The sequence below is a fragment of the Streptomyces sp. NPDC007808 genome, from assembly GCF_042868655.1.
Taxonomy (GTDB): Bacteria; Actinomycetota; Actinomycetes; order Streptomycetales; family Streptomycetaceae; genus Streptomyces.
Window position 1 is genome coordinate 285,229 of record NZ_JBIAEQ010000005.1, and the last position, 55,074, is coordinate 340,302.

Annotated in this window: 52 protein-coding genes and 1 pseudogene (2 of these 53 cut by a window edge); 25 read left to right on the top strand and 28 right to left on the bottom strand. The window is 72.0% G+C overall.

Features of this window, described 5'->3' with window-relative positions:
* On the top strand, positions 1–432 hold the 3' portion of the coding sequence (locus ACFYNL_RS20420; RefSeq protein ID WP_388805284.1) for an NADP-dependent oxidoreductase. Its footprint begins 519 nt before the window's first position; 432 of the gene's 951 nt are visible here — the last part of the coding sequence; its start codon lies beyond the left edge, outside the window; it ends in the stop codon at positions 430–432.
* Between the two features lie 6 nt (positions 433–438).
* Here the strand turns inward: ACFYNL_RS20420 and ACFYNL_RS20425 are convergent, their stop codons facing one another.
* Together ACFYNL_RS20425 and ACFYNL_RS20430 are read right to left on the bottom strand one after the other, a co-directional pair.
* Entirely contained in the window at positions 439–1,545 is a 1,107-nt protein-coding gene (locus tag ACFYNL_RS20425) for an NAD(P)-dependent alcohol dehydrogenase (protein WP_388805287.1), read from the bottom strand.
* A gap of 25 nt (positions 1,546–1,570) precedes the next feature.
* Positions 1,571–3,022, bottom strand: a complete 1,452-nt coding sequence (locus ACFYNL_RS20430) for an aldehyde dehydrogenase family protein (protein WP_388805290.1) — start codon at positions 3,020–3,022, stop codon at positions 1,571–1,573.
* Between the two features lie 103 nt (positions 3,023–3,125).
* On the opposite strand from ACFYNL_RS20430, the gene ACFYNL_RS20435 reads away from it, so the two are divergent.
* Positions 3,126–3,563 (top strand): MarR family winged helix-turn-helix transcriptional regulator, encoded by a 438-nt coding sequence (locus ACFYNL_RS20435; RefSeq protein WP_388805293.1) that lies wholly within the window; start codon positions 3,126–3,128, stop codon positions 3,561–3,563.
* Positions 3,564–3,714: 151 nt separating this feature from the next.
* The gene (locus ACFYNL_RS20440) at positions 3,715–4,095 is read left to right on the top strand and encodes an anti-sigma factor antagonist (RefSeq protein ID WP_388805296.1); all 381 of its coding nucleotides are present in this window, start codon (positions 3,715–3,717) and stop codon (positions 4,093–4,095) included.
* On the opposite strand, the gene ACFYNL_RS20445 is transcribed toward ACFYNL_RS20440, so the two are convergent.
* On the bottom strand, positions 4,090–5,067 hold the full coding sequence (locus ACFYNL_RS20445) for a ribose-phosphate diphosphokinase (protein WP_388805299.1): 978 nt from the start codon (positions 5,065–5,067) through the stop codon (positions 4,090–4,092). The two genes, ACFYNL_RS20440 and ACFYNL_RS20445, sit on opposite strands and share 6 nt — an antisense overlap.
* Before the next feature lie 180 nt (positions 5,068–5,247).
* Here ACFYNL_RS20445 and ACFYNL_RS20450 point away from each other — a divergent pair, with 180 nt between their 5' ends.
* Both ACFYNL_RS20450 and ACFYNL_RS20455 read left to right on the top strand, forming a co-directional pair.
* The gene (locus ACFYNL_RS20450; protein ID WP_388805302.1) at positions 5,248–5,910 is read left to right on the top strand and encodes a DUF4230 domain-containing protein; all 663 of its coding nucleotides are present in this window, start codon (positions 5,248–5,250) and stop codon (positions 5,908–5,910) included.
* 159 nt (positions 5,911–6,069) lie between these two features.
* Positions 6,070–6,720 carry a VanZ family protein gene (locus tag ACFYNL_RS20455; RefSeq protein WP_388805305.1) on the top strand — a complete coding sequence of 217 codons (651 nt, stop codon included), beginning with the start codon at positions 6,070–6,072 and terminating at the stop codon, positions 6,718–6,720.
* 190 nt (positions 6,721–6,910) lie between these two features.
* Here ACFYNL_RS20455 and ACFYNL_RS20460 read toward each other — a convergent pair whose 3' ends face one another.
* Positions 6,911–7,687, bottom strand: a complete 777-nt coding sequence (locus ACFYNL_RS20460; RefSeq protein ID WP_388805308.1) for a sulfite exporter TauE/SafE family protein — start codon at positions 7,685–7,687, stop codon at positions 6,911–6,913.
* A gap of 183 nt (positions 7,688–7,870) precedes the next feature.
* Here ACFYNL_RS20460 and ACFYNL_RS20465 point away from each other — a divergent pair, with 183 nt between their 5' ends.
* Both ACFYNL_RS20465 and ACFYNL_RS20470 read left to right on the top strand, forming a co-directional pair.
* Positions 7,871–8,053 carry a hypothetical protein gene (locus ACFYNL_RS20465; RefSeq protein WP_388805311.1) on the top strand — a complete coding sequence of 61 codons (183 nt, stop codon included), beginning with the start codon at positions 7,871–7,873 and terminating at the stop codon, positions 8,051–8,053.
* A gap of 13 nt (positions 8,054–8,066) precedes the next feature.
* Positions 8,067–8,894 carry an MOSC domain-containing protein gene (locus ACFYNL_RS20470; protein ID WP_388805313.1) on the top strand — a complete coding sequence of 276 codons (828 nt, stop codon included), beginning with the start codon at positions 8,067–8,069 and terminating at the stop codon, positions 8,892–8,894.
* 220 nt (positions 8,895–9,114) lie between these two features.
* Here ACFYNL_RS20470 and ACFYNL_RS20475 read toward each other — a convergent pair whose 3' ends face one another.
* Entirely contained in the window at positions 9,115–9,351 is a 237-nt protein-coding gene (locus ACFYNL_RS20475) for a hypothetical protein (protein WP_388805315.1), read from the bottom strand.
* Between the two features lie 74 nt (positions 9,352–9,425).
* Positions 9,426–10,235 carry an SDR family oxidoreductase gene (locus tag ACFYNL_RS20480; RefSeq protein ID WP_388805317.1) on the bottom strand — a complete coding sequence of 270 codons (810 nt, stop codon included), beginning with the start codon at positions 10,233–10,235 and terminating at the stop codon, positions 9,426–9,428.
* A gap of 482 nt (positions 10,236–10,717) precedes the next feature.
* Between ACFYNL_RS20480 and ACFYNL_RS20485 the strand changes: the two genes are divergently transcribed.
* The 4 genes from ACFYNL_RS20485 (at position 10,718) to ACFYNL_RS20500 (ending at position 14,915) form a co-directional block, all read left to right on the top strand.
* On the top strand, positions 10,718–11,755 hold the full coding sequence (locus ACFYNL_RS20485; protein ID WP_388805320.1) for a PHP domain-containing protein: 1,038 nt from the start codon (positions 10,718–10,720) through the stop codon (positions 11,753–11,755).
* A gap of 119 nt (positions 11,756–11,874) precedes the next feature.
* Positions 11,875–12,549, top strand: coding sequence for an HAD family hydrolase (locus ACFYNL_RS20490; RefSeq protein ID WP_388805323.1), 675 nt, complete (start codon positions 11,875–11,877; stop codon positions 12,547–12,549).
* Positions 12,550–12,844: 295 nt separating this feature from the next.
* Positions 12,845–13,810, top strand: a complete 966-nt coding sequence (locus ACFYNL_RS20495; protein WP_388805326.1) for an SDR family NAD(P)-dependent oxidoreductase — start codon at positions 12,845–12,847, stop codon at positions 13,808–13,810.
* 76 nt (positions 13,811–13,886) lie between these two features.
* Positions 13,887–14,915 carry an SDR family oxidoreductase gene (locus tag ACFYNL_RS20500; RefSeq protein WP_388805329.1) on the top strand — a complete coding sequence of 343 codons (1,029 nt, stop codon included), beginning with the start codon at positions 13,887–13,889 and terminating at the stop codon, positions 14,913–14,915.
* Between the two features lie 50 nt (positions 14,916–14,965).
* On the opposite strand, the gene ACFYNL_RS20505 is transcribed toward ACFYNL_RS20500, so the two are convergent.
* From ACFYNL_RS20505 to ACFYNL_RS20515, 3 genes and pseudogenes are all read right to left on the bottom strand, one after another.
* Positions 14,966–15,214 carry a hypothetical protein gene (locus ACFYNL_RS20505; protein WP_388805331.1) on the bottom strand — a complete coding sequence of 83 codons (249 nt, stop codon included), beginning with the start codon at positions 15,212–15,214 and terminating at the stop codon, positions 14,966–14,968.
* Positions 15,215–15,341: 127 nt separating this feature from the next.
* Complete coding sequence (locus tag ACFYNL_RS20510) at positions 15,342–16,304, bottom strand: phosphotransferase family protein (RefSeq protein WP_388806235.1); 963 nt, start codon at positions 16,302–16,304, stop codon at positions 15,342–15,344.
* A gap of 30 nt (positions 16,305–16,334) precedes the next feature.
* Positions 16,335–16,655: pseudogene (locus tag ACFYNL_RS20515) on the bottom strand (reductase); the annotation flags it as partial.
* Between the two features lie 349 nt (positions 16,656–17,004).
* Between ACFYNL_RS20515 and ACFYNL_RS20520 the strand changes: the two are divergent.
* On the top strand, positions 17,005–17,499 hold the full coding sequence (locus tag ACFYNL_RS20520) for an FBP domain-containing protein (RefSeq protein ID WP_388805333.1): 495 nt from the start codon (positions 17,005–17,007) through the stop codon (positions 17,497–17,499).
* Between the two features lie 4 nt (positions 17,500–17,503).
* On the opposite strand, the gene ACFYNL_RS20525 is transcribed toward ACFYNL_RS20520, so the two are convergent.
* Positions 17,504–18,838 (bottom strand): erythromycin esterase family protein, encoded by a 1,335-nt coding sequence (locus ACFYNL_RS20525; RefSeq protein WP_388805336.1) that lies wholly within the window; start codon positions 18,836–18,838, stop codon positions 17,504–17,506.
* Positions 18,839–19,104: 266 nt separating this feature from the next.
* Here ACFYNL_RS20525 and ACFYNL_RS20530 point away from each other — a divergent pair, with 266 nt between their 5' ends.
* The 3 genes from ACFYNL_RS20530 to ACFYNL_RS20540 all read left to right on the top strand — a co-directional run bounded on the left by ACFYNL_RS20530 (position 19,105) and on the right by ACFYNL_RS20540 (position 22,808).
* Positions 19,105–20,361: an aromatic acid exporter family protein gene (locus ACFYNL_RS20530; RefSeq protein ID WP_388805339.1), complete on the top strand. Its 1,257-nt coding sequence runs from the start codon at positions 19,105–19,107 to the stop codon at positions 20,359–20,361.
* Between the two features lie 42 nt (positions 20,362–20,403).
* Positions 20,404–21,465 carry a hypothetical protein gene (locus ACFYNL_RS20535; RefSeq protein ID WP_388805342.1) on the top strand — a complete coding sequence of 354 codons (1,062 nt, stop codon included), beginning with the start codon at positions 20,404–20,406 and terminating at the stop codon, positions 21,463–21,465.
* Positions 21,466–21,590: 125 nt separating this feature from the next.
* Complete coding sequence (locus ACFYNL_RS20540) at positions 21,591–22,808, top strand: lactonase family protein (RefSeq protein ID WP_388805345.1); 1,218 nt, start codon at positions 21,591–21,593, stop codon at positions 22,806–22,808.
* Here ACFYNL_RS20540 and ACFYNL_RS20545 read toward each other — a convergent pair.
* Both ACFYNL_RS20545 and ACFYNL_RS20550 read right to left on the bottom strand, forming a co-directional pair.
* On the bottom strand, positions 22,776–23,501 hold the full coding sequence (locus tag ACFYNL_RS20545) for a DUF2470 domain-containing protein (protein WP_388805348.1): 726 nt from the start codon (positions 23,499–23,501) through the stop codon (positions 22,776–22,778). The two genes, ACFYNL_RS20540 and ACFYNL_RS20545, sit on opposite strands and share 33 nt — an antisense overlap.
* Positions 23,502–23,608: 107 nt before the next feature.
* Complete coding sequence (locus ACFYNL_RS20550; RefSeq protein WP_388805351.1) at positions 23,609–24,217, bottom strand: TetR/AcrR family transcriptional regulator; 609 nt, start codon at positions 24,215–24,217, stop codon at positions 23,609–23,611.
* A gap of 108 nt (positions 24,218–24,325) precedes the next feature.
* On the opposite strand from ACFYNL_RS20550, the gene ACFYNL_RS20555 reads away from it, so the two are divergent.
* Positions 24,326–25,873 (top strand): cytochrome P450, encoded by a 1,548-nt coding sequence (locus tag ACFYNL_RS20555; RefSeq protein WP_388805354.1) that lies wholly within the window; start codon positions 24,326–24,328, stop codon positions 25,871–25,873.
* On the opposite strand, the gene ACFYNL_RS20560 is transcribed toward ACFYNL_RS20555, so the two are convergent.
* The 11 genes from ACFYNL_RS20560 to ACFYNL_RS20610 form a co-directional block, all read right to left on the bottom strand.
* Positions 25,835–26,665: a pentapeptide repeat-containing protein gene (locus ACFYNL_RS20560; RefSeq protein WP_388805357.1), complete on the bottom strand. Its 831-nt coding sequence runs from the start codon at positions 26,663–26,665 to the stop codon at positions 25,835–25,837. The two genes, ACFYNL_RS20555 and ACFYNL_RS20560, sit on opposite strands and share 39 nt — an antisense overlap.
* Positions 26,666–26,699: 34 nt before the next feature.
* Entirely contained in the window at positions 26,700–27,617 is a 918-nt protein-coding gene (locus ACFYNL_RS20565) for a sigma-70 family RNA polymerase sigma factor (RefSeq protein ID WP_388805360.1), read from the bottom strand.
* A 61-nt stretch (positions 27,618–27,678) separates the two neighbouring features.
* Positions 27,679–28,422: a PIG-L deacetylase family protein gene (locus ACFYNL_RS20570; RefSeq protein ID WP_388805363.1), complete on the bottom strand. Its 744-nt coding sequence runs from the start codon at positions 28,420–28,422 to the stop codon at positions 27,679–27,681.
* Between the two features lie 28 nt (positions 28,423–28,450).
* Positions 28,451–29,752 carry an alpha/beta fold hydrolase gene (locus ACFYNL_RS20575; protein WP_388805366.1) on the bottom strand — a complete coding sequence of 434 codons (1,302 nt, stop codon included), beginning with the start codon at positions 29,750–29,752 and terminating at the stop codon, positions 28,451–28,453.
* Between the two features lie 132 nt (positions 29,753–29,884).
* Positions 29,885–30,910 carry a LacI family DNA-binding transcriptional regulator gene (locus ACFYNL_RS20580; RefSeq protein WP_388805369.1) on the bottom strand — a complete coding sequence of 342 codons (1,026 nt, stop codon included), beginning with the start codon at positions 30,908–30,910 and terminating at the stop codon, positions 29,885–29,887.
* 88 nt (positions 30,911–30,998) lie between these two features.
* On the bottom strand, positions 30,999–32,429 hold the full coding sequence (locus ACFYNL_RS20585) for a BNR repeat-containing protein (protein WP_388805372.1): 1,431 nt from the start codon (positions 32,427–32,429) through the stop codon (positions 30,999–31,001).
* A 95-nt stretch (positions 32,430–32,524) separates the two neighbouring features.
* Positions 32,525–32,845 carry an L-rhamnose mutarotase gene (locus ACFYNL_RS20590; RefSeq protein ID WP_388805375.1) on the bottom strand — a complete coding sequence of 107 codons (321 nt, stop codon included), beginning with the start codon at positions 32,843–32,845 and terminating at the stop codon, positions 32,525–32,527.
* A 40-nt stretch (positions 32,846–32,885) separates the two neighbouring features.
* On the bottom strand, positions 32,886–33,965 hold the full coding sequence (rhaS, locus tag ACFYNL_RS20595; protein WP_388805378.1) for a rhamnose ABC transporter substrate-binding protein: 1,080 nt from the start codon (positions 33,963–33,965) through the stop codon (positions 32,886–32,888).
* A gap of 106 nt (positions 33,966–34,071) precedes the next feature.
* A complete protein-coding gene (locus tag ACFYNL_RS20600) occupies positions 34,072–35,049 on the bottom strand; it encodes an ABC transporter permease (protein ID WP_388805381.1) in 978 nt (325 codons plus the stop codon).
* Positions 35,042–36,082, bottom strand: a complete 1,041-nt coding sequence (locus ACFYNL_RS20605) for an ABC transporter permease (RefSeq protein WP_388805384.1) — start codon at positions 36,080–36,082, stop codon at positions 35,042–35,044. The genes ACFYNL_RS20600 and ACFYNL_RS20605 overlap by 8 nt, the downstream gene beginning before the upstream one ends.
* Positions 36,079–37,596: a sugar ABC transporter ATP-binding protein gene (locus ACFYNL_RS20610; protein ID WP_388805387.1), complete on the bottom strand. Its 1,518-nt coding sequence runs from the start codon at positions 37,594–37,596 to the stop codon at positions 36,079–36,081. The genes ACFYNL_RS20605 and ACFYNL_RS20610 overlap by 4 nt, the downstream gene beginning before the upstream one ends.
* A gap of 283 nt (positions 37,597–37,879) precedes the next feature.
* Here ACFYNL_RS20610 and rhaI point away from each other — a divergent pair, with 283 nt between their 5' ends.
* From rhaI to ACFYNL_RS20640, 6 genes are all read left to right on the top strand, one after another.
* The gene (rhaI, locus tag ACFYNL_RS20615) at positions 37,880–39,040 is read left to right on the top strand and encodes an L-rhamnose isomerase (RefSeq protein WP_388805390.1); all 1,161 of its coding nucleotides are present in this window, start codon (positions 37,880–37,882) and stop codon (positions 39,038–39,040) included.
* 301 nt (positions 39,041–39,341) lie between these two features.
* Positions 39,342–41,381 (top strand): bifunctional aldolase/short-chain dehydrogenase, encoded by a 2,040-nt coding sequence (locus tag ACFYNL_RS20620; protein ID WP_388805393.1) that lies wholly within the window; start codon positions 39,342–39,344, stop codon positions 41,379–41,381.
* A complete protein-coding gene (locus tag ACFYNL_RS20625) occupies positions 41,378–42,826 on the top strand; it encodes a rhamnulokinase family protein (protein ID WP_388805396.1) in 1,449 nt (482 codons plus the stop codon). The genes ACFYNL_RS20620 and ACFYNL_RS20625 overlap by 4 nt, the downstream gene beginning before the upstream one ends.
* A 72-nt stretch (positions 42,827–42,898) precedes the next feature.
* Positions 42,899–43,654: a (Fe-S)-binding protein gene (locus ACFYNL_RS20630; protein WP_388805399.1), complete on the top strand. Its 756-nt coding sequence runs from the start codon at positions 42,899–42,901 to the stop codon at positions 43,652–43,654.
* Positions 43,651–45,129 carry a LutB/LldF family L-lactate oxidation iron-sulfur protein gene (locus ACFYNL_RS20635; RefSeq protein ID WP_388805402.1) on the top strand — a complete coding sequence of 493 codons (1,479 nt, stop codon included), beginning with the start codon at positions 43,651–43,653 and terminating at the stop codon, positions 45,127–45,129. Before ACFYNL_RS20630 ends, ACFYNL_RS20635 begins: the two co-directional genes overlap by 4 nt.
* Positions 45,126–45,812 (top strand): lactate utilization protein C, encoded by a 687-nt coding sequence (locus tag ACFYNL_RS20640; RefSeq protein WP_388805405.1) that lies wholly within the window; start codon positions 45,126–45,128, stop codon positions 45,810–45,812. The genes ACFYNL_RS20635 and ACFYNL_RS20640 overlap by 4 nt, the downstream gene beginning before the upstream one ends.
* Positions 45,813–45,822: 10 nt before the next feature.
* On the opposite strand, the gene ACFYNL_RS20645 is transcribed toward ACFYNL_RS20640, so the two are convergent.
* Positions 45,823–47,361, bottom strand: coding sequence for an FAD-dependent oxidoreductase (locus tag ACFYNL_RS20645; protein ID WP_388805408.1), 1,539 nt, complete (start codon positions 47,359–47,361; stop codon positions 45,823–45,825).
* Positions 47,362–47,665: 304 nt separating this feature from the next.
* On the opposite strand from ACFYNL_RS20645, the gene ACFYNL_RS20650 reads away from it, so the two are divergent.
* The 3 genes from ACFYNL_RS20650 (at position 47,666) to ACFYNL_RS20660 (ending at position 50,995) form a co-directional block, all read left to right on the top strand.
* Entirely contained in the window at positions 47,666–48,523 is an 858-nt protein-coding gene (locus ACFYNL_RS20650) for an AAA family ATPase (RefSeq protein ID WP_388805411.1), read from the top strand.
* Positions 48,520–49,878: a VWA domain-containing protein gene (locus ACFYNL_RS20655; protein WP_388805414.1), complete on the top strand. Its 1,359-nt coding sequence runs from the start codon at positions 48,520–48,522 to the stop codon at positions 49,876–49,878. The genes ACFYNL_RS20650 and ACFYNL_RS20655 overlap by 4 nt, the downstream gene beginning before the upstream one ends.
* Positions 49,879–50,020: 142 nt before the next feature.
* Positions 50,021–50,995, top strand: a complete 975-nt coding sequence (locus ACFYNL_RS20660; RefSeq protein WP_388805417.1) for an NAD(P)-dependent alcohol dehydrogenase — start codon at positions 50,021–50,023, stop codon at positions 50,993–50,995.
* A gap of 52 nt (positions 50,996–51,047) precedes the next feature.
* Here the strand turns inward: ACFYNL_RS20660 and ACFYNL_RS20665 are convergent, their stop codons facing one another.
* The 4 genes from ACFYNL_RS20665 to ACFYNL_RS20680 form a co-directional block, all read right to left on the bottom strand.
* Positions 51,048–51,404, bottom strand: a complete 357-nt coding sequence (locus tag ACFYNL_RS20665) for a cupin domain-containing protein (protein WP_388805420.1) — start codon at positions 51,402–51,404, stop codon at positions 51,048–51,050.
* 167 nt (positions 51,405–51,571) lie between these two features.
* Entirely contained in the window at positions 51,572–52,549 is a 978-nt protein-coding gene (locus ACFYNL_RS20670; protein ID WP_388805423.1) for a threo-3-hydroxy-L-aspartate ammonia-lyase, read from the bottom strand.
* On the bottom strand, positions 52,546–53,256 hold the full coding sequence (locus tag ACFYNL_RS20675) for a transcriptional regulator (RefSeq protein ID WP_388805426.1): 711 nt from the start codon (positions 53,254–53,256) through the stop codon (positions 52,546–52,548). Before ACFYNL_RS20675 ends, ACFYNL_RS20670 begins: the two co-directional genes overlap by 4 nt.
* A gap of 216 nt (positions 53,257–53,472) precedes the next feature.
* A protein-coding gene (locus ACFYNL_RS20680; RefSeq protein ID WP_388805429.1) for a heavy metal translocating P-type ATPase crosses the window boundary here: on the bottom strand, positions 53,473–55,074 show its 3' portion. It continues 387 nt past the right edge of the window; only the last 1,602 of its 1,989 coding nucleotides appear in the window; its start codon lies beyond the right edge, outside the window; the stop codon is at positions 53,473–53,475.

Here is a 55,074-nt window from a genome sequence, read left to right on the forward strand (position 1 = left end):
GCCTATGTGATCGGTACGGCCAGCGCGGGCAAGCACGAGTTCCTGCGCGGGCTCGGTGCGGACGAGGCGATCGACTACCGGGAGACAGACTTCACCGAGGCCGTGAAGGACGTCGACGTCGTCCTGGACACGATCGGCGGCGACTACGCGACGCGCTCGCTGCGCGTGCTGCGGCCGGGCGGGCTCGTGGTGTCGATCCTGCCGGTCGGCTCGGACGACTTCCACGAGGAAGCCGAGCGGCTCGGCGTCCGGTCGCTGCGGATGCTTGTCGACGCCTCGCACAGCGGCATGACCGCGATCGCGGAACTGGTCGAGGCGGGCAGGCTGCGCGCCACGATCGCCGGGGCGTTCCCGCTGGCCGACGCCGCCGAGGCGCATGCGCTCGGCGACACCGGCCGCACGACGGGGAAGCTGGTCCTCGTGATGGACTGACTTCGGTCAGAACGTCAGCACGGGCTTGATCGCCTTGCCCGCGCCCATGTCCCGCACCGCCTGGTCGATGTCCGCGAACGGATAGGTGCTGATCAGGCGGTGCAGCGGGAGCCGCCCCTCCTTCACCAGGGCGACCAGGGCCGGGACGAAGGTCTGTGTCTCGGCGTCACCGAGGGTGAGGCCGACGACCCGCTTGCCGCCGAGCAACCCGTTGACGTCGAGGGCGACCTCGGTGCCGAAGGGCGGGGCGCCGACGACGACCAGGGTGCCGCGAGCCGCGAGCGCGTCGACGCCCTGGCGCAGGACGCCGACGTTGCCGGTGGTCTCCACGACGCCGTCGGCTCCGTGTCCGCCGGTGATCGCGGCGAGCGCCTCGCCGAGGTCGCACGCCCCGGCGTCGACGGTGTGGGTGGCGCCCAACTCCTCGGCCAGTGCGAGGCGTTCAGCGACCCGGTCGACGGCGACGACGGTCGTGGCGGGTGTCATCGCGGCCGCCATGACGGCGGACAGGCCGACGGCTCCGGCGCCGAGGACGACGATCGTGGCTCCGGTGTCCGGCTGCAGTACGTTCCAGACGGCGCCCACTCCGGTCTGCACCCCGCAGCCCAGCGGGGCGATGGAGGCCAGCGGCACCTCCGGGTCGACCCTGACCAGGCTGCGCTCGTCGACCAGGGCGCGCTCCGCGAAGGAGGACTGCCCGAAGAAGTGGCCGCCCAGGGCCTCGCCGTCCCGGCTGATGGTGGCGGTGCCGTCGGCCCGGCGGCCGCCGATGAGGTTCAGCGGTAGCCAGGTCGCGCAGTAGGCGGGGTGACCGGCCCGGCAGTTGCGGCAGTCGCCGCAGGAGGTGAAGGACAGCACGACGTGGTCGCCCGGCGCGACCCCGGTCACGGCCGTGCCCACGGCCTCGACGACACCCGCGCCCTCATGGCCGAGGACGCCGGGCAGCGGGAAGGGCAGTCCGCCGCTCGCCACGCCGAGGTCGGTGTGGCACAGGCCGGCCGCGACCATGCGGACGACGGCCTCGTGGGGTCCGGGTTCGTCGAGTTCGACGCCGGACAGGGTGAAGCTCGCTCCGCCGGACTCGACGACGGCGGCACGGGTGGGGATGGACATCGGGCGGATCTCCTTGGCGGTGCGCTCAGTCGAGCGAGACGACGACGGACTTGGTGGTGGTGTAGGCGTCGAGCGCCTCGGGCCCGTACTCGCGCCCGAAGCCGGAGTCCTTCACACCGCCGAAGGGGACGGCGGGGTCGAGCATCGCCCAGTCGTTGACCCAGACGATGCCGGCGTCGAGCCGGTCGGCGATGCGGTGGGCTCGGGCCAGGTTGCCGGTCTGTACGCCCGAAGCAAGTCCGTACGGCGTGGAGTTGGCGAGCTCGACGGCCTCGTCCTCGGAGTCGAAGGGCTGCACGGTGAGGACCGGGCCGAAGATCTCCTCCTGGACGACGCGGGAGTCGTTGGGCAGATCGGCGATCACGGTGGGCTTGTAGTAGTACCCGCCGTCCAGGTCGAGCCGCTCACCGCCGCAGACGATGCGGCCGCCTTCCTTGCGGGCGATGTCGACGTACTCCTCGACCTTGCGCAGATGCCGCTCCCCCGCCATCGGGCCGATGACGGTCTCGGGCTTGCGGGGGTCGCCGAGCGGCACGCCGGGCACGGCGTCGGCGAGGATGCCGAGCACCGTGGCGTAGACCTGCCGCGCCACCAGCAGCCGCGGTCCGCCCATGCAGAACTGTCCGGTGTTGAAGACGAACCCCTTGATGATCGCGCCGACGGCCTTCTCCAGGTCGGCGTCCTCGAAGACGAGGTGGGCGGCGTTGCCGCCGAGTTCCATGGTGACGGGCTTGAGCGACTCACCGGCGACGGCCGCGACCTTGCGGCCGACCGCGGTCGAGCCGGTGAAGGCGACCTTGTCGACACCGGAGTGCCGAAGCAACGCCTCACCGGCCGCGGGTCCGCCGGTGACGACGTTGACGACGCCGTCGGGGACGCCGGCCCGCTTGAAGAGCTCGGCCATGTACAGAGCGCTGAGCGGGGTCTCCTCGGCGGGCTTGTGCACCACCGTGTTGCCGGCGGCGAGCGCCGGGGCGATCTTCGAACCGGCCAGGATCAGCGGGAAGTTGTACGGGGTGATGGCCGCGACCACGCCGAGCGGCCGGCGCCGGACGTAGGCGAGGGCGTTCATCGGTGTGTCCCGGACGGAGCCGTCCAGGGCGTGGGCGAGGGCGGCGAAGTGCTCGTAGTCGTTGGCGGCGTTGGTGACGTCGACCGCGTGGGCGAGTGTGATCGGCTTGCCGACGTCACGGCTCTCCAGTTCCGCGACGGTGTCGGCGTTCTCCCGGATCAGCGCCGCGACCCGGTGCAGCACCCTGCCCCGCTCCCGGCCGCTGAGCCCGCACCAGGCGCCGTCGTCGAAGGCGTCCCGGGCCGCGCGTACGGCCGCGTCCACGTCGGCGGCGCCCGCGTCGGCGACGGTGGTGAGGACAGCTCCCCGGGACGGGTCGACCACCTCGGTGCGCGCCCCGTCGGCGGCCTCGCGCCACCGGCCCCCGACGAACAACCGGCCGGGTTCGATCTCGAAGGTGGTCATCGCCACTCCTCAGCTCCGTCGCCAAGATTTCAACAAACAGGATTCCTGTTGTTCGGCAGTCTCATTACGGACAGGTTTCCTGTCAATGCTCTACGCTGAACCCATGCTGGACGCACAGGTGACCAAGGCAGCTCCGTCGCTCCTCTACATGGTGAAGCAGGTGGAGCTCGTCGTACGCTCCCACCTGGACGAGCTGGTCAAGCCGTCCGGGATCACGGCGTTGCAGTACACCGCGCTCACCGTCCTGCAGCGGCACGACGGACTGTCGGCCGCGCAACTGGCCCGCGACTCGTTCGTCACGGCCCAGTCGATCGCCGATCTGGTGCGCAGCCTGGACAACCGCGGCCTCGTCCGCCGGGAGCGCAATCCGCGCAACCGCCGGGAGCTGCTGATCCTGCTGACCGACGCCGGCCGCGACGTACTCGCCCGACACGAGGGGCCGGTACGGGAGCTGGAGGAGCGGATGGTGCGGGACCTCACGGCCCATCAGACCGAGCAGTTCCGCCAGGCGCTCTCCAGAGCGTGGCAGGCACTGTCGTAGCCACGTTCCGGACATCCGACAAAGCCTCTGTCGCAATTCGAAGACATATGTCAATCGAACATGCTCAGATTCGCTCAATCGAGGGTAACTTGCAGTGCGGGGACTGGATTTGAGCAGCTGCCCAAGTGAGCAGGTTGGAGGCGATGTCGTCGTGCAGCAAGGTCCTGCGCCGTTCAGTCGGCATCTGCGCGTCCACCGGCACCGGGGCCATACGGTGCTGGAGTTGCACGGCGAGATCGACATCGCGTCGGCGGTGGAGATCACCCCCTACCTGGACCGGGTGACGACCGACCCCGACGCCCGGATCGTGATCGACCTCAGGAACGTCGAGTTCTTCGACTGCTCCGGGCTGCGCCTGCTGTTCCGGGCCCGCAGCCGGGTCCTGGACCACGGCGGGCGGCTGCTCCTGGTCTGCACCCACCCGCTCACCCTGCGCGTCCTCAGGATCACCGGCCTCGCCCGCCTGCTGCCCCCGCATCCCACGCCGGACGCGGCCTTGGACCAGTCGGAGGCGACGTCCGGCACGTCATGAGGCGCCCGAGCCGGTCGTCCACGCCCCTTCCTGCGCGTCGAACAGGGCGCTGACGGACTCCCCGTTGTGGATGCGGCGCACGGCCTCGGCGAGTGCCGGGGCGATGGAAAGGATCCGCAGCTTGTCGGTGCGCTCCTGCACGGGGACCGGCACGGTGTTGGTGCACACGATCTCCAGTACGTCCGGCTGCTCGCCGATCCGCTTCAGGGCGCCGGACGCGAACAGGCCGTGCGTACAGGCGACCCGGATCGACCGCGGTCCCAACTCCCGGAGCCGGTCCAGGAGTTCCAGGACGGTGCTGCCCTTGGCGATCTCGTCGTCCAGCACGATGACGTCCCGGCCGGCCACCTCGCCGATGACGGAACTGATGCTGACCCGGTCGTCCGCGAACCGCTGCTTGGCACCGGCGGCCACCTGGGCGCCGATCATCCGCGCGAACGCCGCCGCCTCCTTGGCGTTGCCGAGGTCCGGGGAGACGACGGTCGTACGCGAGAGGTCGTACTGCCGGAAGTGCGCTGCGAGTTCGCGCAGCGCGTGCAGGTGGTCGACCGGCACCGTGAAGAAGCCGTGCACCTGCGGCGAGTGCAGCGTCATCGCGAGGACGCGGCTCGCGCCGGCCGCCACCATCAGGTCGGCCACGAGCCGGCCGCCGAGGGAGATGCGGGGCGCGTCCTTCTTGTCGGAGCGGGCGTAGGAGTAGTGGGGCATGACGACGGTGATCCGGCGCGCTGACGCCCCGCGCGCGGCGTCGCACATCATCAGCAGTTCGACGAGGTGCTCCTGGACGGGCCGGACGAGCGGCTGGATCAGGAAGACGTCCCGTTCCCGGCAGTTCGCCTGAAGCTGCACCTCAAGGCAGTCGTTGGCGAACCGGCTGACCCGGCTGGGGCTGAGGGGCACCCCCAGGTGCGTGCAGACCTCCGCCGCCAGTTCGGGGTGGGCACTACCGCTGAACACGGCGATCTCTCGCACGATCCGCTCCTCGCATGATCATTGGGGTGGCGCACTCATGCTACTGACCTCGGCAGAAACGTTGCGGCTGACCTCGGGGCAGAGGTGCCCCGGACCCGGTACCGGACTCCGATCGGCCAACGGACCGATCCCGCAAGGAGTTTGGGGGTATCCGAAGAACAGGGAAGGAGGAACGTCGACATGACGACTCCCATCAAGCGCATCAACCAGCGCATGCCCGGCTGGGCGAAGGCGGTGACCGCCCTCGTGGTGGTGCTCGTCGTCCTCTTCGCCGGGATCCGGTTCAGCGTGCTCCCCGGCCTCAAGGACCTGTTCGGCACCGAGACCAAGGACCGCTCCGGTCCCGCACTGCTCCAGTCCATCCAGGACATGAGCCGCTACGACGCCGCCTCCGGCAACTTCCAGATCGTCGTGGATCTGGAGAAGGACGCCAAGTTCCTGCCCGACGCGATCCGCGGCACCCGCACCCTGTACGTCGGCGCGGGCACCGTGGACGCCTACGTCGACCTGGGCAAGGTCGGCGAGGACGACGTCACGGTCGACGAGGACCGTACGTCCGCCACGCTCCGCCTGCCGCACGCCGCCCTCGGCAAGCCGTCCCTCGACCCCGATCGCTCCTACGCCGTGTCCAAGGAACGCGGACTTCTCGACCGCCTCGGCGATCTCTTCTCGGACAACCCGAACAGCGAACAGGCCGTGCAGAAGCTGGCGGTCCGGCACATCGGCGAGGCCGCCGAGCAGAGCGAGCTGACCGCGCGCGCCGAGACCAACACCACCGCCATGCTCAAGGGTCTGCTGCACTCCCTCGGCTTCAAGGAGGTGAAGGTGAGGTACGGGGACTGACCCCTTCGGGGTACTGGATGCGCTCGGGCACCGCCCCGGAGTACCCCGACAGCGTCGGGAACCGGCCGAGTCGGCGACCGGCCGCGGGCCCTGCGCATCGCCATGCGATGCCGGGGTAATCGCCATACCACCAAGGGAAGTTGAAGACTGGAGGACCGCATGGCCCGGGGAACCTCACGTTCGCGTGCCGCATTGCACCCCAGCACTCCCAGGCCCAGGGGCGCCGCCGAGGCCGGCGGCGGCGCGAAGCCGACGGCCGGTCGGACGGCCTCGAAGGGCTCCACCCGGTTCGGGCGGCGCGCCCGGTCCGAACGCTCCCCCGAACCGAAGGACGGCCCTCGCCCGACGCGCAGTCCCCTGCGTATCCTCGCCCGCCTCGTGGCGATGGTCTGTGCCTTCGCCTTCATGGTCGCCTTCGCCGTCGTCCTGGCGAAGCTCACCCTGCAACCCTCGCCCGCCTCCGAGGCACTGACCCACACCAACCTGCGGCCCGGCCGTTCCCTGCGGGCCTATCTGGACCAGCCCGAACTGCGTGACGCGGTCCGGCAGATCGGCGGCAACCTGCTGCTGGGCGTTCCGTTCGGCATCCTGGTGCCGGTCGTCGCCCCCCGGACCCGCGGGGTCCTGCGGGTCCTGCTGCTGACGGCGACCGTGATGCTTCTCGTCGAGTTCGCCCAGGGCGCCATGGTGACGGGGCGTGCCTTCGACATCGACGACGTCATCCTCAACACCACCGGTGCCCTGATCGGCTACCTGGTGCTGGGCCGGCGGCTGAGCAGGGCCGTGCACGCCCGCGAGCGTCGCGCTTAGCTTTCCCCATGAGTTCCCCATGAGCGTCCGATCGGGTCGCGTGGTCTGGTGCCGTGCATCGCAAGGCGCCTGAGCGCCCTCGTGGCGGAGCCACGTGGGCGTTTCGGCAACGCGGCGAGGTGCGGTGCCAGGCCGCGCGCCCCGGACGGGCATGGTGAAAGGACCCCTTAGGCCCTGTCGCCGGGCGGTCTCAGCGCAGCGTGAGCTGGACGATGGCCACCGTGCCGACGACCACGATGAAGACGCGCAGGGCCGCGGGGTGCAGACGGCGGCCCATGCCGGCCCCGAGGTGGCCGCCGACCGCTGATCCGACGGCGAGGAGGGCCACGGCCGTCCAGTCGAAGTCCGCGGCGACGAGGAAGAACAGCGCGGCTACGGAGTTGACCACGGCGACGAGCACGTTCTTGACGGCGGTGAGGCTCTGCAGGTCGTCGTCGAGGAGCATGCCCATCAGAGCGACGTAAATGATGCCCTGGGCGGCGGAGAAGTAGCCGCCGTAGACGCTGGCCAGGCTCAGGCCGACGAGCAGCAGGGGGCCGCCGTCGGGACGTGCGGGTCTTCCCTCGCGCGCCCGGCGGGCACGGAGCCTCCTGCTGATCAGCGGCTGGAGGACGACCAGTACGAGGGCGAGCCCCACCAGCACCGGCACGATCCGCTCGAACGCCGAGGCGGGCAGCACCAGCAGCAGCGCGGCACCGGTGACGCCGCCGAGCACGGCGCCGGCGCTCCACTTCACAAGGCGCCGACGCCGGCCCCGTAGTTCGTGCCGGTATCCGACGGCTCCGCTGATGGAGCCGGGGATCAGGCCGAGGGCGTTGGAGACGGTGGCGGTGACGGGTGGCAGGCCGGTCGCCAGCAGGACGGGGAACGTGATCAGCGTCCCCGAGCCGACGACGACGTTGACGGCGCCCGCGGCGATGCCGGCGCCGAGGACGGCGAGCATGTCACCGAGGTGTGCGGCGTTCATGAGGGGAAGCGTAGGAACTGAACGCTTCCGTGGTGACCGAAGGTTCGGGCACCGGGAGCCGGGTGCGGCCCGCGGTACGGTCGAAGGGGAGGTGCTCGGCCCGTCGCGCGCCCGCAGTAGGTTCTTCTCGTAGCCCGGCAATCATCGCAACACAACTCACCGTTCTTCCGAGGAGAACTGACTGTGCATCAGCGGAGCTGGATCGCCGTCGCCGACTGCTTCGCCGGTCTGCTCGTCGAGGAGGACCACGGGGTCCGGCGCGCGGCCCCCGCGGGCATTGAGGGGGCCGGTCCGCCACGGTTGCTGCAGACACCGCCTGCGCAGGCGGGTCGCTACGGCCGCACCCCGGCCGTCGCCACCGGCTGACGGGGCCCGACTCATGCCACGTATCACGGAGTTGACGTACTACCCGGTCAAGGGGTGCACCGGGACGGCGGCCACCGAGGCGCTGCTGACCCCCGCCGGCCTCGCCCATGACCGCACCTTCATGGTCACCGACCCCGACGGCAGGTTCCGCACCCAGCGCCGCGATCCGCGGCTGGCGCTGATCCGCCCCGCCATCAGCGCGGACGGGGCCCGGCTCACCCTCCACGCGCCACGGTCCGGGTCACTGCGCCTGGAGGTGGACACCACCGGTCCCCGGCGGCCGGTGGACCTGTTCGGCGCCGCCCATACGGGGATCGACCAGGGTGACGCGGTGGCCGCGTGGCTGTGTGAGGTGCTGGGCACGCCGAGCCGTCTGGTGCGGGTGCCACCGGAGCACCACCGGGTGACCGACGGCAGGACTCCGGGCACCTCCGGCTACGCCGACAGTTGCGCCCTGCACGTCCTTTCCCGCTCCACCCTCGACCTGCTCGACCGCAGGCTCGCCGAACGCGGGGTGCGGCCCCTGCCCGTGGACCGGTTCCGCCCGAACATCGTGATCGAGGGCTGGGACGAGCCGCACACGGAGGATCGCGTCCACCGCGTCGAGGTCGGCGAGGCGGAACTGGGCTATGCGAAGCTCGCCATCCGCTGCGCGGTCACCCTGGTCGACCAGGACTGCGGGAGCAGAGCGGGCCCGGAGCCCTTGCGCACCCTTGCCGACTACCGGCGGGCGGCCGAGGGGGGTGTGGCGTTCGGCGCCAAGTTCGCCGTCCTGCGCGGCGGCCGTGTCGCCGTGGGCGACGACGTGACCGTCACCGCTTGGGGGGCGTCCGAACTGTAGCCCGGCCGGAGGGGGCCCCGGCGAGGACGAGTGCACCGCCGGTTCCGACCGGAGAGGGGCGTCTCGGGCCGCCGCGACGGCGTCGACCCGCGGGCCGACACGTGCCCTCCTCGTGACCGGCGACATCCCGGCCCGACGGCACCCGGCTGCGGATCCGGACCCGCACCGGCGGTGGCGGTGGCGGCGAGAGAAGGGGACCGTCGGCCGGCCCGGGCCACCCTCAGTGGTGGTGCCAGGTGAACTTGTCTCCGCCGACCCAGCGGACCACGTCCGGATCGTCCAGGTCGTGCACCGTGATGCCGAAGGCGGCGGCGGTCTGCAGGACGTCGGTGATGGTCTTCGCCATCCCGACGACCACACCGTCGATCTCCATGATGCGGAACGGAGGCGTACCCGGCTGAACCCCGAGCACCATGATCCGCGGTTGTGACATGTGCGGGCTCGCGATTTCGGTCATGCATAGAGCGTAGAGCGCAACCCGCGTCAACGGTTCCTCCAGGACGTGGCCACCCGCCCCGGTCCCGCCCTGCCTCAGGGGCGGCGCCACGCGTCGTCCCCGAGGTGGGAGCCGGCCTGGGGCCCCATGCGCAGCATCCCTCCGTCCACGCTCCAGGAGGCACCGGTGACGTAGGAGGCGTCGGGACCGGCGAGGAAGGCGATCACGGCGGCGACCTCGCGGGCGTCACCGGGGCGGCCGAGCGGGACGCCGGGGCGGACCTCGGTGTGCACGTCGGTGTCCTCCTGCCCGGTCATGGGCGTGGCGATCTCGCCCGGCGCGACCGCGTTGACGGTGATGCCGTGTTCGGCGAGCTCCAGGGCCATGACCTGGGTGAGCAGCCCCAGGCCGCCCTTGGCCGCGCAGTAGGGCCCGGCGCCGACACGCGGCTGGTGTTCGTGGACGGACGTGACGTTGACGATCCGGCCGCCGTCGCCCTGCCGGACCATGTGCCGGGCCGCCCGCTGCCCGCACAGGAAGGGGCCGGTCAGGTCGACGTCGATGACCTCGCGGAAGGTGTCCAGCTCCAGGTCCATGAAGGGGGTCATGGTGCCCGTACCCGCGTTGTTGACCAGGACGTCGAGTCGGCCGAGCAGGTCGCACAGCTCGTCGACGGTGTCGGCGGCGGCGGGCAGCCGGGTGAGGTCCATTTGGGCCACGGCCGCCCGCTGCCCGCAGGCGCGGACTTCGTCGGCGGTCTCCTCGGCGCCCTTGAGGTCACTGTGCCAGGTGATGCCGACGTCCATGCCCGCCCGGGCCAGCCGGACGGCGGTGGCCTTGCCGATCCCGGAGTCGGCGCCGGTGATCACGGCCACCTTGCTGCGCGGTGCGGTGGGTGCGGACATGGCGGGGCCTCCTCGGTTCGGGGACGGTCCGCTGGCGATGAGCCATCGCAGTACCCGAGCCCGCACCGGGCAAACGGTCCGCCCGTACCGGGCAGAACGGTCCGCCCGTACCGGACGAACGGCCCGTCCGCCGCCGAGCCGACCGCCGAGCCGGGGGGTGCCGCCGTCGCGTCGGCCCGGCCCGCAGGCCCCGGTGACACGGCGGCCGGCGGTCGGCGGCCGGCGGCCACGTCCGGGTTGTCGCCTCCATGGCGCGCGAAGGGACGTGACCTACGGGCCGGGCTCGGGGCCGCTCGTGCTCCCGGGTCCGGTTCACCCTCCGCAGCCTGGTTCACCCCGCGTCGACGGCGTCGAGCACGTCCCCCGCGCGGCACCCGGCGGCGCGCCGGGGAGCAACTGGGCCTCGGTCCGTTCAGCCCCCGGGTGCGTCGCCCGTCGTGCGGGCCCCGTGTGCCTGGGGAACTCTGGAGGAGGAGGTGACGATGGACCCCGTGGAGGCTCTGGAGCGGATCGCCTTCCTGCTGGAGCGGTCCCTGGCGCCGACCTACCGGGTCCGCGCCTTCCGCACGGCGGCCCGGGTGCTGGCCGAGCTGCCCGAGGACGAGGTGCGCGAGCGGGCGGAGGCCGGATCGCTGGAGTCGCTCAAGGGGGTCGGCCCGAAGACCGCCCAGGTGGCCCGGGAGGCACTGGCCGGGGGGACGCCCGGGTACCTGGAGAAGCTGGAGGGGGAGGCCGGGGCGCCCGAGCATCGGGACGGCGCCGAGTTGCGGGCGCTGCTGCGCGGTGACTGCCATCTGCACTCCGACTGGTCGGACGGCGGCAGCCCAATCGAGGAGATGGGCAGGACCGCCGCGGAACTGGGCCACGAGTGGGCGGCGCTCACCGACCACTCGCCCCGGCTGACCGTGGCCCGCGGCCTGTCCCCCGAGCGGCTTCGGCAGCAGTTGGACGTGGTGGCCGCGCTGAACGCGACCTGGGCGCCGTTTCGGCTGCTCACCGGCATCGAGTGCGACATCCTTGAGGACGGCTCGCTGGACCAGGAACCGGAGCTGCTGGAGCGGCTGGACGTGGTGGTGGTGTCCGTGCACTCCAAGCTGCGCATGGACGCCCGCTCCATGACCCGGCGCATGGTGCGGGCCGTACGGAATCCGCACGCGGACGTCCTGGGGCACTGCACGGGCAGGCTGGTGACCGGGCGGGGGCGGCCGGAGTCGGAGTTCGACGCGGACGAGGTGTTCGCCGCGTGCGCCGAGTCGGGCACGGCGGTGGAGATCAACAGCCGCCCGGAACGTCTCGACCCGCCGCGCCGGCTGCTGCGCCGGGCCGTAGAGGCGGGCGTGCTGTTCTCGGTCGACACCGACGCGCACGCGCCCGGCCAGTTGGACTGGCAGATCCTCGGCTGCGCCCGCGCGCAGGAGTGCGGTGTGCCGGCCGAGCGGGTGGTGACCACCTGGGCCCTGGAGGAGGTGCTGGCCTGGACGCGCGAGGGCCGGACGCCGTCCCGAGTGGCGGGCGTCTGACGTGGTACTCGTCCCGCCCGTGCAGCAGCACGGGATGCGACGCAGAAGGGCTGCTCGGGCGCGGATGCTCGGCTGGAGACGCTCGGGCGGGGACGCTCGGGCGGGGAAAGGACAGGTACATGGAACGGGCGGCCGTGTTCGACGTCGACGGCACCCTCGTCGACACCAACCACCTGCATGTGACGACCTGGTGGGAGGCGTTCCGGCAGGCGGGCCACCAGGTGCCCATGCACGCCGTCCACCGTGCCGTCGGTCTCGGCTCCACCGATCTGATCGCCCACCTCCTCGGCGACGACCGCGACAAGGACCAGGACGCCGAGCTGAGCGCTGCCCACAAGGCGCTGTACGGCCAGTACTTCGACCGGCTGCCCCCGCTGCGGGACGCCGGACGCCTGCTGCGGCGCCTCGACCACGAAGGCTGGCGGGTCGTCCTGGCGACCTCGGCCGGAGGGGCGGAGCTGACCGCACTGCGCCGGGCGATCTCCGCGGACGACGCGATCGTCGCCACCGCGAGCGCCGACGACGTGCAGGAGGGCAAGCCCGCCCCGGAACCCGTCGAGCACGCCCTGGAGCTGGCGGGGGTGCCGGCCGAGCGCGCGGTCTTCGTCGGCGACACCGTGTGGGACATGCGAGCCGGGACGCTGGCCGGGGTGCGCTGCGTGGGTCTGCTGTGCGGCGGCATCCCGCGGGCCGACCTCGTGGACGCGGGCGCGCAGGCGGTCTACGACGATCCGGCCGATCTTCTCGCGTCCCTGGCGGACAGCCCCTTGGCCGACGTTCCGGCCGACCGGTGAGGGTGACGCGGATCACCCCGAATCGCTCCCAAGCCCGGAACACCGAAAGGTCGTTGCCCGTTGAACGACACGTGGGTGCGGATGGGACAGTGTCCCCGGGCCTCACCTTTTGCCCACAGGGACGATCGTTCGGCTGAAACCCTGTGGAGCCTTTCGCCGAGAGGCGACCGCCATCCGCGCCCACCCTCGACCGCCCCGACCGGAATCCCCCGTCCGGTCGGGGCATTCCTCTGCCCCGGCCGTGCGGCGGGCGCCCCTTGACTTCGAGAGCACTTCAATTCGTAGCGTTCCCGGCATGATCATCGAACAGCAGCGCAGCATCGGTTCCGGCTTCGACGGGACGACCACCGCGGACGACGTCCTCCAGGGCATCGACCTGACCGGGAAGCTCTCCCTCGTCACCGGCGGCTACTCGGGCATCGGCCTGGCAACCACCCGGGCACTGACCAGGGCCGGCGCCCGCGTCATCGTGCCCGCACGCCGTCCGGCCGAGGCGCGAAAGGCCCTGGACGGTCTGCCGGGCGTCGAGGTGGACGAGCTGGACCTCGGCGACCTGGAGAGCGTCCGCGGTTTCGCGGAGCGCTTCCTGGCCTCCGGGCGTCGCCTCGACCACATCATCGACAGCGCCGGGGTGATGGCATGCCCCGAGACACGCGTCGGCCCCGGCTGGGAGGCCCATTTCGCCATCAACCACCTCGGCCACTTCGCCCTCGTCAACCGGCTGTGGCCGGCTCTCGAACCCGGCGGTGCGCGCGTGGTGTCCGTCTCCTCCGGCGGTCACCACCTGACCGGGCTGCGCTGGGACGACGTCCACTGGACCCGGGGCTACGACAAGTGGGCCGCGTACGGGCAGTCCAAGACCGCGAACGTCCTGTTCGCCGTTCACCTGGACCGGCTCGCCCGGGACTTCGGCGTCCGTGCCTTCGCCCTGCATCCCGGCGCCATCCTCACGCCGTTGCAGCGGCACCTGGCCCGGGAGGAGATGGTGGAGCGGGGCTGGATCGACGAGCGGGGCACGCCGCTGAACCCCGCCGGTTTCAAGTCCCCGCAGCAGGGCGCGGCCACCCAGGTGTGGGCGGCGACCTCGCCCCTGCTGGCCGGTCTGGGGGGCCTGTACCTGGAGGACTGCGAGGTCGCCGGACCCGCGCCCGCGGACGGCACGATGCGCGGCGTCAAGGACTGGGCCCTCGACCCGGCGCAGGCGGCCCGCCTGTGGGCGCTGTCGGCCGAGCTGACGGGCGTGGACGCGTTCGCCGCCTGATGTGTGCCTGGAGCGTGTGAGCGCGCCGCGGGGGTACTCGGGCTCGCGTCTCCACCGCCTTCGAGAGGAGCCGCAGGTGAGCAGCGAACCGGCCCGCAAAATCGTGGTCACCGGTGCCACGGGCAACGTAGGTACGAGCGTGGTGCGGCTCCTCTCGGAGGATCCGGAGGTCGGCTCCGTCCTGGGGCTGGCCCGCCGGATCCCCGACTGGTCGCTGCCGAAGACGGACTGGGCCGCCGTGGACCTGGCGTCCGAGCAGGCCGATCCGGCGGGCCTCTTCGAGGGCGCCTCGGCCGTCGTGCATCTGGCGTGGGCGTTCCAGCCGACCCACGATCCGGCGGCGACCTGGCGGACGAACGTGCTCGGGAGCATCCGCGTGTTCGAGGCGGCGGCCGCGGCGAAGGTCCCGGCACTGGTGCACGCCTCGTCGGTCGGCGCATACTCGCCGGGGCCGAAGGACCACGCGGTGGACGAGTCATGGCCCACCCACGGCTGGCCGGACGCCGCGTACTGCCGGGAGAAGGCCTACCTGGAGCGGGCGCTGGACGCCTTCGACCAGTCCCACCCCCGGATGCGGGTGGTGCGGATGCGGCCGGCCTTCCTGTTCAAGCGGGAGTCGGCGAGCGAGCAGCGTCGCATCTTCGGCGGCCGTTTCCTGCCGGGGCCGCTCGCGCGCCCGGACCTGTTGCCGTTCCTGCCCGACGTCCCGGGGCTGCGGGTGCAGGCCCTGCACACCGACGACGCGGCCCGGGCGTACCAGCTCGCCGTGAAGTCCGACGTGCGGGGCGCGTTCAACCTCGCCGCCGAGCCGCCGGTCGACGCGGACCTGCTGGGCGAGATGCTCGGCACTCGCAGGATCCGGCTGCCGCGTACGGCGGCCCGTTCGGCGATCGCCGCCGCGTGGGGGCTGCACCTGCTGCCCGCTTCCCCGCACCTCTTCGACGCGGTGCTCAGGCTGCCCCTGATGGACTGCACCCGCGCGCGTACGGAGCTGGGCTGGCGGCCGGAGCGGACCGCGCCGGAGGTGCTGGAGGAGTTCCTGCAGGGGATGCAGCGCGGGGAGGGCGCGGCGACAGAGCCGCTGCGGGGCCGCAAGGTGGGCTGACGGCCGCCGCGGGCTCTTCGACCGGGCCGTTCGACCCGATCCGTCCGTCCTCAGCCGGTCGGCTCCTCGGGCTGCGGATCTTCGACAGGGGCGGTGCCCGACTGCGGTGATCCCTGGCGGCCGGTGCCCGCCTCGTCCGTGTCGGGGACGTCGTCCGCTTCCTTGTCTTCTGTGGGCTCGGCAGCAATGTCCACAGGTATGTCCAAGGGGTCCTCGCCCGGTGCCGCCTGCTGGTCCGGCATGTCGCGCGGTATCGGCTCGGTGGTCTGCTCCGGTGTCCCGTGGCGGTCGTCGGCCATGGCGCTCCTCCCTCGCCTCGTCCAAGGTCGTTCGAAGGCCCCGCGAGTACCGCCCCGGCCGACGGCGAAACCTCGGTGCGGCGCCTGCTCCGCCCGTGACCTGCGCCAGTCCGGCGAGGGCTCTCGGCTACGAGGCCAGGTCCTCGATCTCTACCAGCGCCGCCACCAGCTCGGGGGCGACCGTCTCCTGGACCCGCCGCTGCTGCTCGGCGCCGACTGCCCGGGGCACCGTCTCCGTGAGCATGATCAGGTAGAGGTAGGCACGGTAGAGGGCGAGCCGGAGGCGGGCCGGTACGTCGAAGTCGGCCCGCCCGCCGGCCTCCCGGTAGCCCGCGAGGAACGCCTCGTCCTCCCTGATGTCCGCGAGCAGCGCCAGGGAGACGAAGTCGGCCAGCGGGTCGCCCCAGAACATGCGCTCCCCGTCGATGAGCCCGCCGATCCGCGCCTCCCCCGACGCCCGGTCCACCAGGATGTTGCCCTGCCACAGGTCGAAGTGGACCAGACGGGGGACGGTGACCTCGTCCAGGGCGTCGTGGGCGGTTCGCAGCGTCCGGGCGACGGCGTCGGCGGGGCGCGGCAGCCGGGCCGCGTACCGGCGGGCGTCGTCGAGGACGGCATCGAGCATGCCGGTGAACGCGGTGCGCCAGTCCGGGGCGAGTGGGCCGAGGGCACCTGAGGGGTAGCCGAAGGCGGGTCCCCGCACGGTGTGGAGCCGGGCGACCTGGCGGCCCAGTTCGGTGCGCAGCGCGTCCTGTTCGGCCTGTGTGAGGGAGCCGTTCCAGGGCTCGCCCGGGCAGGCGGTCATCAGCAGGTGGGCGTCCAGGGTCACGACGCGCGGCGCCGGGACGTCCGCCTTGGCCGCGTGGCGGTAGAACTCCGCCTCCGACACGAGGAGTTCCCTCTCATGACTCAGCCCCGGGACGGTCGGTGCGGGCGGCACCTTCAGCACGTACCGGCTGCCGTCGGTCAGGAGCAGTTCCTCGACCGTGTTGTACGTGCCGCCCGACAGCGGCCGCAGACGGGCCAGGTGTCCCGGCGGCAGGCCCGCCCGCGCCAGGACCTGCCGGGCTCTTTCCCAGGAGTCCACCATCGTGCGTTCGCCCTCCCCCTCGGTCGGCCGGCCGGCCGCGTGGACGTCCTCGACGCAACGGCCGTCCGCGATCAGTCCGTCGAGCCACCGCTCGGCGGCCGTGTCGTCGGCGCCGGGCGTGCGGTCCCGGTACAGCGTACGGAACGCCTCCCGTACGCCCGGCGCCATCCGGGAACCGTCGCCGCACACGTACACCGCGGCCTGCGCGGCGTGCAGCTCGTCGGCGTGCAGGAAGTCGGCGTCCGGGGCGTCGCAGCCGAAGCAGCGCAGGGCGGGGGCGAGTTCGGCGCCGGTCGCGAGGGCGGCCGTGCGGTCGGCGATCGTGCCGCGGAACGGGGTGAGTCCGGCCCCGCCGCGACCATGATCCGACGCAGGCGCGTGTCCTGGCACTGCTCGCCAGGGGCGCCGCGACCCGCCCAGTTCGCCCGGGAGGCCGGCCTGACTGTGGTGGGGTGAACTGCCACCTGCGGCGGCTGTCGCCCGGTGGGGCCCGCCAACCGCACGGAACCGGTCGCCCGGGCCTACGTGCGGGTGTGCTCGCCCCTGGCATGGGGCCACCTGCCCCCGCGTCATCCAGGAGCCGGAGCAGCCGGTGCAGCACCACCGAAAATCGGTGGCTCCCCCCGATGCGGCCTGCCTAGCCTAGGCAGGAACCTAGAGGCCCTAGGTTCACCTGGGATCACCTACCTGGAGGCTCCGCATGAGGCCACTCACCGAGCAGGACATCCGCAACTCCTTCATCAACTGCTCGAAAGGCGAGGCCAAGCGCCTGTCCCTCCCCCGCGATCTCGCCGAACGCCCTTGGGACGATCTCGACTTCCTGGGCTGGCGTGATCCAGGGGCGCCCGATCGAAGCTACCTGGTCACCGAACGGGACGGGCGGCCGGTCGGAATCACCCTGCGCTTCACGACCGCTCAGCGCAGCCTCCTGCGGCACAGCATGTGCTCGCTGTGCCTGACGTCCCATCCGCGCGGCGGGGTCTCCTTGATGACGGCTCGCAAAGCGGGACCCGCGGGCCGTGAGGGCAACTCGGTCGGCCTGTACATGTGCACCGACCTGGCCTGCTCGCTCTACCTGCGCGGCAAGAAGACCCCGGAAGCGGGCCCGCGGATCGAGGAGAGCCTGACGCCGCAGGAGCAGATCGCCCGGGCGATGAGCAATCTGGCGGCCTTCCTGGACCAGCTGCACACCTGAGCGGTCAGCGCTGACGCAGCCTGGCCGCCGCCACGCTGTGCAGATGGATCAGGACGTCGTGGCTGCGGGCGAGGGCGATGTCGTGCTCAGGCTCCGGGTAGGCCGTGCCGATGCTGCGGGTCGGCCTCGCCCTGTTGAGCCAGGTACGGGCCGGTGGCGGCACGGTCCGCAGGTCGACGGCGTAGTCCCGGTGGGCCACGCGGTCGAGCGTCGCCTCGTTGCTGCCGGCGCCCGCCGGCCCCAGAGTGAACTCCCGAACGTTCCCGTCGGGCGCGGTGGCGTTGAACGAGCCGCGGTGGAAGGTGAAACCGACGCTGACGTACGCGTCATCGAGCCGGTCGCGCAGGAAGGCGCCCTGCATCTTCGGGTAGTGGGCCGGGTCGTCCGGCACATAGGCGACGTGTGCGTTGTGCGCCGACAGCAGGACCTTGGTGCCCGTGTGCCGCTCCCACCAGGCCACATTGTCGGCCATGACCGAGTCGCGGTACCGCATGGCGGCCCTGACCTGCTGGGCGTCCTCGAAGTCGAAGGCGTAGCCCCTGGCGGTCTGGTCGATGGCGGTGGCGTGCTGGACCGCCCAGTCGTACGCCTCCCGGTCGGCACCCGGAGCCTGTCGCCGCAGCAGGTCCAGAGCCTCACCGGTGCGGGCCGCCATCCGCTTGCGCTCGGCGAACGGCGTGTTCAGGTACCGCTCGATGTAGGCGCCTGTCCCGACGGTGGGCCGCAGCCCTCGGTACAGCTGCGTGAAACGGGCCAGGAGGCCGGGATGCGCGCGTGCCACGTAGTCCGTCACCTTGTCGTACAGCTCGGGACCGGCCCAGGCGAAGTCGTCGCCCATGAAGCGGACCGGGTCGTCCGGGTGGTGCCGGTTGTAGGCGCGCATCCATTCGACGAGCCGCAGATGGTCGGAGTTGTTCCACCACAGGTAGTCGCGCTGGAACTCCTCGCGCATGATGCGCCGCGGGTCGCCCTTGCCGTAGCGCACGTAGTCGTCGAGGCGCAGGCCGGTGCTCCAGGGGGCCTCCAGCGCGAAGGTGCGAAAACCCCTCTCCTCGACGAGATGGCGGAAAACGCGGTCCTTGAGGGCGAAGAAGTCGTGCGAGCCGTGGGTGGCCTCGCCCAGACCGGCCACCCGGGCGCCGCCGATCATCCGGTCCACAGCCCGCAGATCAGCGCTGTCGCCGCCCGGCTCGACGGTTCGCAAGGGGCGGGCGGCGCGGTCGAGCGCGTCGACGACCGTGTGGGTGGCGGACGGGGTCGCCGCGGCCGGGATGCCGGTCGTCAGGGCGGCGAGGATGATGAACAGGGTCAGTAACAGTCCGGTCCGATGGCGATGCATGATCCAAGGCTTGCGTGCCGGACCCGCGGGGACCATGGGGCGACCCGCCGTCCCCGAGTGCGGACAGCCCTCGGAGAAGGCGGGGGGTTCTCCTCAGTTCCAAGTCCGCCGCACCGCCCTGCCCCGCGCGGGTGTCGATGATCACCAGCCCGGCCCCTTGCCGTACTCCCGCCGCCGTGATCACCCTGGGGAGCCTTGCGGACCGTTGCGTTCCGCAACCGGTGCGCCGGAGGCGTCTGTGGAAGAGGAAAGGGAACGACCCGAGGATGCAAGACGTGAGTGAGGCGACGGAGTTCCGGGAGTGGCTCGGGAAGCTGCGCCGGGATCCCGTGGTCGTCCAGACGCTGCGGTCGGCGGCCGCGGCGACCATCGCCTACGTCATCGCGCTGCGGCTCAGTCCGGAGGCGGCGCCGCTGACCGCGCCCCTGACAGCGCTGCTGGTCGTCCAGGTCACCTTCTACGCCACGCTCACCAACGGCATCCGCCGGGTGAACTCCGTGGTGGCCGGCGTGCTGGTGGCCATCGCCTTCAGTCTCCTGGTCGGCCTGACCTGGTGGAGTCTCGCCCTGCTGATCGTGGCCGCGCTGGGGGTCGGGCACCTCGTGCGGGTGAACGAGTACGTGCCCGAGGTGGCGATCAGCGCGATGCTGGTCCTCGGGGTCACCACCGTCGGGGACACGGCGTGGGCGCGGGTGCTGGAGACGCTGATCGGCGCCGTGGTCGGGCTCGGTTTCAACCTGCTCCTCGCACCGCCGGTGTGGGTGGACGAGGCCGGCGAGTCACTGGGGGACCTGGCCCGCCGGCTGCGGCAGTTGATGCTGCGCATCGGTGAGGAGGCCGCCGGGCGACAGCCGTTCGAGCAGGCCGCGGCCCGGCTGCACGAGGCGCGCCGGCTCGACCACGACATCGTGGAGGTGGACGCGGCGCTCAGGCAGGCGGAGGACAGCCTGCGGCTCAACCCGCGCGTGCGCGAGGGGCTGCTGCACCGGGTCGTACTGCGCACCGGGCTGGACACACTGGAGATCTGCACGGTCGTCCTGCGGGTGCTCGCGCGCACCCTCACCGACCTCGCGAAGGACCGGGAGCCCGAGCCGCTGTTCGCGAAGGAGACGGGCACGGTCCTGGAGCAGTTGCTGTCCGAGATCGCCGACGCGGTGGTCAGCTTCTCGGTGCTGGTCACCACGCATGTCAGCAGCAACGCCGACGCGGCCGAGTCCCGGCTCAGCGCGGAGCTGCGCACGGCGGCGGGCACCCGCGACAAGCTCGCCCTGCTGCTGCGTGAGGAGTCGGAGCGGGAGACGGAGCGCTGGCAACTGCTCGGCGCCGTCCTGACCGAGGTGAACCGCATCCTCGACGAGCTCGACACCGAGCACCGCTCGCGTCGTCTGCTGGAGGAACTGGACCGCGTGTCGCAGGAGCAGCGGGTGCGGATGCCGCGTTTGACCCGGTTGCGTGAGCGGATGGGCGTCCAGGAGCAGCTGTGGCGGAACCGGACCGGGATGAGCGGGCGTTCTCGCCAGTGAGCGCCGGGCCGGGGCCGGCGCCGGACGCGAGGGAGCGGGCCGATGGCCGACACGACCGTACGGATCGACGGAAACACGCTGCGGCTGCCGGGCGGTGCGGCGGTGCGGTTCATCCGTACGCTGCGGCTGCCCGAGTCGGGCACGCATCCGCTGCCGCCGGGGCTCGGTGAGTTCCCGGTCCGGCGGGTGGCGGATCACGCGGACTCGGTTCCCGAGGCGTGGCGGGCGCGCGGTGGTGTGATGCTGCCGGTGTACCTGCGGGAGGCGATGTGGCTGAGCTTCGGAGGAACCACGGAGCCGGCGGCCCTCCAGGTCGGGGTGGGCAAGGTGTGCGCGGTCTCCGGAAAGCCGTGGAGCGACCGGCTGTCGCGCAAGCCGCAGAACTACGTCGTGCTGCCCCGCCAGCCGTGGCTGGACGGCATCAACTCGGGCAAGGGCACGGTCCGCCAGTTCGTGGCGGTGCCGCTGGGCCTGGGCGCGACGGTCGAGGGCCAGGTCACCGGCGAGGAGGTGTGGGGCGGCGTGCAGCTGCAGTCGTTCCCGCTGAAGGAGGACCGGCTGGCGCGGTGGCGTGAGGAGGAGCGGCGCCGGGCCGAGCAGGCGCGGGCGATGCCGCAGTACGGCGGATACGGCGCCCCTGCCATGCCGATGGCGGCACCGCCCGCCCCGGGCTCGGTCCCGGCGCCCGCGGCCGCTCCCGGCAGCCGGCAACCCCGGGCCGCCGCGGCCATGGGTCTGGGCGTCGGCGGTTCGATGCGTCAGGAGGTCTACCAGGACGACCGTGCGCTGTCGGACTGGGCCGACCGTCCCGCCGGCCGGGTCTTCGTCCATCTGGTGACGCCTCCGGAGTGGCGGCGGATCACGGGTGAGGCTCCCCCGCCGTCGCCGGTGGACCGGGCGGCGTACACGCGTGCGGGGCTGCCCTGGTTCGACTACTACGACCAGGACGCCGAGGATCTCGCCCCGACGGACACACTGGGCGCGGTGAAGCCGGTCGGCGACTGGCTCGGTGACGACCACGAGCCCTGGCATGCGCCCTCGCCCGGCCAGGTGACGCCGCTGGGGGACGCGCCGGGCAAGCCGGTGCAGGACGGGGACTGGTGAACGGCACCGCACCCTGACTGCCGTTGCACCTGCCGCAACGGTCGTTGCTGTTCTTGCGCTCGACCGGTGATCCGCGCAAAGGTGGCCGTCGCGACCGCGACGAGGCGACGACCTGAGGTGTGGACATGGGCAGTGGTGGACTGAGCAGGCGCCGGTTCGTCGCAACCCTCGCCGGCTCGGCCGCCGGCGTGAGCCTCCCGGCGGCCACGGCGTGCGACGACGCGGCGGCGCCCGCGGACCCGGCCGGCACGGCCTCGGCGTCGAGCACGCCCGGGACCCGTCCGAGCGCCTGGGCCGAGAGCCGTGCGCCCTCCGGACCTCGCCCTCTCTACCTCGGCACCTACACCTCCGCCGAGGGCGGCGGCACGGGCATCGGTCTCGCCACGTACGACCCGGCCACGGGTCGTGTCACCGGCGCCGGAACGATCAAGGGCGTGGGCGACCCCTCGTACCTGGCACCGCACCCGAACGGCCGCACGCTGTACGCGGTGGACGAACGCGAGGACGGGGCCGTGACCGCGGTCCGCCCTGCCGACCGCAAGGTCCTGGGGAGCCGGAGCACCGGCGGGGCGGCACCGTGCCATCTGTCGGTGCATCCGAGCGGACGCTGGCTGCTGAGCGCCAACTACGGCGGGGGCAGTGTGGCCGTGCACCCGATCGACGCCTCGGGCGGGCTCGGCGAGCGCACCGACCTGGTCACGCACTCCGGTCCGCCGCCCGGTCCCGGGCAGGAGGGCCCGCACGCCCACCAGGTCCTCACCAGCCCCGACGGCGGCCATGTGCTCGCCGTCGACCTGGGCACGGACACCGTGTACAGCTACCGCCTCGACCTGAGGGCGGGCACGCTCACCCCGGTCGCACGGGCACGGACCGAGCCGGGCGCCGGGCCGCGCCATCTCACCTTCCATCCGGGCGGCCGGTTCGCGTACCTGGCGAACGAGGTCGACAACACGGTCGCGGTGTGCTCGTACGACCCCGGGACGGGCCGGCTGACGATCGGCGACGCTCAGTCCACGGGGACGGGCCCGGTCACCAACCATCCGGCGCAGATCGTGGTGACACCGAACGGCCGCTTCGCCTACCTCGCCAACCGGGGGCACAACAGCCTCGCGCGCTACGCGGTGGAGTCGGACGGCGCCCGGCTCAGCCTGCTCGGCACGGTGCCGGTCGCCGGGGACTTCCCGCGGCAGATCGCCCTCTCCCCGGACGGCGCACTGCTGTTCGCGGCGAACCAGCGGTCGAGCACCGTCAGCGTCTTCCACGTCGACGAGGACAGCGGTGAGCTGCGGCTCGCGGGTGAGCCGTTCGCGTCACCCGTCGCCGTCTGCGCGCTGCCGCTGTAGCGCGCGGGGGCAGGAGGCGGCGCTGGCCTGGGCGAGCAGGACGTGCATACGCTCGGTGAGTTGGGCGACGTCGTCGGCGGGGCGGTGGAAGGGCAGGCGTACGTCGCCCTGGGCGCGGACGCGCTCGATGCGCAGCGTCAGTCCGTGCCGGTCGACGGCGAGGGGCTGGACGCGTACCGCGCCGTGCAGGCTGTCGGACTCGACGAGGCGGGTGAGCCGTTCGACGGCGTCCGGGTGGCAGTCGGCGAGGTGGGTGAGCAGCCGGGCCTCGGCGGTGGCCAGCGGGTCGGACGTGGCGGCGGCGAACTCGTCGAGGTCGACGACCACGGCGCCGGACGGCCGGCGCAGCACGATCCTGGTGGCCTGGAAGGCGAGTGCGCCCTCTTCGGGGGTGAACCAGCCGGACAGCCAGAGCCGGGCGCGGATCCGCTTGCGCACGGGTACGGGGGCGACGTCGGCGAACTCCAGGACGGCCGAGGGCTGCGCGCGGGGTGCGCAGATCGCCGCCGTTCGCAGTGCGCTGTCCTCCGGCACGTCCACCAGGACGCGACCGTCCTCGGTCACGGTGTGCGCGCCGACGAGTTCCTCGCGGCAGCCCTCCGCCGTCACCGCGCAGGACCACGCGGCGGCGAGCACCGACCGGGCCCGTTCCGCCGCGGAAGGCGCGGCCGCCCAGGCTTGGCTGTCACCCATCCCGTACCTCCTATTAGGTAAGCCTCACCTAACCTACCGAAGATCGGGCCGCACGCCAACCTGCCGCGTCGTTCCCATGCGATCTCTTTGCCGTCGTAAGGAGGCGATCAGGGCGCGATGACACCGAGCAGGGCACGGGCGCACAGGTCGCGCACCTGCTCCCGGGAGAGCTCCGAGTCCCGCAGCCACTCCAGGCAGACGGCGGTGGTGAACGCCAGCCAGCCCCGTACGGCGAGCCGGACATCGGGCCGTTCCTCGAAGGCCGCGCCGAACTCGGGGTCCGCCGCCATAGCCGCCAGGATCTGCTTCTCCTGTGCGGCCAGTGCGCGCCGGTAGACCGTGCGCACGGCCTGGTCGCCGGCAGCGTCGGCACGATGGAAGGCGCGGTAACCGTGGGCGTGCGCCTCGACGTACTCCAGGTACGCGTCGAGACCCGCGGCGAGTTGCTCGCGCACCGCGACCCCGGGCACCGCCGCGGTCATCCGCAGCATGCGCTCGCTCTCCCGCTCGACGACGGCCGCGAAGAAGTCCCGCTTGGTCGGGAAGTAGTGGTAGAGCAGCCCGCGCGAGACACCGGCGATCTCGGCGACCTGCTCGATCCACACCTCGTCGTACGGGCTCTCCGAGAACAGCCGCGCCCCCACCGCGAGGAGCTGCTCACGGCGTTCCTCCGTACTGAGCCGGCGGCGGGTGCGCTCGCCCTGGTTCGCGGCCATGCCGGCACTTTACTTGACGTGGATTCAACGACGGGACCACACTGGAGCGCGTTATTGAACCCACGTACAACTAGCTCAATCTGCCGCTTGATCGAGGGAGATCGCGCCATGGCGGAGACGACGACAGGGACCGGGCTGCCGAAGGGCTTCCGCAGCGCCGAGCAGGGCTGGCCGGAGCTGCACCGCATACCCCACCCCCCGCACCGGCTCCCGCTGCTCGGCGACGTCCTGGGCGCCGACCGGCGTACGCCCGTGCAGGACTCCCTGCGCTTCGCGCGGCAGTTGGGGCCGATCTTCCGGCGCAGGGCGTTCGACAAGGAGTTCGTGTTCGTGTGGGGCGCCGGCCTCGCCGCCGACATGGCGGACGAGGCGCGGTTCGCCAAGCACGTCGGACTGGGCATCGCCAATCTGCGGCCGGTCGTCAAGGACGGGCTGTTCACGGCGTACAACCACGAGCCGAACTGGCAGTTGGCGCACGACGTCCTCGCCCCCGGCTTCAGCCGGGACGCCATGGCCGGCTACCACCCGATGATGCTGGCCGTGGCCGACCGGCTCATGGACCACTGGGACCGCGAGCTGGCGGCGGGCCGGGCGGTGGACGTGCCCGGCGACATGACCAGGCTGACCCTGGAGACCATCGCCCGTACCGGCTTCGGCCACGACTTCGGCTCCTTCGAGCGATCCCGACCGCACCCCTTCGTGACGGCGATGGTCGGCACGCTCAGCCACGCACAGCGGCTCAACGCCGTGCCCTGGCCCTTCCTGCTGAGGCGGGCCGGGCGCCGCAACGACGCCGACATCGCGTACCTGAACCGCACGGTCGACGACCTGGTCAGCGCCCGCACGGCCGGCGGACCCGGGGACGGGGACCTGCTGGACCGGATGCTGGAGACCGCCCACCCGGAGACGGGCGAACGCCTCTCACCGCAGAACGTGCGCCGCCAGGTGATCACCTTCCTGGTGGCCGGGCACGAGACCACCTCGGGCGCCCTCTCCTTCGCTCTGCACTACCTCTCCCGGCATCCGGACGTCGCCGCCCGGGCCCGCGCCGAGGTGGACCGCGTGTGGGGCGGCACGGCGACACCCCGTTACGAACAGGTGGCGAGGTTGCGGTACGTGCGCCGCGTACTCGACGAGTCCCTGCGGTTGTGGCCGACGGCGCCCGCCTTCGCCCGGGAGGCCCGCGAGGACACGGTGCTCGACGGGACCCATCCGATGCGGCGGGGCGCCTGGGCGCTGGTGCTCACGGCGATGCTGCACCGCGACCCCGAGGTGTGGGGCCCGGACGCCGAGCGGTTCGACCCGGACCGTTTCGATCCGGGGGCCGTACGGACCCGTCCACCTCACACCTTCAAGCCGTTCGGAACCGGGGCGCGGGCGTGCATCGGGAGGCAGTTCGCGCTGCACGAGGCCACGCTGGTGCTGGGACTGCTGCTGCGCCGGTACGACCTGCGGGCCGACCCGGGTTATCGGCTGCGGGTGACCGAGCGGTTGACGCTGATGCCACACGGGCTGCGGCTGCACCTGGAGCGGCGGACGGCGGCCGGCACGGAGCAGTCCGCGCCCGTGGCGCCGGACACGCGGTCCACCGCGGCCGGGCCCGTGGCGGGCCGGGCCTCAGACGCCCCCTGTCCAGTGCAGGGGACGGCTGACTGAGGCGGGCAGTCGGGTGCCCGCACCGCCGCGGGCCGCGTTCAGCTGCGGCTGGGTCAGGAAGAAGGCGCCCGTCAGATCGGCGTCCGTGAGGTCGGTGTCGCGCAGGTCGGCGCCGATGAGGTCCGCCCCGCGCAGGTCGGCGCCGGTCAGATCGGCGGCTATGAGGTAGGCACCGCGCAGGTTGGCGCCGCGCAGATCGGCCCCCTTGAGCCGGGCGCCCATCAGGTCCGCGCCCCGGCGGTTCTTCCGGCGTCCCCCCATGCCCGCCCGTGCCAGCTCGCTGGTCTTCAGCAGGAGCTCGTTGACCTTCTGCCGATGGGCGGCCACGTCCACCTCCGCGAGCTCCTCGGGGGACCGCAGGGTGAGCGCCTCGGTCGTCGCGAGGAGCGTGCGCAGCTCGGGGTGGAGGGGGCGGGCGGCGGGCAGGGTGAGTGCCTCCGTCAGGTACCAGAGCAGTTCATGGAGCTGGCGGACGACCGGGAAGACCTCGAACATGCGGCGGGCGTGCGCCGGGGAGCCGGTGCGCCAGTCCTGGCCGCCGAAGGTGCTCCGCGAGACCTTCTGGCCCGCGCCGAAGCAGTCGTAGACGGTGCAGCCGGTGAAGCCCCGCTGCCTCAGCCGCGCGTGGATGCCGCAGCGGTGGTCGTCCCGGAGGTTGCGGCAGGGGGTACCGGCGTCCTTGTCGACGGCGAAGTCCGCCGAGGCCGCGAAGGGCAGCGCCACACAGCACAGCCCGAAGCAGTTCGCGCAGTCTCCGCGCAGACCGGCGAGGGCACCGGGGTGATCTTTCATGCCATCAGCCTAATGTCCGCCCGCAGACGACGGCTCACCGAGGAATCTCCCGCCCCGCGGGGCCGTCGAGGTCGGACAGGTCGAGAGCGGCCAGCCGCTCCGTGTCGGCGAGGATGTACATCTCGGTGATCCGGCCGTCGACGACGGTGACGCCCATGACCGACAGCGGCCGGCCTTCGGGGGCGTTGACGACCCCGATCGCGCCGTTGACGAGCGCGAGCCGCATGTACCGGGCGAACTGCCGGAACAGCATCGCCTGTTCGGCCACCCGCCTGCCACCGCGTACCAGTTTGGACGCCGCCGCCCCGCCGGCCAGCGGCCCGGAGTCGACGCGCAGGACGACGTCGGGGGCGAGGACCGCGAGCAGGGCCTCGAAGTCCCCGGCGCGGGCGGCCGCCATGAAGGCGTCGAGGACCTGCCGCTGCCTGCGGAGGTCGGGCTCGCTCGACGCGGTGGCGCCCCGCACCCGGCGCCGGGCCCGGCTCGCCAGCTGGCGGGTCGCGGCGGAGGAGCGCTCCACGACGGGGGCGATCTCGTCGAACGGCACCGCGAACATGTCGTGGAGTACGAACGCGATCCGCTCGGCGGGCTCCAGCGTCTCCAGGACGATCAGCAGGGCCAGGCCCACCGAGTCGGCCTGCAGCACCTCCTGTTCCGGGTCGACCTGGGACAGCGGCCTGATCACGGGGTCCGGGACGAAGGTGTCGTCCAGCGGCTCCTCGTGGCGCCGGGTGCGCGAGCGCAGCATGTCCAGGCAGACCCGGCCGACCACGGTGGTCAGCCAGCCGCCGAGGTTGTCGATGGCTTCCGCGTCGCTGCGGCTCAGTTTGAGCCAGCTCTCCTGGACGGCGTCCTCCGCCTCGGCGAGTGAGCCGAGCATGCGGTAGGCGACCGCCTGCAGACGCCCTCGGTGCTCCTCGAAGCGGTCCGCCAGCCGGTCCGTGCTGCTCATGTCCCCGGTCCCCCTTGTGTCTCCTCGCGTCTTCCGCGTCCGTCGGAAGGCCGACGCGGTGCTACCGGCTGAACAGCTCGAAGGCGACGGCCGGCTTCCCGCCGAAGCGCTCACCGGTGGCCTCGGCGTTCGCGGTGAGGAACCCGCGGGCGTACGTCTGCGGGTCCTCGTCCGTCAACGCCTCGATGTAGGTGCGGTGTTCGAGCAGTGAGCGCACCGCACGCTCCAGACCGGCGGTCGCGTCCACGGCGTGCGTGGGTGCGCTGGAGCCCGCGACGGCGACCCAGCGGACCCCGTCCCACGGCTGAAGGCCCTGCTCCACGAGTTCCGGGAAGATCCAGCGGTTGCCGGCGTCCCCGGCCGCGTCCAGCGTGGCGCGCCCGACCGCCACATGGTCCGGCGTGTTCCAGGCGACACCGCCCCAGGTGTCCCGGTGGTTGAGGGTGATCACCAGCTCGGGTCGGTGCCGGCGGATCGCGGCGGCGATGTCGCGGCGCAGCGCGGTGCCGTACTCGATCACGCCGTCCTTGTGGTCGAGGAACTCCACCGCCGACACACCGACCACCGCCGCGCTGGCCCGCTGCTCGCGCTCGCGCAGCGGACCGCACTTCGCGGGCTCCAGCGTGTCGATGCCGGCCTCCCCCCGCGTGGCCAGGACATAGGCGACCTCACGGCCGGCGTCGGTCCAGGCGGCGATCGCCGCCGAGCAGCCGTACTCCAGGTCGTCCGGGTGCGCGACGACGGCGAGCGCGCGCTGCCAGTCCTCGGGCATGGGCTTCAGTTGAGTGATCGTCGGCTCGGTCATGCCCGCACACTAACCGGTGGCACCGACATCACGCTTCGTCACGGGCGAGCGCGAGCAGCCGGTCCAGGACACGGGGGCCGCCGGCCCGTACGCCGTCGTGCTCGAACTCGTCGGTGACCCAGGTCCGCAGTCCGCGGATCGCGCGTGCCGTGGCGAGGGAGTGCGCGGTGTCGACGTACATGTCGTCGTGGTACACGGCCGCCGCGACCGGGACCTCGTTGGCGGCCAGGCGCGTGCGGTCGTAGAGGGGCTTCCAGTCGGTGCGGGCGGCGAGGAGTTCGGCCGTCTCGCGCAGCGGGCGCAGGGCCGGGTCGCAGTCGAACATCCAGGGGTGGATGGTCTCGCCGGTGAACAGCAGCGGTCCGTCGCCCGCGAGCGTCTTGGCCGCGTCGAACTGCGGGAACTCGGCGCGCACGCGCTCGGCGGACCAGGCGGTGGGGCGGGCGTCCTGGCCGTAGATGGCCTCGTGGACGAGGGCGTACAGCGGGTGGCTCGCGTACGACAGCAGGCCCTGGACCTCCTCCTGGAAGGCGTCGGAGAGGGCCGGGCCCTGCGGGGTGTGGACGAAGGCGTTCTCCAGGAGGTAGTGCAGGCGGTGGCTGCCCTCGCTGCCGCCGAGGAGGATGCCGAGGGACTGGAAGGCCTCGGCGGTGAGGCGGTAACCGCCCGGTAGGACCACCTCGTTGGCGAGGAGGTGGTCGGCGATCCGGCGGGCGCGCTCGACGTCCTGGGGGTAGCGGGCGTAGTGCGCGGCCACCTTGCGCTCGATGCGCGGGTAGGCGGCGCGGTAGACGTCGTCGGCGTGGGCGTCGAGGGAGGGCAGACCGCCGGTGATGACGGCGCCGGACAGCGCCTCGGGGGCGGTGGAGAGGTAGGTGACGGTGCAGAAGCCGCCGAAGCTCTGGCCGAGCACGGTCCAGGGGGCGCCGCCCGTCACCTGGCGGCGGATCGCCTCGCAGTCGCGGACGATCGAGTCGGCACGGAAGTGCGTGAGGTAGTCGGCCTGGGCGGCGGGGCCCCCGCGCAGCGGGAGCGTCTGGCGGTTGGCGGGGGTGGAGTGCCCGGTGCCGCGCTGGTCGAGAAGCAGGACGCGGTACTCCTTGAGGGCGCGGCCCAGCCAGGCGCCCTTGCCGACGAAGCGGTTGGCGCCGAAGCCGGGGCCGCCCTGGAGGTAGACCAGCCAGGGCAGGTCCTGGTGCGTCTTGTCGCTCGCGACGACCTCACGGGCGTAGAGCTCGATCGTCTCCCCCGCCGGGGTGTCGTGGTCGAGGGGCACGGTGAAGTGGCGGTCGGTGAGGACGACGCCGGGCTGGCGGTAGCTGACGGTCAACGGGGCTCCCGGGGCGGATGGTTTTCGGGCCGCGTCCCAGTTCAGCACATGTTCGTCCGCGTCCGAGCCCTCGGGATCATGAAACCCCGCTGAACGCGGGATCAGCGGGTGCGGGCCCCGGCCGACGTGGGCTCAGCGGGCCGACAGGCTCGACCGCCGCACCACCAGCTCGGGTTGGAGGACCACACGCCGGTGCTCGTGCTTCTTCGCCCCGGTCTCCTCCTCCGTCTCCTCCAGCAGCATCTCCGCCGCGAGGGTGCCCATGGTGACCGCGGGCTGCCGTACGGAGGTGAGGGGGACGGCCGCGGCGGCGGCGAACTCGATGTCGTCGTAGCCGACGATCGCGAGGTCGTCGGGGACGCTGACGCCGGCGGCGTACATGGCCTGCAGGACGCCGAGAGCGAGCAGGTCGTTGGCGCAGAAGACGGCGGTGGGGCGCTCGGCGAGGCCGAGCAGTCGGGCGCCGGCGTCCCGGCCGGCGGCGACGTCGAGCCGCTCGGTGGGCAGTTCGCGCAGGTGCTCGGGCCCGAGGCCGGCCTCCTCCAGTGCGTTCAGGGAGCCGGTGCGGCGGTCGCTGACCTGGTTCAGACCGGGCGGCCCGCTGACGTAGGCGATGGAGCGGTGCCCGGCGTCGACGAGATGGCGTACGGCCAGGGCGCCGCCGGCGACGTCGTCCACGGAGACCGAGCACTCGGTGGTGCCCTCGGCGACCCGGTCGACGAGCACGAAGGGGATGTTGTGCCGCCGGAACGTCTCGATGTTGCGGCCGGTGGCGTCGGCCGGGGTCAGCAGGACGCCGCGCACCCGCTGTTCGGCGAAGAGCGACAGGTACTCGGCCTCCTCGCTCGCGCTCTGCGCGCTGTTGCAGACCATCACGCCGAGCCCGGCCGCCCGCGCGGCCCGCTCGGCGCCACGCGCGACGTCGACGAAGAAGGGGTTGCCCATGTCGAGGACGAGCAGCCCCATGATCCGGCTGCGGCCCGCGCGCAGCTGACGCGCGGACTCGCTGCGGACATAGCCCAGCCGGTCTATCGCGGACTGCACCCGCGCCCGGGTCTCGGTGGCGACCGAGTCCGGACGGTTGATGACGTTCGAGACCGTGCCGACGGAGACTCCGGCGGCGCGGGCGACGTCCTTGATACCCACCGACTGGGCCATCGGGCAGGGACCTCCAGGAAGAACGGTTGGGACGCGGGGCGGCGGGAAGGCCTTCACATTACCGTCACACCGCCCAGCACGGCTGCGATCAGGCGGGCAGACGGAAGTCGAGGTTACGCAGCGCCGAAGGCGTCGTACCGCCGGACTTCTCCTGGTACATGATCGACAGGAAGTGGTCCTGCCCGACGCGGGTCTCGTCGATCACGACCTCGCCGAAGGCGCTCAGCCCGGCGGCGACACCGTCGTACAGCACCGTCCAGTCCGTGTACCCGGAGGCCTTGGAGGCGCCGGCTATACGGCAGAACGGGAAGATCGCGTACGCGTTGTCGTACTTGTCCAGGATCAGCTTGGTGCGCTGGCTGGAGTTGAGCGGGACCGGGATCTCGGTCTTCTGCCAGCTGCCGGAGGCGTTCTTGCGGACGTGGAAGGCGCGGCCGTTGCGCGTCCGGTCGGCGACGTAGTTCGTGGTGCACTGGCCGAAGCGGCCGGGGACGTAGCTGATGATCGCGTGCGGCCGGCCGGCGGAGTCGGTGAACTGGCTCTCCTGGTTCATCAGGGAGTGGTCGGGGTTGAGCGGGTCCACGACCAGGCCGGCGTCGTTCACGGACACCTTGTCCGAGCCGCCGGTGACACCGACGACGGTGCCGGCGTCGTTGCGCCAGGTGCGGCCGCGGTCGTCGGAGTAGACGTAGCCGGTGTCGTGGTTGGTGATGCCGCCGCCGGAGCACATCACGGCGCCGTTCTGCTCGCGCCAGGTGAAGAAGGAGTGCAGCCTGCCGCCCCGGTCGTAGTCGATGCCGTGCAGGTACATGTTGCGGGCGGTGGAGGAGCCGTGCTCGCTGGTGTACGTCCCCGTGGAGCTGCTCCACTCGCCCAGGTCGGTCCACCTCGAACCGTCGTACTCCGCGAGGGCGTTGCGGCCGTTGCCGGAGACGGCGACCCGGTAGCTGAGCTGAAGCTTGCCGTCGGGGGTGGAGACGAACTGTGGGTAGGTGAACTGCGAGGTGAGCGCGAGGCCGTCCAGGGTGGAGCGGGGCGCGCCGAAGCGGCTCGCGGTCCAGCTCAGGCCGGCCGGATCGTCCATGAGGCCGGCGACCGACTTGACGTAGGTGAAGCCGTCGCTGTGCGAGTCCATGTTGAGGTGGAGTCGGCCGTCGACCTTGGAGATCCCCATCGAGATGACGTTGTGGGAGTCGTTGTAGCGCAGGGTATGGCCGACCTTGACCGTGGACCAGGTGTGCGAGCCGAGCGCGCGGCGGCCGACGACGGCGTTGCGGTCGGCGGTGTACCAGACGGCGTACTGGTGGCCCTTGTAGGTCAGCAGGCCGTTCTTCTGGAAGGAGTTGTTGTTGACCAGGCCGTCGTACGACACGAAGTAGATGGCCTGCGTGTCGAGCGTGGTGGTGCCGGCCAGGGTGACGGACGGGCCCGGGTCGGCGGCGCGGGCAGTACCGGAGGCGAGGGCTGGGGTCACGACGGCTCCTGCGAATGCGGCGCCCAGCAGCGTACGTCTCTTCATCTCGGGGGACTCCCTGGTCGGCGAGGTGCGTGGAGGGGCGGAGCGGGGGAAGTGGGGCGGAGCGGGGGTGTCAGGCGAGGTGGAACACGGGGGTGTCAGGCGAGGTGGAACACCTCGGTGAGCGGCTTCATCGCCTCGTCCGGTCGAGCGCCGTCGAGAGCCTCGAAGAACTCCCCCATCTCGGCCTGCCAGCGGGCGTTGACCTCGGTGGCCTCCATGGCGGCCTTCGCGGCCTCGAAGTCCTCGGTCTCCAGGTAGCCGACGAGCAGGCCGTCGTCGCGCAGGAAGAGGGAGTAGTTGTGCCAGCCGGTGGCCGAGAGCGCTTGGAGCATCTCCGGCCACACGGCGGCATGGCGTTCGCGGTACTCGGCGATCCGGTCCTCACGGACCTTGAGGAGGAAGCAGACGCGCTGCATGAAGTACCAGCTCCCGAAGGGACGAAGGGGCCTGGAGGCCCTAGAAGTTGTACTGGTCGATGTTCTCGGCGTCGAAGACGGTCGGCTTGCCGAGGCTGATCACACCGTCCTTGCCGATGGTGTAGGTCTTGTCGCCGGCCTTGAAGGTCTCGCCCTCCTTGCCGGTGATCCGGCCGGAGACCAGGGCGACGGCGGCGCGGGCGGCGAGGTCGCCGAGCTTCGCCGGGTCCCACAGCTCGAACGCCTCGACGGTGCCGTTCTTGACGTACTTGCGCATGTCGTTGGGGGTGCCGAGGCCGGTCAGCTTGACCTTGCCCTTGTACTTGGAGCCCGACAGGTACTGGGCCGCGGCCTTGATGCCGACGGTGGTCGGGGAGATGATCCCCTTCAGGTTCGGGTACTCCTGGAGCAGGCCCTGGGTCTGCTGGAAGGACTTCTGGGCGTCGTCGTCGCCGTAGGCGACCTTGACGAGCTTGATGTCCTTGTACTTCGGGTCCTGGAGCTCCTTCTTCATGAAGTCGATCCAGATGTTCTGGTTCGTCGCGGTCTGCGCGGCGGAGAGGATCGCGATCTCGCCCTTGTAGTCGATCTGTTCGGCGAGCAGCTGCACCTCGGTGCGGCCGAGGTCCTCCGCGGAGGCCTGCGAGACGAAGGCGTTGCGGCAGTCGGCGGTGGTGTCGGAGTCGTAGGTGACGACCTTGATGCCGTTCTTCATGGCCTGCTTGAGCGCGGTGCACAGGGCGCCCGGGTCCTGCGCGGAGACGGCCATCGCGTCGACCTGCTGCTGGGTGAGCGTGTTGACGTAGGAGACCTGGCCGGCGGTGTCGGTCGCGCTGGACGGGCCGACCTCCTTGTAGCTGGAACCCAGTTCCTTCAGGGCCGCCTCGCCGCCCTTGTCGGCGGAGGTGAAGTAGGGGTTGTTGACCTGCTTGGGCAGGAAGCCGACGGTCAGGCCCTTCTTCAGTTCGGCGTCGGGGTCGGCCTTGCCGCCGGCGGCGGCGGAGGCGCCCTCGTTCTTCACGTCCTCCTTGGTGGTGCCGCCGCAGGCGGTGAGGGCGAGGGCGAGGGAGGTGACGGCGGCGAGGCCGGCGGAGGCACGGCGGAGGGATGACTTGCGCATGGCGGATCCTCTTGACGAAGGTGAGTGGGTGCCCTGGGGGCGTGGGGACCGCGCGACCGGCCGCAGACGGTCCACGGTGTTCAGAACGGCCTTTCCGGCGGAGCGTTCACGCGGCTCTGCGGCCCGCCCTCGCCACCGAGATCTGGCGCGCGACCCTGGGGCCGAGCACGGAGAGGACGAGCAGGACGCCGGTGACGACGATCTGCGACTGGGCGGAGACGTCCTGGAGGCTCATCACGTTCTGCAGCGCGCCGAGCAGGAAGACTCCCGCGATCGCGCCGCCGAGCGTGCCCTTGCCCCCGTCGAAGTCGATACCGCCCAGCAGGACGGCGGCCACGACGGACAGTTCGAGACCGGTGGCGTTGTCGTAGCGGGCACTGGCGTAGTGCAGGGCCCAGAAGATGCCGGTGAGGGAGGCCATCAGACCGGTCACCGTGAACAGGATCAGCTTCTGCCGCTTGACCCGGATCCCGGCGAACCGCGCGGCCTCCTCGCTCGCGCCGATCGCGAACAAAGACCGCCCGAACGCGGTGGCGTGCAGGGCGACCACGGCGATCGCGAGCAGGACGAGGAAGGGCAGGAAGGCGTCCGGGACGAAGGTGTCACCGATGCGGCCGGCCGCGAAGTCCAGGTACGGGGTGGGGAAGTCGGTGACCGCGTTCGAGCCGAGGACGATCTGCGCGATGCCCCGGTAGGCGGCGAGGGTGCCGATGGTGACGGCGAGGGACGGCAGGCCCAGCTTGGTCACCAGCAGGCCGTTGACCAGTCCGCACCCGACGCCGAGCAGCAGACAGATCGGGATGATGGTCTCGATCGTCATGCCCTGGTTCCACAGGGCGCCCATCACGGCCCCCGAGAGCCCGGCCGTGGAGGCCACCGACAGGTCGATCTCACCGGAGACCACGAGCAGGGTCATCGGCAGGGCGACCAGCGCGATGGGCAGCGTGTTGCCGATCAGGAACGACAGGTTGAGGGCGTTGCCGAAGCCGTCGACGAATCCGAAGGACAGCAACAGGACGACGATCAGGAGGGCGCCGACGACGGTGTCCCAGCGAACGGCGCGCGCGAGCGACGAGTCAGCCATGGCGGGCGTTCCTCTTCTTCAGGGCGGAGGCCACGCGCAGCGCGACGATCCGGTCGACCGCTATGGCGAGGATGAGCAGGAGGCCGTTGATGGCGAGCACCCAGACGGAGCTGACCCCCAGGGCGGGCAGCACGCTGTTGATGGAGGTCAGCAGCAGCGCGCCGAGCGCCGCGCCGTAGACGCTGCCGGAGCCGCCGGTGAAGACCACGCCCCCGACGACGACCGCGCTGACCACGGTGAGTTCGTAGCCGTTGCCGGTGCTGGAGTCGACGTTGCCGAAGCGGGCCAGGTACAGCGCACCCGCGAGGCCGGCCAGCGCTCCGCAGAAGGTGTACGCGGCGAGGATCCGCTTGCGCACCGGGATGCCGGCCAGGCGGGCGGCCTCGGGGTTGGAGCCCAGGGCGTAGAGCTCGCGACCGCTGCCGAAGTGCTTGAGGTAGTAGGCGGTCGCGATCAGGACGGCGAGGGCGATCAGCGCCAGGTACGGCACCGCGAGGATGCCGCCGGAGCCGAAGTCGACGAAGCCGTCCGGGAGAGCGGAGGCGACGATCTGCCGGGAGCCGACCCAGATGGAGTCGATGCCGCGGATGATGTAGAGGGTGCCGAGGGTGACGACGAGGGCGGGCACCTGGCCGAGGCTGACGAGCAGGCCGTTGAGCAGACCGAAGCCGACGCCCGTCAGGACCGCCAGGAGCACGGCCACGACCGGGTTCCCGCCGCCCTGGAGGTGGACGCCGGCGGCGAAGGCGCTGATGCCGAGCGTGGAGCCGACCGAGAGGTCGACATTGCGTGTGATCACCACCAGGGACTGACCCGTGGCGACCAGGACGAGGATCGTCGCGTTCAGGAGCAGGTCCTTGATGCCCTGCTCGGTGAGGAACTGGCTGTTGCCCAGCTGGGTGACGACGATCATCACCACGAAGACGGCCAGGATGGCGAGTTCGCGCATCTTGAAGACGCGGTCGACGAGGCGGGCGCCGCTGGATTCGGGTACGTCGGTCACGGGAGTCTTTTCGGGAGTGATCACCGTCATGCGGCGGCCCTCCCGGTGGCCGCGGCCATCACGGTCTCCTCGGTGGCGTCGGAGCGCGGGATCTCGGCGGTGAGGCGGCCCTCGTGCATCACGAGCACGCGGTCGGCCATGCCGAGGATCTCGGGCAGGTCGGAGGAGATCATCAGGACGGCGACCCCGTCGGCGGCCAACTCGCCCAGGAGCCGGTGCACTTCGGCCTTGGTACCGACGTCGATGCCCCGGGTCGGTTCGTCGACGATGAGCACCTTGGGGCCGGTGGCGAGCCACTTGGCGAGGACGACCTTCTGCTGGTTGCCGCCCGACAGGGTCGACACGGCGTCGGCGATCCGGGCGTATTTCACCTGGAGTTTGACGGCCCAGTCGAGGGAGCGGCTGCGTTCGGCACCGCGGTCCATCAGCCCCGCCCTGACGGTCGTACGCAGCCCGGTGAGGCCGATGTTGCGCTCGATGGACATGTCCATCACCAGGCCCTGGGCGCGCCGGTCCTCGGGGACGAGCGCGAGGCCGGAGGCCATGGCGGTCGACGGGGCGCCGTTGGTCAGCGCCTTGCCGTCCACGGTGACCTCGCCGGCGTCCCAGCGGTCGATGCCGAACACGGCCCGCGCGACCTCGGTACGGCCCGCGCCGACGAGCCCCGCGAGACCGACGATCTCACCGCGCCGCACCTCGAAGGAGACGTCGGTGAAGACGCCCTCGCGGGTCAGGCGGCGCACGCTCAGGGCGACCTCGCCCGGCTTCACGTCCTGCTTGGGGTACAGCTCGTCGAGGTCGCGGCCGACCATGCGGCGCACGAGGTCGTCCTCTGTCATGCCGGCGAGCGGTTCGCCGGCGATCCAGGCACCGTCGCGCAGGGTGGTGACCCGCTGGCAGATCTGGAAGATCTCCTCCAGCCGGTGGGAGATGAAGAGGACGGCGGCGCCCTGTTCGCGCAGGGTGCGCACGACCGCGAAGAGGCGGGCGACCTCGCTGCCGGTGAGGGCGGCGGTCGGCTCGTCCATGATGAGGACGCGGGCGTCGAACGAGAGCGCTTTGGCGATCTCGACGATCTGCTGGTCCGCGATGGACAGGCCGCGTGCGGGGCGGTCGGGGTCGAGCTCGACGCCGAGCCGCCGCATCAGGGCGAGGGTGGCGGCGTGCGTGGCCTTGTGGTCGATCCGGCCGAGGGAGCGCTTGGGCCTGCGGCCCATGAAGATGTTCTCGGCGATCGACAGGTCCGGGAACAGGGTCGGCTCCTGGTAGATCACCGCGATGCCGGCGTCGCGGGCGTCGCCGGGGCCGTGGAAGACGACCGGCTCACCGTCGAGCAGCACCTGGCCCGCGTCGGGCCGGTGCACGCCGGCGAGCGTCTTGATGAGGGTGGACTTGCCCGCGCCGTTCTCGCCGGCGAGGGCGTGCACCTCCCCGGGGAACAGCTCCAGGGAGACGTCCCTCAGGGCGCGGACCGCGCCGAAGGACTTCGAGATGTCCCTGAGCGCGAGAACCGGGGCCGGACCCGTGGTGGACGGGTGGGTCATGGGGGCTCCTCGACGACGCCGGCGGGGCGGCCCTCCCGACGTCGTGAAAGGTTTCAACTTGGTTGGCCGGGACGTTAGACATGGAGCGCATGTCACGTCAATGGGTCCGTGTCGAAAAAGTTTCGACGGGCGAAGTAACGGTCGAGCCACGGCGAACAGGCTTGACCACGGGGGTTGACACCCCCTCGACCGACTCATACGTTCCCGTCTTGAATCGTTTCACAGCGACACCTTTCAGCACGCCTACCGTCCGACTTACGTCCCGACGTCACAGGAGCCCTTCGTGACCGAGCTCGCCGCCGTGAAGGCCGCACTCAAGACCCAGGCAGTCGAAACGCCGTCGTGGGCGTACGGGAACTCGGGGACGCGGTTCAAGGTGTTCGCCCAGCAGGGCGTTCCGCGGACACCGCAGGAGAAGGTGGACGACGCCTCGAAGGTGCACGAGTTCACCGGCGTCGCCCCCACCGTCGCCCTGCACATCCCGTGGGACTCGGTCGACGACTACTCGGCGCTGGCCAAGCACGCCGAGGAGCGCGGCGTGAAGCTGGGCGCGATCAACTCGAACACGTTCCAGGACGACGACTACCGGCTCGGCAGCATCTGCCATCCGGACGCGCGGGTGCGGCGCAAGGCCGTCGATCACCTGCTGGAGTGCGTCGACATCATGGACGCGACGGGCTCGCGGGATCTGAAGCTGTGGTTCGCGGACGGTACGAACTATCCCGGACAGGACGACATCCGGGCCCGCCAGGACCGGCTGGCCGAAGGGCTGGCCGAGGTGTACGAGCGGCTCGGGGACGGACAGCGGATGCTGCTGGAGTACAAGTTCTTCGAACCGGCCTTCTACACGACGGACGTGCCGGACTGGGGGACGGCGTACGCCCACTGCCTGAAGCTCGGACCGAAGGCGCAGGTCGTGGTGGACACCGGGCATCACGCGCCCGGCACCAACATCGAGTTCATCGTCGCGACACTGCTGCGGGAGGGCAGGCTCGGCGGGTTCGACTTCAACTCGCGCTTCTACGCGGACGACGACCTGATGGTGGGCGCCGCGGACCCGTTCCAGCTGTTCCGGATCATGTACGAGGTCGTGCGTGGGGGCGGGTTCTCCCCCGAGGTCGCGTTCATGCTCGACCAGTGCCACAACATCGAGGCGAAGATCCCGGCGATCATCCGGTCCGTGATGAACGTGCAGGAGGCCACCGCGAAGGCGCTGCTCGTCGACCGGGAGGCGTTGGCCGCGGCGCAGGCCGCCGGGGACGTGCTGGAGGCGAACGCCGTGCTGATGGACGCCTATGACACGGACGTGCGTCCGCTGCTGCGTGAGGTGCGGCAGGAGATGGGGCTGGACCCCGAGCCCATGGCGGCGTACCGGCGGTCCGGGTGGGCCGAGAAGATCGTTGCCGAGCGGGTCGGCGGGCAGCAGGCCGGGTGGGGGGCATAGGGCCTGTCGTTTGGATCAGGCCGGCGTCGCGGGGGCCGGCACGCGCATCTGCCGCATTGTCGTCGGTTGCCGATGCTCCGCATCGGCGCCCTCCTCCGCCTTGCAGCTGCACGCACCAGACCCCGCTCGGGTGGGCCGAGAGGCGCAGTTCCTCCCAGCCGACCTGATCCGAACGACAGACCCTGGGCGTCCGCCGAGATCTGTCGTCTTCGGGCTGCGGGCCGGTATGCGGCCGGTCGCGCGGCTCCCCGCGCCCCCTGAGGGCGTATCCGCACCTTCTCCCAGACAGGACCTGATGATCATGGCTCCCCATCCCGAAGCCGCCGCGCTCCTCGCCCGTTCCCACCGGCTCGGCTCCGATCCCCGCAACACCAACTACGCCGGCGGCAACGCCTCCGCCAAGGGCACCGCCACCGACCCCGTCACCGGCGGCGACGTCGAGCTGATGTGGGTCAAGGGATCCGGCGGTGACCTCGGCACGCTCACCGAGAGCGGGCTGGCAGTGCTGCGGCTGGACCGGATGCGGGCGCTCGTCGACGTCTACCCCGGCGTCGAGCGCGAGGACGAGATGGTCGCCGCCTTCGACTACTGCCTGCACGGCAGGGGCGGAGCGGCCCCCTCCATCGACACCGCCATGCACGGGCTCGTCGAGGCGGCCCACGTCGACCACCTCCACCCCGACTCCGGTATCGCGCTCGCCTGCGCCGCCGACGGGCAGAAGCTGACCGCCGAGTGCTTCGGGGACACCGTGGTGTGGGTGCCCTGGCGGCGGCCCGGGTTCCAGCTGGGGCTGGACATCGCGGCCGTGAAGGCCGCAAACCCGCAGGCCATCGGGTGTGTCCTGGGCGGGCACGGGATCACCGCCTGGGGTGACACCTCCGAGGAGTGCGAGCGCAACTCGCTGCACATCATCCGTACCGCGGAGGCGTTCCTCGCCGAGAACGGGAAGGCCGAGCCCTTCGGACCCGTCATCGCGGGATACGAGGCGCTGCCCGACGGCGAGCGCCGGGAGCGGGCCGCCGCCCTGGCGCCGTACGTCCGGGCGATCGCCTCGCAGGACAGGCCGCAGGTCGGCCACTTCGACGACTGCGCGGTCGTGCTGGACTTCGTGGCTCGGGCCGAGCACCCGCGGCTCGCCGCGCTCGGTACCTCCTGCCCCGACCACTTCCTGCGCACCAAGGTCCGGCCGCTCGTGCTGGACCTGCCGCCGACCGCCCCCCTCGACGAGGCGATCGCACGGCTCAAGGAGCTGCACGCCCGGTACCGCGAGGAGTACGCCGCCTACTACGAGCGGCACGCCGAGCCCGGCTCCCCCGCCATGCGCGGCGCCGATCCGGCGATCGTGCTGGTGCCCGGGGTGGGCATGTTCAGCTTCGGCAAGGACAAGCAGACCGCCAGGGTGGCCGGTGAGTTCTACGTCAACGCCATCAACGTGATGCGCGGCGCCGAGGCGGTCTCGACGTACGCGCCGATCGAGGAGTCCGAGAAGTTCCGCATCGAGTACTGGGCCCTTGAGGAGGCCAAGCTCCAGCGGATGCCGAAGCCCAGGCCGCTCGCCACCCGGGTCGCCCTGGTGACGGGCGCCGGCAGCGGGATCGGCAAAGCCATCGCGCGGCGGCTGGTCGCCGAGGGCGCGTGCGTGGTCGTCGCGGACCTGAACGGCGAGAACGCCGAGGCCGTCGCCGAGGAGCTGGGCGGACCTGACAAGGCCGTCGCGGTGACGGTGGACGTCACGTCCGAGGAGCAGATCGCCGACGCCTTCAAGGCCGCCATGCTGGCCTTCGGCGGGGTCGACCTCGTGGTGAACAACGCCGGTGTCTCCGTCTCCAAGCCGCTGCTGGAGACCTCGGCCGAGGACTGGGACCTCCAGCACGACATCATGGCGCGCGGCTCGTTCCTGGTGTCGCGCGAGGCCGCACGCGTGCTGATCGCGCAGGGGCTGGGCGGCGACATCGTCTACATCGCCTCCAAGAACGCCGTCTTCGCCGGGCCCAACAACATCGCCTACTCGGCCACCAAGGCCGACCAGGCCCACCAGGTACGGCTGCTGGCCGCCGAACTCGGTGAGCACGGCGTCCGCGTCAACGGGATCAACCCGGACGGCGTCGTACGCGGCTCCGGGATCTTCGCCGGTGGATGGGGGGCGCAGCGGGCCGCCGTGTACGGGGTGGAGGAGGAGAAGCTGGGCGAGTTCTACGCCCAGCGGACCATCCTCAAGCGCGAGGTGCTGCCCGAGCATGTCGCGAACGCCGTCTTCGCCCTCACCGGCGGCGACCTGACCCACACCACCGGGCTGCACATCCCGGTCGACGCCGGCGTCGCGGCCGCCTTCCTGCGGTGAGCGCGGCCGTGAAGTCGTACGCCGCGGTCGACCTCGGCGCGTCCAGCGGGCGTGTCATGGTCGGCCGCGTCGGCCCGGACTCCCTGGAGCTGGAGGAGGCCCATCGCTTCCCCAACCGTCCGGTGCGGGTGCCGGAAGGGCTGCGCTGGGACGTCCTCGCCCTGTACGCGGGGGTGCTGGACGGGTTGCGGGCCGCGGGGCGGGTCGACTCCGTCGGCATCGACAGCTGGGCCGTGGATTACGGGCTGCTGGACGCGGACGGGGCGCTGCTCGGCAATCCCGTGCACTACCGGGACTCCCGGACGGAGGGCGTCGCGGAGAAGGTGTGGGCGACCGTACCGGCGCAGGAGTTGTACGCCGCCACCGGGTCGCAGTACGCGCCCTTCAACACCCTGTACCAGCTGACGGCGGCCCGCTCGTCGGCGCAACTGGCCCATGCCAAACGTCTGTTGCTCATCCCCGACCTGATGGCGTACTGGCTCACCGGCGAGCAGGGCACCGAGCTCACCAACGCCTCGACGACCCAGCTCATCGACCCGCGCACCCGCGACTGGGCGGACGGCATCGCCGCCCGGCTGGGCATCGACCTGGGCCTGTTCGCGCCGCTGCGGCAGCCGGGCGATCTGGCGGGGCTGCTGCGCGACGAGGTGCTGGAGGAGACCGGGCTGACCGGTCCGGTGCCGGTGACGGCGGTCGGTTCGCACGACACCGCGTCCGCGGTGGCCGCCGTGCCGGCCGAGGGTGAGCGGTTCGCCTACATCTGCACCGGCACATGGTCCCTGGCGGGACTGGAGCTGGGCGCTCCCGTGCTCACCGAGGAGAGCCGGGCCGCCAACTTCACCAACGAACTGGGGCTGGACGGCACCGTCCGGTACCTGCGCAACATCATGGGGCTGTGGCTGCTCCAGGAGTGCGTACGGGCCTGGGGGGAGCCCGATCTGGGGGCCCTGCTGCTGGAGGCTTCCAAGGTGCCGGCGCTGCGGTCGGTCGTGGACGCGGGGGACGCGGCGTTCCTGGCGCCGGGCCGGATGCCGGAGCGGATCGCCGAGGCGTGCCGGGCCTCCGGGCAGCCGGTGCCCGGGTCGCCCGCCGAGATCACGCGCTGCATCCTCGACTCGCTCGCCCTCGCCCACCGGCGGGCGATCGCGCAGGCCCAGCGGCTGGCCGACCACCCGGTCGACGTCGTGCACATCGTCGGGGGCGGCACGCGCAACGCCCTGCTGTGCCAGTCGACCGCAGACGCATGCGGCCTGCCGGTGGTGGCCGGCCCGACCGAGGCCGCCGCGCTGGGGAACGTCCTCGTCCAGGCCCGGACCCACGGGCTGGTCGGCGACCTCGCCGACGGGCGGCGGCTGCTCACCCGTACGCAGCCGCTCACGCGGTACCGGCCGCGGGGCGACGCGGCACGCTGGGACAAGGCGGAGGCCCGGCTCACCCGGCGGTGAGCGGGGGACTCCCCTGGGCCACGCGTCCGCACTACCCTGCACTCATCCGATGACCGATCACGAGGAGCCGCGATGCGTGTCGCCCTGTTCCTGACCTGCGTCAACGACACGCTCTATCCGGACACCGGGCGCGCCGTGGTGAAACTGCTGACCAGGCTGGGAGTCGAGGTCGACTTCCCGATGGCCCAGACCTGCTGCGGGCAGGCCCACTACAACACCGGTTATCGCCATGAGGCCGAGCCGCTGGCCCGGCATTTCTCCGATGTATTCGGAGGGTACGAGGCGATCGTCACCCCGTCCGGGTCGTGCGGGGCGATGGTGCGGGAGCTGTATCCGCGGATGGGTGAGCGGGCGCGGGCCGAGGGACGCGGGGACGCGCTCGCGGCGACGCTCGCGCCCGTGGTGCCGAAGACGTACGAGCTCACCGAGTTCCTGGTGGACGTGTTGGGGCTGACGGACGTCGGGGCCTACTACCCGCACAAGGTGACCTACCACCCCACCTGCCACGGGCTGCGCGGGCTGGGCCTCGGCGACCGGCCCGGGCGGCTGCTGCGGGCCGTCAAGGGGCTGGAGCTGGTGGAGTTGCCGGGTGCCGAGGAGTGCTGCGGTTTCGGCGGCACCTTCGCGCTGAAGAACCCCGACGTCTCGGCGTCGATGGGCGCGGACAAGGTGCGCAACGCCGAGTCGACGGGTGCCGACGTGCTGTGCGCGGCCGACAACTCCTGTCTGATGCACATCGGCGGCACGATGGCGCGGCTCGGCACCGGCATGCGGCCGGTGCACATCGCGGAGATCCTGGCGAGCACGGAGGAGGAGCCGGCGGTATGAGCGGGACGTTCGTCGGGATGCCGGCGTTTCCCGAGGCCGCGCACGAGGCCGTGTACGACGCGACCCTGCGCGGCAATCTGCGGCACGCCACGCACACGATCCGCGCCAAGCGGGCGAAGGCCGTCGCGGAGGTGTCCGACTGGGCGGCGCTCCGGGAGGCCGGGAAGCGGATCAAGGACAATACCCTGCGTCATCTCGACCGCTACCTCGTGCAGTTGGAGGAATCGGTCACGGCGGCGGGCGGCACGGTCCACTGGGCGGCCGACGCCGACGAGGCGAACAGGATCGTGGCGGACCTGGTGAAGGCGACCGGTGAGTCGGAGGTCGTCAAGGTCAAGTCGATGGCCACGCAGGAGATCGGGCTGAACGAAGCCCTGGAGGCCGAGGGCATCCGTGCCTACGAGACGGATCTCGCCGAACTGATCGTGCAGTTGGGCAAGGACCGGCCCTCGCACATCCTGGTCCCGGCGATCCATCGCAACCGGGGTGAGATCCGGGACATCTTCCTGAGGGAGATGGGCGGGTGGGGGCGCCCGGCGCCCGACGGCCTGACCGACACCCCCGCCGAACTCGCGGAGGCGGCCCGCCTCCATCTGCGCGAGAAGTTCCTGCGCGCCAAGGTCGGCATCTCGGGCGCCAACTTCATGGTCGCCGAGACCGGAACACTGGTGGTCGTGGAGTCCGAGGGCAACGGGCGGATGTGCCTGACCCTGCCGGAGACGCTGATCTCGGTCGTCGGCATCGAGAAGACCGTGCCCACCTGGCGGGACCTGGAGGTGTTCCTGCAGACCCTGCCGCGCTCCTCCACCGCCGAGCGCATGAACCCGTACACCTCCATGTGGACCGGTACGACCGGCGAGGACGGGCCACGGGACTTCCACCTGGTCCTGCTCGACAACGGCCGCACGGACACGCTCGCCGACGAGGTCGGCCGCCAGGCCCTGCGCTGCATCCGCTGCTCGGCGTGCCTCAACGTCTGCCCGGTGTACGAGCGGGCGGGCGGGCACGCGTACGGCTCGGTCTACCCGGGTCCGATCGGCGCCATCCTCAGCCCCCAACTGCGGGGTGTGGCCAGTGAGATCGACGCGTCGCTGCCGTACGCGTCGTCGCTGTGCGGCGCCTGCTACGAGGTGTGCCCGGTCGCCATCGACATCCCCGAGGTGCTGGTGCATCTGAGAGAGCGGGTCGTTGAGGGCGGCGAGGTCACCTCGCGCGGCAACAAGGTGGTGCTGAAGCCCGCGAAGGGGCACGCCGCCGAGCGGGCCGCGATGCGTGCGGCGCGCTGGGCGTTCAGTCGGCCGGGGGCACTGCGGGCCGGTCAGCGGCTCGCCTCGCGCACCCGGCGCCTGCATCCGCGGTCGCTGCCCGGGCCGGGCAGGGCGTGGAGCGGGACCAGGGACCTGCCGACGGTGCCGCGGGAGCCGTTCCGGGACTGGTGGCAGCGTACGAACGGCGGCAAGGAGGCCGGGAAGTGAGCAGCAGGGAGCGGATCCTGGGCCGGGTGCGGCGCGCCCTGGCCGACGTACCGGAGGAGGAACGGCTCGGCGACACTCCCCCAGGGCCTGAACGGCCCGGGAGGGGTCTCCCCTACGAGCAGGCGGTGCCCCGGGACTATCTGCGCGCCCACGGGGAGCGCGGTGTCGAGGAGACGGTCAATCTGCTGGCCGAGAACCTGGCGGACTACCGGGCCGTCGTGCACCGCTGCACGGACGAGGAACTGCCCGGCCTGCTGATGCGGCTGCTGGCCGAGCGCGGCTCGCGCAGCGTGCTCGTCCCGCCGGGGTTGCCGCCGCACTGGCTGGGGGCGGTGGACGCGACCCGCGTGCACGACCGTGCCGAGAGCACCCCGCACGAACTGGACCGCGTGGACAGCGTGGTGACGGGCTGCGCGCTGGCCGTCGCCGAGACCGGCACCATCGTCCTGGACGGCTCCCCCGACCAGGGCCGTCGCCGCATCACGCTCATTCCCGACCACCACGTCTGTGTCGTACGGGTCCCCGAACAGGTCGTGGCGTCCGTGCCGCAGGCCCTCGAACGGCTCGACCCGGCCCGCCCGTCGACCTGGATCTCCGGGCCCTCGGCGACCAGCGACATCGAACTGGACCGGGTGGAGGGCGTGCACGGGCCGCGCACGCTGGAGGTCGTGCTGGTCGGCTGAGGCAGGTACCTCAGATGTCCCGCGGCTCCAGGGGCCGTACCGCCGGGCCCTGCACCACCCGGCCGTCCGGGTCGAAGCGGGAGCCGTGGCAGGGGCACTCCCAGGCGCGTTCGGCGCGGTTGAACGACACGATGCAGCCCAGGTGCGTGCACTTGGCCGAGACGGCGTGCAGCTTCCCGTCCTCGTCGCGGTGGACGGCGCAGCGCTTTCCCGAGACATGGACGACGGCGCCGTCGCCCGGCTCGATGTCGTCCACCGACGTGCGGGAGGGGCCGGGCAGGTGCTGGAGCCGGTCGCCGACGAAGTGGCGGGCCACGTCCGCCTGGTGCTTGACGAAGTCCATGCCCTCACGCAGGACGGGCGCCACGCGGCGCGGGTCGTACAGGTCGCTCCAGGTGTTGTCGTGACCGGTGATCAGATCGCACAGCAGACGGCCCGCCATGATCCCGCTGGCCATTCCCCAGCCGCCGAAGCCGGTGGCCACGTAGGTGTGCCTGCTGCCGGGGTGCAGCGGGCCCACGAGCGGCACCGAGTCGGTGGGGTCCGTGTCCTGGGTGGCCCACCGGTGAGTGAAGTCGAGGTCCCCGAACCGCTCCACCGCCCAGGAGGACAGCGCCTCGAACCGTGCCCGGACGTCGCCGCCGGTGCCCGGCGTGAAGTGCTCACCGGTGACGATGAGCAGGCGCCTGCCGTCGTCGTAGGGCGCGGTGCGCACGGAGCGGGTGTTCTGCTCGGGGGTGATGTACATGCCGGCGGGTGCGGCGGTCGCCTCGATGGGAGCGGCTACCACCAGTTCGCGGCGGGCCGACAGCCGGGTGAACAGCAGCGCGCGGTCGAAGACCGGGTAGTGGGTGGCGACCACGACGGACCGCGCGCTCACCTTCACACCGTCCTCGGTGGTCAGCACGCAGGGCTCCCCCTCGGAGAGTGCGACCACGCGGGTGCGCTCGTGCACACGGCCTCCGAGTCGGCGCAGGTCCTCGACCAGTCCCAGCAGGTACTTGCGGGGGTGGAACTGCGCCTGCCCCTCGACCCGGACCGCACCGGCGACCGGGAACGGCAGGTCCGTGTCGGTGACGTACTCGGCGGTCAGGCCCGCCTCCCGGGCCGCGGCGGCCTCGGCCCGCAGCTCGTCGGTACGGTCGCCGTCCTCGGCGTAGGTGTACGCCGCCGTCTCCTCCCAGTCGCACTCGATGCCGAGGGCGTCCGCGGTCTCGGCGGCATGCCGGATCGCGTCCGTCTGGGAGGCCGCGAACAAGCGGGCCCCGTCCTTGCCGCGGGTGCGGCGGAGCCGGTCGTAGATGAGGGTGTGCTGGGCGCTGACCTTGGCGGTGGTGTGCCCGGTGACGCCGGCGGCGACGCGGTCCGCTTCCAGCAGTGCGACGGAGTGGCCGCGCCGGGTCAGCTCCCAGGCCGTGCTGATCCCGGCGATGCCGGCGCCCACGACGGCGACCTCGACGGTCAGGTCGCCGTCCGGCGGGGGTGCGAGGTCGCCGGGCGGTGCCGTCTCGATCCAGTACGACGTGGGGGTACGGGCCTGATCGTCCATGGCTGCCGAGTTCCCCCGGACCGGCTCGGCCACACGACGGTGCTCCGATCGGGCGACGGCGCAGGTCGGCGTGCCGGGGCTGCCCTTGGCCCCCGGCGGATGCCCCCTGGGGGTGTCCCCAGTACACCTGCTTGCGGTGACCGGTCAGTGCGGTCGCGGTGGCATCCTGACGCGGCCTCGGGACCCGGGGCGGCGGCTGCGGCGGCCGCCCTTCGGCTTCGCGGCCGGGACCGGGTGACAGAGCGGGTGAACAAGCGCTTAGATAGGTCTCCTGCCCCATGGTTGCCGTCGAGCGGGAGGCCCCGTGTTCACATCCGTCGACGACGTCTGCGCACGTCTGGCCGAGACCGGCTATCTGGCCTCGCCCGCGGTCGCCACGACCGTCTTCCTCGCCGACCGCCTCGGCAAACCGCTGCTGGTGGAGGGCCCCGCCGGGGTCGGCAAGACCGAGCTCGCCAAGGCCGTGGCCGAGGTCGCCGGGGCGCGACTGGTGCGCCTGCAGTGCTACGAGGGGGTCGACGAGTCCCGGGCGCTGTACGAGTGGAACCACGCCAAACAGCTCCTGCGCATCAGCGCGGGCCGCGACGAGACGTGGGACGAGACGCGCACGGACATCTTCAGCGAGGAGTTCCTGCTCACCCGGCCCCTGCTCACGGCCATCCGCGGGGACGACCCCAAGGTGCTGCTGATCGACGAGACGGACAAGGCCGACGTCGAGGTGGAGGGCCTGCTCCTGGAGGTGCTCAGCGACTTCCAGGTCACCGTCCCCGAACTGGGCACCATCACCGCGACCCGGCGCCCCTTCGTCGTCCTCACCTCCAACGCGAGCCGCGAGCTGTCCGAGGCGCTGCGCCGCCGCTGCCTGTTCCTGCACATCGGCTTCCCGGACGAGGAGCTGGAGCGCCGGATCGTACGGCTGAAGGTGCCGGGCCTGGACGAGGCGCTGGCCCGCTCGGTCGTCCGGGTCGTGGGCGCGTTGCGGGCGATGGACCTGCGGAAGGTGCCGTCGGTCGCCGAGACCATCGACTGGGCCCGGACGCTTCTGGCGCTCGGCGCCGACAGCCTGGACGAGACGCTCGTACGGGACAGCCTCGGCGTGCTCCTCAAGCACCAGGACGACATCCTCAAGGCGACCGCCAAGCTCGACCTGGACTCCTTGTGACCACGCCCGCGGGGGTCGCGGATCGGCTGACGTCCTTCGTCGGGGCGCTGCGCGCGCACGGCATCCGGATCGGCACGGCCGAGACGGTGGACGCGGCGCGCGCGATGGAGGCGCTCGGCCTCACGGACCGGGAGCTGCTGCGCGAGGGCCTGGCGGCGACGCTGCTGCACGGCCCCGGCGGGCGGCAGGTGTTCGACCCGGTCTTCGACCTGTACTTCCCGCGCGGGGTGGGCGGCCCCGAGCAGGAGGCCGCCGGACGGGACGACCTGCGTGACCGGCTGGCGGACGCGCTCGCCGCCGACGACCGGGCGATGCTGGGGCGGCTGGCGGTCGAGGCCGTCGACGGCTTCGGCGGGTACGGTTCCTCGCCGGAGTCGGACGGTTGGTCGTCGTACCAGGCGCTGGAGCGGCTGCGTCCGCAGACGCTGCTCGCCCGTGTGCGCGACGGCGTCCGTGGGCAGGGCGGGAGCGCGGGGTTCGCCGACCGGCTGCTGGAGGACGAGATCCGGCGGCGTATCGAGGTGTTCCGGGCGCTGGTGGCGGCGGAGGCGCGGCGCCGGGTCGCCGAGCGGCGCGGCCGGGACGAGATCGCCCGGCGGGCGGTGGCGCCGACCGCCGACCGCGTCGACTTCCTGTTCGCCGCGAAGCCCCAACTGGACGAGCTGCGCAGGACGGTGCAGCCGCTCGCCCGCAAGCTCGCCACCCGGCTCGCCGCCCGTCGCCGCCGTGCCTCCCGGGGCACCATCGACCTGCGGCGGACCCTGCGCGGTTCGCTCTCCACGGGCGGGGTGCCGATGAAGCCGGTGCTGCGCAGGCGGCGTCCCGTGCGGCCCGAACTGGTGCTGCTGTGCGATGTGTCGGGCTCGGTGTCCGGGTTCTCGGACTTCACGATGCTGCTGGTGCAGGCGCTGCACGACCAGTTCAGCAAGGTGCGCGTGTTCGCCTTCGTCAACCGGATCGACGAGGTGACGGGGCTGTTGCGGCACGGCACCGCCGACCCGGAAGGGCTCGGCGCCCGCATCCGGGCGGAGGCCACGCTGACGGGCTGGCACGGCAGCAGCGACTACGGCATGGCGCTGGGCGAGTTCGCGGAGCGGCACGGCGACGTGGTCGGTCCGCGCACGACCGTCTTCGTCCTCGGTGACGCCCGTACGAACATGAGCGACCCGAACCTGCCGGCCGTCCGGCAGATCGCGCAGCGGGCGCGCCGCGTCTACTGGTTGAACCCCGAGCAGCGATCCCGCTGGGGCACGGGGGACTCCGCCGCTCCTGTCTACGCCGAGCTGGTGGAGATGCACGAGTGCCGCACGGTCCGGCAGCTCAGTGCGCTGGTGGCACGGCTGCTGCCGGTGTGAGCGCCGGGCTCCGCGTGTGACGGGGCCAAGTGCGCCCTCCTACGGGTGAGGTGAGGGTCCGGCCCCGAGGAAAATCAGGGTGCGTCCCGGATACGCGGTCGCGCGGTGCCTTTCTACTCTCTTGGGTGACGGAGGGGGCCGCATGAAGGCAGTGGTGCAGGACCGGTACGGCTCGGTGGACGCGCTGGAGTTCAGGGACGTCGCCACGCCGGTTCCCGGGGACGACGAGGTGCTGGTGCGGGTGCGCGCGGCCTCGGTCAACGCCTACGACTGGCATCTGATGCACGGCGACCCGAAGATCGCCCGCCTCGTCCTCGGCGTCAGCGGGCCGAAGGCCAGGATCCGGGGACGGGACTTCGCCGGCCGGGTGGAAGCTGTGGGGCGTGAGGTCGTGGGGTGCGCGCCCGGTGACGAGGTGTTCGGCGAGGCGGACGGCGCGTTCGCGGAGTTCGTGTGCGCCAAGGGCAGCATGGTGGGCCCGAAGCCGGCCAACCTGACCTTCGAGCAGGCGGCCGCGATGCCGCTGGCGGCGAACACCGCCCTCGTGGGACTGCGTGACGTGGCCGGGGTGCGGCGGGGGCAGACGGTCCTGGTCAACGGGGCGTCGGGGGGCGTGGGAACGTTCGCCGTGCAACTGGCCAGGGCCTACGGTGCGGAGGTGACCGCGGTGTGCAGCACCAGGAACGTGGACCTGGTCCGCTCGCTCGGCGCGGCCCACGTCGTCGACTACACGCGCGAGGACTTCACCCGGGCGGGCCGACGCTACGACGTCGTGCTGGACCTGGTGGGCAACCACTCGCTGACCGGGTTGCGGCGCGCGCTTACTCCCACCGGCACGCTGGTGCTGTCCGGTGGCGGGGTCTACGAGGGCGGCAGTGTGCTCGGGCCGATGGGGCTGTTCTTCAAAAGGCGCCTCGCGGCGCCCTTCACACGCCGGCGGTTGCGCGAACTCCCGGCCGAGCAGACCAGGGCGAACCTCGCGACGCTGCGGGAACTGGCCGAGAGCGGCACCATCGCCCCGGTCGTCGAGCGGACCTATCCGCTCAGCGAAGCGGCCGAGGCGATCCGGTACGTGCAGGTGGAGCACGCGCGCGCGAAAGTCGTCGTCACCGTGTGAGCCGTCGTCGCGCGGTCGTCGCCGCGCGAGGGTCGTCGGGTGGTCGTCGGGCCTACTTCTTCGCGTACTCCCTCGCCGTCTGCCCCTGGAAGTCGTAGAGCACGACCTGCTCGTCGCCCACGACCCACGCGTCGTGTCCGGGGGAGCAGACGAAGACGTCGCCGGGGCCGACGTCGGTCTCCCCGCCGTCGTCCATGCGGATGTGCATGTGTCCCTGGAGCACGTAGCAGTTGTGGTGCATCTGGCAGCTCTCGGTGCCCGCGATCGGGCCCACCGACTCGGTCCAGCGCCAGCCGGGCTCGAAGGTCGCCACGGCGAAGTCGAGGTCCGTCATATGGACGGCTTCCAGGTGCCCTTGCGGGAAATCACGCTGCTCGTCCGGCTTGTCGAGGGGCTTCACTTCCAACATGGCGCTCTCCCTTCCGGCCGCGGTCGTTCGCGGCCGGGGGCCGGTCTCCCCGGCGGCCCTGGGCACCGCCGTAGTAGGCGCCCGGTCCTCTACCCATCCATCCTCCGCCCGTCCACCGAGGGCCGCCATTCGGGGGAATGCCCGCTCAGCGCCCGCTCAGCGCCCGCTCAGCGCCCGTTCGCGCAGAGCTCGGCGAAGCGCGCCACGTCGACGTTGCCTCCGGAGACGATCACCCCGACCCGGCGCGGGAGCGGGCCCGTCCGGCCGGTGAGCAGGGCGGCCAGCGGGGTGGCCCCACTGGGCTCGACGACGATCTTCAGCCGCTCGAAGGCGAACCGCATCGCGTCCCGGATCTCGTCGTCGCCGACCAGCGCGATCCCGTCGACGAGCCGCCGGTTGACGGAGAAGGTGAGCTCTCCCGGCGTGCGCAGGGCCTGACCGTCGGCGATGGTGCGCGGCACCGGGACGCTCACGCGCCGCCCTGCCTCCAGGGACCGCTTGGTGTCGTCGCCGGCCTCCGGTTCGACACCGATCACCCGGGCGTGGGGACGCAGGCTCTTGACGACCGTGGCGCTGCCCGCGATCAGCCCGCCGCCACCGACCGGCACGACCAGTTGGTCCAGCTCCCCCACCTCTTCGAGGAGTTCGAGGGCCGCGGTGCCCTGCCCTGCCATGACGTGCGGATGCTCGTAGGGCGGGATGAGGGCGAGGCCGCGCTCGGCGGCCAGGGCTTCCCCGATCGCGACGCGGTCGCCGGTGTAGCGGTCGTAGGTGACGATCTCCGCGCCGTAGCCGAGGGTCGCCTCCCGCTTGGACGGCGGGGCGTCCTCCGGCATGACGATCACGGCGGTGGTCCCGAGTTCCCGGGCGGCCAGGGCGACGGCCTGGGCGTGGTTCCCGGAGGAGTACGCGGCGATGCCCCGGGCCAGCTGCCCCGGGTCGAGCCGGGAGGCGGCGTTGTAGGCGCCGCGGAACTTGAACGCGCCGACGCGCTGGAAGTTCTCGCACTTGAGGAAGACCTCGGCGCCGACGCGTTCGTCGAGCGTGCGTGAGCGCAGCACCGGCGTGCGGTGCGCCACGCCCTTGAGGCGCGCGGCGGCATCGCGTACGTCGTCGAGGGTGATCGGCGGGGTGTCGGTCGTCACGCGGGTCCTCCGGGGGGTGTCGTGTCGGGAGAGGCGCGGTCCGCCGTCGAGCCGGATCCGGCGCGCGCCTGGGACAGATAGCTGTAGGCGGAGGCGCGGGAGATGCCGAGCCGTGCCGCGACCTGTTCGATCGCGCGCCGCACGGCGAACACGCCCCGGGCGTCAAGGCCGCGGAACAGCTCCAGTCGCTGCGCGCGGTCGAGCGCCGCCCAGCTGCCGTTCTGCCGCAGCCGGTGGGCGTCGAGGATGGCGTCGACGACGGAGTCGATGTCGTTGCCGAAGGCGGTGACCGGTACCTCGGCCGGGGTCTCGCCGAGGCCGGCGAGGGCACCGAGCAGGGTGTGGGCCTCGCTCACCGCGGTGATGTCCAGGTTGACGCAGAGGGCGCCGAACACGGTGCCCGTGGAGTCCCGCAGCACCATCGTGGACGCCTTGACCAGCTTGCCGTCACGGGTCCGGGTCACGTAGTTCAGCTCGTCGCGCGCCTCGTCCCCGCGGGCGACGATCCGCATGCCGATCTCGCTCATCGCCCCGCCGACGGCCCGCCCGGTCACCGAACCGGCCACCGCCACGACGGACTTCTCCGGCCGCCGGTAGTCGTGCAGAACCACCTCGCACATCGGCCCGAACGTCGCCACGAGCCCGTCGACGACCGGCCTCAGCGCCGCGACGATCGCGTCCCGCTCGGATTCCAGCGCGGCCGACATCACTACTCTCCCGTCACCTCGTCCCGGCTTCCTCCGCCGAGCCGATTTCTAGACTACACGTCCAAGGTCTGTACGCACAGTCCAAGCACGGGTCCAGCCGGTCGCCCGCCCGGCGACAACCGGCCCGCCCGGCGGCGCAGTCGACCACAGCACCCCGCGAACCGGCACCGGGCACCTCGACCGGGGAGACCCGCGCTCGGCCTGCGGCCCGTCGCGTCAGGCGGCGACGTCGGCCGCCGCCCGCTGCCAGGCGGCGTCCCGCAGCAGGCGCAGCCCGTTCAGGCCGACGAGGACCGTGGAGCCCTCGTGGCCAGCGACGCCGAGCGGCAGCGGCAGGGTGCCGACCAGGTCCCACGTGACGAGACCGGCGATGAACACCCCCGCGATGACCAGGTTCTGCACCACCAGTTTCCGGGCCCGGCGGGAGAGGGCCACGGTGGTGGGGACGGCGGCGAGTTCGTCGCGGACGACCACCGCGTCGGCGGTCTCCAGGGCCAGGTCCGAGCCGGCCCGGCCCATGGCGACACCGATGTGGGCGGCGGCCAGCGCGGGCGCGTCGTTGACGCCGTCCCCGACGACGAGCACCTTGCGGCCCGCACCGGCCATCTCCTTGACCGCGGCCATCTTGTCCTGCGGCAGCAGCCCGGCACGGACGTCCTCGATACCGGCTTCCGCGGCGAGGTGGGCGGCGGCACGGGGATTGTCGCCGGTGAGCAGGGCCGGAGCGGTGCCGGTGAGGGCCGTGAGGGCCCTGACGGTGGCGGCGGCGTCGGGTCGCGGCCGGTCCGCGATGCCGAGCAGCCCGGCGGGGGTGCCGTCGACGACGACGAGGACGGCGGTACGGCCGGACCGTTCGAGATCCTCGGCGAGTGCGGCCACCGGGCTCGCCGCCCCGCGGGTGTCGTCGAGCAGGCGGGCCGGGGCGCCCACCTCGACCGTACGGCCGTCGACGACGGCGCTCACGCCGACGCCGGGCGTGGAGGTGAAGTCCCGCGCCGCGGGCAGGTCGAGGCGGCGTTGGTGCGCCGCGTCCACGACGGCACGGGCGAGCGGGTGTTCACTGGGGTGCTCGGCGGCCGCGGCGAGCCGCAGCAACTCCTCCTCGGCCGGACCGCCGCCGGGCAGCGGCCGTACGTCGGTGACCCGCGGTGTGCCCTCGGTGAGCGTGCCGGTCTTGTCCAGCGCGACGGCGTCGACCTGGCCGAGCCGTTCCATCACCACCGCCGACTTCACCAGCACACCGTGCCGGCCGGCGTTGGCGATGGCCGACAGCAGGGGCGGCATGGTGGCCAGGACCACCGCGCACGGGGAGGCCACGATCATGAAGGTCATGGCGCGCAGCAGGGCTTCGGAGAACGCCTCGCCGAACGCGAGGGGGACGCCGAACACGGCGAGTGTCGCGGCCACCATGCCCAGCGAGTAGCGCTGTTCGACCTTCTCGATGAACAGCTGGGTGGGCGCCTTCGTCTCGGACGCCTCCTCCACCATGCGGACGATCCGGGCGATCACGGAGTCGGAGGCGTCGCGTTCCACCCGGACGCGCAGTGCGCCGGTGCCGTTGAGGGTGCCCGCGTACACCTCGTCGCCCGGCTGCTTCGCCGCGGGGAGCGGTTCTCCGGTGATGCTCGCCTGGTCGACCTCGCTGGTTCCCTCCAGGACCCGGCCGTCCGCTCCTACGCGTTCGCCGGGGCGGACGAGGACGATGTCGCCGACCGCCAACTCCTCGACGGGCAGGGTGTCTTCGGCACCGTCGGCGGCGATCCGGGTGGCGGTGGCGGGCGCCAGGTCGAGCAGGCCGCGCACCGAGTCGGCGGTGCG

What these genes read in the sequence shown, in the direction of transcription:
- ACFYNL_RS20620 (WP_388805393.1), top strand. Translation starts at nt 39,342, where the DNA reads ATGGCTCCCCATCCCGAAGCCGCCGCGCTCCTCGCCCGTTCCCACCGG.
- ACFYNL_RS20470 (WP_388805313.1), top strand. Translation starts at nt 8,067, where the DNA reads ATGCCACGTATCACGGAGTTGACGTACTACCCGGTCAAGGGGTGCACC.
- ACFYNL_RS20645 (WP_388805408.1), bottom strand. Translation starts at nt 47,361, where the DNA reads ATGGACGATCAGGCCCGTACCCCCACGTCGTACTGGATCGAGACGGCA.
- ACFYNL_RS20510 (WP_388806235.1), bottom strand. Translation starts at nt 16,304, where the DNA reads ATGGTGGACTCCTGGGAAAGAGCCCGGCAGGTCCTGGCGCGGGCGGGC.
- ACFYNL_RS20660 (WP_388805417.1), top strand. Translation starts at nt 50,021, where the DNA reads ATGAAGGCAGTGGTGCAGGACCGGTACGGCTCGGTGGACGCGCTGGAG.
- ACFYNL_RS20430 (WP_388805290.1), bottom strand. Translation starts at nt 3,022, where the DNA reads ATGACCACCTTCGAGATCGAACCCGGCCGGTTGTTCGTCGGGGGCCGG.
- ACFYNL_RS20540 (WP_388805345.1), top strand. Translation starts at nt 21,591, where the DNA reads ATGGGCAGTGGTGGACTGAGCAGGCGCCGGTTCGTCGCAACCCTCGCC.
- ACFYNL_RS20555 (WP_388805354.1), top strand. Translation starts at nt 24,326, where the DNA reads ATGGCGGAGACGACGACAGGGACCGGGCTGCCGAAGGGCTTCCGCAGC.
- ACFYNL_RS20610 (WP_388805387.1), bottom strand. Translation starts at nt 37,596, where the DNA reads ATGACCCACCCGTCCACCACGGGTCCGGCCCCGGTTCTCGCGCTCAGG.
- ACFYNL_RS20450 (WP_388805302.1), top strand. Translation starts at nt 5,248, where the DNA reads ATGACGACTCCCATCAAGCGCATCAACCAGCGCATGCCCGGCTGGGCG.
- ACFYNL_RS20525 (WP_388805336.1), bottom strand. Translation starts at nt 18,838, where the DNA reads ATGCATCGCCATCGGACCGGACTGTTACTGACCCTGTTCATCATCCTC.
- ACFYNL_RS20535 (WP_388805342.1), top strand. Translation starts at nt 20,404, where the DNA reads ATGGCCGACACGACCGTACGGATCGACGGAAACACGCTGCGGCTGCCG.
- ACFYNL_RS20665 (WP_388805420.1), bottom strand. Translation starts at nt 51,404, where the DNA reads ATGTTGGAAGTGAAGCCCCTCGACAAGCCGGACGAGCAGCGTGATTTC.
- ACFYNL_RS20565 (WP_388805360.1), bottom strand. Translation starts at nt 27,617, where the DNA reads ATGAGCAGCACGGACCGGCTGGCGGACCGCTTCGAGGAGCACCGAGGG.
- ACFYNL_RS20480 (WP_388805317.1), bottom strand. Translation starts at nt 10,235, where the DNA reads ATGTCCGCACCCACCGCACCGCGCAGCAAGGTGGCCGTGATCACCGGC.
- ACFYNL_RS20520 (WP_388805333.1), top strand. Translation starts at nt 17,005, where the DNA reads ATGAGGCCACTCACCGAGCAGGACATCCGCAACTCCTTCATCAACTGC.
- ACFYNL_RS20455 (WP_388805305.1), top strand. Translation starts at nt 6,070, where the DNA reads ATGGCCCGGGGAACCTCACGTTCGCGTGCCGCATTGCACCCCAGCACT.
- ACFYNL_RS20550 (WP_388805351.1), bottom strand. Translation starts at nt 24,217, where the DNA reads ATGGCCGCGAACCAGGGCGAGCGCACCCGCCGCCGGCTCAGTACGGAG.
- ACFYNL_RS20475 (WP_388805315.1), bottom strand. Translation starts at nt 9,351, where the DNA reads ATGACCGAAATCGCGAGCCCGCACATGTCACAACCGCGGATCATGGTG.
- ACFYNL_RS20635 (WP_388805402.1), top strand. Translation starts at nt 43,651, where the DNA reads ATGAGCGGGACGTTCGTCGGGATGCCGGCGTTTCCCGAGGCCGCGCAC.
- ACFYNL_RS20460 (WP_388805308.1), bottom strand. Translation starts at nt 7,687, where the DNA reads ATGAACGCCGCACACCTCGGTGACATGCTCGCCGTCCTCGGCGCCGGC.
- ACFYNL_RS20600 (WP_388805381.1), bottom strand. Translation starts at nt 35,049, where the DNA reads ATGGCTGACTCGTCGCTCGCGCGCGCCGTTCGCTGGGACACCGTCGTC.
- ACFYNL_RS20425 (WP_388805287.1), bottom strand. Translation starts at nt 1,545, where the DNA reads ATGTCCATCCCCACCCGTGCCGCCGTCGTCGAGTCCGGCGGAGCGAGC.
- ACFYNL_RS20630 (WP_388805399.1), top strand. Translation starts at nt 42,899, where the DNA reads ATGCGTGTCGCCCTGTTCCTGACCTGCGTCAACGACACGCTCTATCCG.
- ACFYNL_RS20570 (WP_388805363.1), bottom strand. Translation starts at nt 28,422, where the DNA reads ATGACCGAGCCGACGATCACTCAACTGAAGCCCATGCCCGAGGACTGG.
- ACFYNL_RS20545 (WP_388805348.1), bottom strand. Translation starts at nt 23,501, where the DNA reads ATGGGTGACAGCCAAGCCTGGGCGGCCGCGCCTTCCGCGGCGGAACGG.
- ACFYNL_RS20435 (WP_388805293.1), top strand. Translation starts at nt 3,126, where the DNA reads ATGCTGGACGCACAGGTGACCAAGGCAGCTCCGTCGCTCCTCTACATG.
- ACFYNL_RS20585 (WP_388805372.1), bottom strand. Translation starts at nt 32,429, where the DNA reads ATGAAGAGACGTACGCTGCTGGGCGCCGCATTCGCAGGAGCCGTCGTG.
- ACFYNL_RS20675 (WP_388805426.1), bottom strand. Translation starts at nt 53,256, where the DNA reads ATGTCGGCCGCGCTGGAATCCGAGCGGGACGCGATCGTCGCGGCGCTG.
- ACFYNL_RS20495 (WP_388805326.1), top strand. Translation starts at nt 12,845, where the DNA reads ATGATCATCGAACAGCAGCGCAGCATCGGTTCCGGCTTCGACGGGACG.
- ACFYNL_RS20560 (WP_388805357.1), bottom strand. Translation starts at nt 26,665, where the DNA reads ATGAAAGATCACCCCGGTGCCCTCGCCGGTCTGCGCGGAGACTGCGCG.
- ACFYNL_RS20605 (WP_388805384.1), bottom strand. Translation starts at nt 36,082, where the DNA reads ATGACGGTGATCACTCCCGAAAAGACTCCCGTGACCGACGTACCCGAA.
- ACFYNL_RS20530 (WP_388805339.1), top strand. Translation starts at nt 19,105, where the DNA reads ATGCAAGACGTGAGTGAGGCGACGGAGTTCCGGGAGTGGCTCGGGAAG.
- ACFYNL_RS20590 (WP_388805375.1), bottom strand. Translation starts at nt 32,845, where the DNA reads ATGCAGCGCGTCTGCTTCCTCCTCAAGGTCCGTGAGGACCGGATCGCC.
- ACFYNL_RS20485 (WP_388805320.1), top strand. Translation starts at nt 10,718, where the DNA reads ATGGACCCCGTGGAGGCTCTGGAGCGGATCGCCTTCCTGCTGGAGCGG.
- ACFYNL_RS20505 (WP_388805331.1), bottom strand. Translation starts at nt 15,214, where the DNA reads ATGGCCGACGACCGCCACGGGACACCGGAGCAGACCACCGAGCCGATA.
- ACFYNL_RS20490 (WP_388805323.1), top strand. Translation starts at nt 11,875, where the DNA reads ATGGAACGGGCGGCCGTGTTCGACGTCGACGGCACCCTCGTCGACACC.
- ACFYNL_RS20580 (WP_388805369.1), bottom strand. Translation starts at nt 30,910, where the DNA reads ATGGCCCAGTCGGTGGGTATCAAGGACGTCGCCCGCGCCGCCGGAGTC.
- rhaS (WP_388805378.1), bottom strand. Translation starts at nt 33,965, where the DNA reads ATGCGCAAGTCATCCCTCCGCCGTGCCTCCGCCGGCCTCGCCGCCGTC.